Genomic DNA, 57,671 nt, shown 5'->3' with positions numbered 1-57,671 from the left:
CCGACAGCAGTGCGCTGACCGCACTCGCCTACCTGGGCGGATTCTCCGCCGCCACTGGCATGGTGATTGTCGCGGCAGTAACGCTTGCGGTGATGATCTCCAATGAGCTGGTGGCGCCGGTTTGGCTTTATCTGAGCCGTTTCACGCGCTTGTCGGCAGTCTCCTTCGGTAATTACCTGCGCCAGATCCGTGCGGTCAGTATCCTGTTATTGATGCTCCTTGGCTGGGGTATGCACCGTGCCCTGACGGGGCTGGAAACCCTGGCCCCCATCGGCCTGCTGTCTTTCGCCGCCGCCGCGCAGCTGGCACCGGCACTGATCGGTGGCCTCTACTGGCGGGAGGCCCACCGCAACGGTGTCTGGGCCGGCCTTGCCGCCGGTTATGCCCTGTGGTTCTTCTGCCTGGTGTTGCCGGCGGTGTTCCCGGCCCATCCGCTGACGGGCCAGGGATTGGCTGGTGTTTCCTGGCTGCGGCCACAGGCACTTTTTGGACTGACGGGCCTCGATCCCCTGAGCCACGGTGTGTTCTGGAGCCTTGTGGCCAATGTGTTCCTGTTTGTGCTGGTGTCCAGGCTGAGCCAGCAGGATGGCCGCGACCGTCGCCAGGCCAGCGCCTTCGTCGATGAGGGTGTGCGCCGCCGGGACGCCAGTGCCGAGCTGGCGCCGACCAGTGTGCAGGTCGCACAGCTGCACAGCCTGATGCAGCCGTTCATCGGTTCTGATCGGCTGGATGAAATCTGGCAGGGTTTTGAATTGCGTGCCGGCCAGCGGTTGCTCCCCGATGACCGGGCGCCGAGGTTTGTTGTGTGGGAGACAGAGACGATCCTGGCGGGGATTGTCGGCTCCGGCACTGCACAGCAGGTGCTGGAGCTGCTGCGCCGCAATAAGCCACTCAAGGTGGAGCATATCGCCCGGCTGGTGGATGGCACTTCGCAGAAATTGCGTTTCAGCCAGGAGTTGCTGCAGACAACGGTGGAGACCATCAGTCAGGGGATTTCCGTGGTGGACGCGGATCTGCGCCTGGTAGCCTGGAACCAGCAGTACCGGGAGCTGTTCGGGTATCCCTCGCGGCTACTATATATCGGTTGTCCGGTAGAACGCCTCTATCGCCACAATGCGGAGCGCGGCCTGTACGGCGACCAGAACCGCGATCTGGATGCCCAGGTGCAACGGCGGCTGGAATTATTGCGTCACGGCAGCGCACATCGCTTCGAGCGGCGATTGCCGAATGGTGTCATCGTCGAGGTACGTGGGACGCCCATGCCCGGCGGCGGCTTTGTGACCACCTTCACCGATATCAGCGACTACCGGGCTGCGGTGGATGCACTGGAGGAAAACCAGCGCACACTGGAGCAGCGGGTAGAGCAGAGGACGGCAGAGCTGCAGTCCCTGCACGCGGCCAAGTCGCGGTTCCTGGCCCACACCAGCCACGACCTCCTGCAGCCCATCAATGCGGCGCGCTTGTTTATTGCCTCGGCACAGCAGAAGGCCGCGCGGGAGCAGTGGCCCGAGACCCTGTCGGACATTGCCAATATCGACAGCGCACTGGAATCCGCCGAGCACCTGATCGGCGCCCTGCGGGAGATCAGCCGGCTGGACTCCGGCAAGCTGACCCCTAAGCTGGAGCACTTCCCGCTGAACGACTTGCTCGATGGACTTGCGACTGAAATGCAGGCCATTGCCGCTGCACGTGGCCTGCAGCTCCGTCATCCCCGCAGCAGTGCCTGGGTCTACAGTGACCGCCATCTGTTGCGGCGGATCCTGCAGAACTTTCTCAGTAATGCGCTGCAGTACACGCGCCGTGGCCGGGTCCTCATCGGCGTGCGCCGTCGGCCCGAGGGTCTGGAGGTGCAGGTACTCGACACTGGCCCCGGTATTGCCGAGGAAGCGCAGGCGCAGATTTTCGATGAGTTTGTGCGGCTGGCATCGGCGGAAAATGCCAGTGAAAAAGGCTTGGGCCTGGGGCTCGCTATCGCCCGTCGCAGTGCCGATCTACTGGGCCACCCGGTGCACCTCCACTCCGTGCCCGGGCGTGGCACCCTGTTTTCAATCCTGTTGCCTGCGGGTGTGCCTGCAAGCCGTTCACAGGAATCAGTGCCCTCCGAGCAGGCCGCGCTGGGGGCAGAGCTGGATGGGGTCCGGGTCCTCTGTATCGACAATGAAGCCTCTATCGTGCGTGGTATGCAGAGTCTGCTGGAGGGGTGGGGGTGTCAGGTGACGGTGGCCCGTTCACTTACTGAGGCGCGCGCGGCGTGGAAAGGGGGTCCGCCACAGCTAGTCATTGCCGACTACCACCTGGATGATGGCGCGACAGGTATCGAGGCGATCGAGGCGCTCTGTGATGACTGGCAGTCAGAAGTTCCCGGCATCCTGGTCAGCGCCGATATTTCCGAGACAGTGCGCGATAGTGCCCGCGACGCGGGGCTTTTCTATCTGCCGAAACCGGTCAAGCCGGCGGCACTGCGCAACCTGGTCAGGCGGCTGTCGAAAACGCCAGTGGGCCATGTGTAAAGTTCGCTGACAATGGGGCTCGGCCAGCGCGGGCAGATGAGCGAGGAAGCGCAGGAACAGTGGTTCTGTTTCCAGCTTTCCCACACAAAGCTGGAGGGGTTGGCGAAGCGAGCTGTTACACGACTTTACGCATGGGCTATCAGGCGGGGGCGGGCTGCTTCGGCGGAGGCGTGAACTGCCCCGGCGCCTCCACATCCAGACTGCTGATGGCCAGTACCGCCTGGGTACGTGAATTCACACCCAGCTTGCGGAACAGGGCGGTGAGGTGGGCCTTCACGGTCGCCTCGGTGACATTCATCTCGTAGGCAATCTGCTTGTTCAGCAGGCCTTCGGCCAGCATGGTGGCCACGCGGAATTGCTGCGGAGTCAGTGATGCCACCACATCGGCGACGTCGTCATGCTCAGCACCCCCGGTCGTGCGCTGCCGGGCCACATCCGCTGGCAGCCAGATATCCCCCGCCAGGGCGGCTTGCAGAGCTTCACCAATGGTTTCCACCGGCGCGGATTTCGGCAGGAAGCCGCAGGCCCCGTAATCCACCGACCGACACATGACTTCCGGTTTCTCGTTGGCAGAGACCACCATCACCGGTAGCTGCGGGTGCTGGCCGCTCAGGAAGATGAGGCCGCTGAAGCCATGGGCGCCCGGCATATGCAAATCGAGTAGCAGCAGGTCTGCGTCACTGTGCTCCGCAGCGCAGCGTTGCAAACTCTCCATGTCCATTGCCTCGACGATCTCGGCGTCAGCAAAGGTGGTGCGGATGGACTGGCAAAGGGCTCCGCGAAACAGCGGATGGTCGTCGGCCACAATAAATTTGCGGCGGCCGGCGCCGGGACCGTTTGGGTTGGTCATGGCTCCCTCATCATTTTGAGGCCCTGCAGGGCTTTTTATTCTTAGTCTGGACAGATCCAGTTTACGCCCATCCGCTGCCGATGGGAAAAAACCGGCCGCCGCCTGAGGCGGGGCCGGTGCAAGGATCGACTCGGTGGAGTCAGTCGTCGAATCAGGCGCTCTCCGCCAGGGCCTCGTGGCGGGCAATCAGTTCAGCCACCACCGACGGGTCTGCCAGTGTAGAGATGTCCCCCAGCTGATCCACTTCATCGGCAGCAATCTTGCGCAGGATGCGGCGCATGATCTTGCCGGAGCGGGTCTTGGGCAGCCCGGGAGCCCACTGAATCACATCGGGTGTGGCAATGGGACCGATCTCACTGCGCAGCCAGTCGCGCAGGGTGCGGTGCATTTCCTCGCTGGGTTGCCGGTCGCTGTTCAGGGTCACGTAGATATAGATTCCCTGACCTTTGATGTCGTGGGGGAAGCCCACCACGGCGGCTTCGGCCACAGCGGGATGCGCCACCAGTGCGCTCTCCAGCTCGGCAGTGCCCATGCGGTGACCGGATACGTTCAAAACATCGTCCACGCGTCCGGTGATCCAATAGTAGCCATCCTCGTCCCGACGGGCGCCGTCGCCGGTGAAGTACATGCCGTTGAAGGTGCTGAAGTAGGTATCGATAAAGCGCTGGTGATCCCCGAACACGGTGCGCATCTGCCCCGGCCAGCTATCCAGCAGGACCAGGTTGCCCTCGGCGGCGCCCTCCAGGACATTCCCCTCGTTGTCCACCAGTGCCGGGCGGATGCCGAAGAAGGGGCGGGTAGCGGAACCGGGCTTCAGGGCGGTGGCTCCGGGCAGGGGCGTCAACAGGGCCGCACCGGTCTCAGTCTGCCACCAGGTATCCACAATCGGGCACCGGCCGCGGCCGAAGTGATCGTGGTACCAGCGCCAGGCCTCCGGATTGATCGGTTCGCCCACGGTCCCCAGCAGGCGCAGGGAGGAGAGGTCAGCACCTGCGGTGGGTTTGTCGCCCTCGGCCATCAATGCACGAATCGCGGTGGGAGCAATGTAGAGCACATCGATCTGGTGCTCGTCGATAATGCTGGCCACACGGCTTACATCGGGATAGTTGGGCACACCTTCGTACATCACCGTGGTTGCGCCGTTGGCCAGCGGTCCGTAGATGATGTAGCTGTGGCCGGTGACCCAGCCGATGTCGGCGGCACACCAGAAACGCTCACCGCGGCGATAGTCGAACACATATTCATGGGTGAGACTGGCGTAGGTCAGGTAGCCGCCGCTGGTGTGCAGCACCCCCTTGGGCTTGCCGGTGGAGCCGGAGGTGTAGAGGATGAACAGTGGATCCTCTGCGCTCATTTCTTCTGCCGGGCAATCGTCGCTCTGCTCCGCCAGTAGCGTCGCATAGTCCACATCGCGACCCGGCACCATGTTGACCTGATCATCGGTGTAGTCCACGACTACCGCTTTCTCGACGGTGGTTTCCTTACAGAGTTCGATCGCCCGGTCCACGTTTTCTTTCAGCACCACCGAGCGGCCGCCGCGTTTGCCGGCATTGGCGGTGATGACGATACGGGAGTGCCCATCATCCATGCGCCCGGCGAGAGCCTCCGGAGAGAAGCCGGCAAACACCACCGAGTGCATCGCACCGATACGGGCACAGGCGAGCATGGCAGCGGCCGCCTGGGGAATCATTGGCAGATAGATGGTCACCACATCCCCCTTTTTCACCCCGAGGGATTTCAGGCCGTTGGCGAACTGGCACACTTCCCGATGCAGCTCGCGGTAGCTGATCTCGCGACTCTGGCCGGGTTCGTCGCCCACCCACAGGATAGCGTTGCTGTCGGCATGTTCCGCCAGGTGCCGGTCCAGGCAGTTGGCGGCGACATTGAGCGTACCGTCCTCGTACCAGCGGATATGCAGGTCATCCTTGTCGAAAGATGTGTTCTTTACCTGCGTGAATGGCTTGATCCAGTCGAGCCGCTGCCCCTGCTCGCGCCAGAAGCCCTCATTGTCCTCTATGGAGCGCCGGTACAGCTCCAGGTACTGCTGCTCATTCAACAGGGATTGTTCGGCGTAGTGCGCGGGCACGGGGTAGACAGTTGCTTCTTTCACGTTGGCGGACCTCGCTGATTATTCAAAGCCGGCTGCCCGGCATCGGGTTTTGTGTTTATGAACATCATGCCCCGCGCCCGCAAAAGCGCGTATTAGACATAAGTCGAAATCCGCTGTGATTGACCGGCATTTCCCTCCCACACTTAGACATTGGTCGAAATAGCCCCTGGATTTAGACCAATGGTTAATACCCGAATTTTCGCAAACGCGCTTATATCGCTACTGCACCAATCAATTAGCCAGCGATGAGGGAGAACGGTATGACCAAACCAATCGGAAAATTCGTGGCTCGCCTCTCGGCGGGTCTGATCATTTCATCGGCCTGTCTGGGCTTTGCCAGTGTCGCCAGTGCGCAGAAGTCCGTCGCGGATGAGCCCAGCCCCGAGGAGCTGCAGCTGCGCATCGAGGAACTGCAGGCCCAGATCAGCAAACTGGCCGAACAGGCGGAGCGCGCCGAACAGCGTATGGCGTCGCTGCCGGATCCGGAGCCGGAGCAGGCGCCGGCCAGTGGCACCAAGCTGCAGATCGGCGGCTACGTCAAACTGGACAGCAACCTGAGTGATTACTCTGATGGCGCCTCGGCCACAGCGGGCATCGGCGAGGATTTCCTCGTGCCTTCAACCATCCCTGTCGGTGGTGAGAGCGGTGACGCCAAGTATCACGCCCATGCCAAATCCACCCGCCTGTTTATCAAAACCAGCACGGCTGCGGGTTCGGGTCAGGTGAATACCCATCTCGAAATCGACGCCATGGCCAGTGGCCAGGGGGACGAGCGCATCAGTAATTCCTACGCACAGCGTTTGCGCCATGCCTATGTGGACTGGCAGATGGATGAAAGCCGCAGCCTGCTGGCAGGCCAGAGCTGGTCCACCTTCTTCAATGTGGGCGCATTGCCGGAAGGGATGGATTTCGTCGGGCCGGTGGGAACGATTTTCGAGCGCCAGCCGCAACTGCGCTTCACCCAGAAGGTTGGTTCCGGCAGCCTGCAAGTCGCGGCAGAAAACCCTGCCACCACGCTCTACAACGGTACTGAGAACCCCTACGACGATAACGGCAGCCCGGACTTTATTGTGCGTTACAACAACAGTGCGGGCGGCCTCAGTTATTCCATCGCCTCCATGAGCCGCGAGCTGGCCTATGAAGCCGGGGATCTCCGCGAATCCCGGCGCGGTTATGCCATCAGCCTGTCCGGCAAGCTCCAGCTGGGGACGGACGATATCCGCTTTATGTACAACTACGGCAATGCGTTGGGGCGCTATATGGGCCTTAACGGCTACCGCGCCGGCATTATCGATGTGGATGGTGATATCGACTTGATCGACCAGTCCGGTGGTTTCATTGCCTGGCGCCACCCCTGGAGTCAGGCCTGGCGGACCAATGTCGTGCTCTCCATGAGCTCTGCCGACAATCCGGATACGGTCTCTGACACCACTGCGGCCGAGTACCGCAGCGCCCACCTGAATCTGCTCTATTCACCGGTACCAAAGCTCACCCTCGGTGGCGAGTACATTCTGGCCAGTAAGCAGGTGGAAAATGTCAGTGGACTGTTGGCGGATGACGAGGGCGACTTGCAGCGCCTGCAGTTTTCCGTCAAATATGCCTTCTGAGGAAAAAACAATAATCGAGAAACGATGGGAGATAAGCGATGAGTTTCGAAAGTGAAAAACACGCGGATGACTACTGGAAAGAAAATCTCCGCATGATGCTGACCCTGCTCTGTATCTGGTTTGCGGTGTCTTTTGGTGCGGGCATCCTGTTTGTGGAAGAGCTGAATGCGATCCGCCTGGGCGGTTTCAAGCTCGGCTTCTGGTTTGCCCAGCAGGGCTCTATCTATGTATTCCTGGCTCTGATCGTGGTGTACGTGGTCAAGATGAACAAGCTCGACCGCAAGTACAACGTACATGAGGATCACGAAGAACCAGATGAATTCGAAGAAGCCCTCGAAGAAGAGTTCACACACTAGGAGCGGGTCATGGATATTCAAACTCTCACATTCATCATCGTGGGGATTACCTTTGCGGTCTATATCGGTATTGCCATCTGGTCCCGCGCCGGTTCCACCCACGACTTCTATGTCGCCAGCGGCGGCGTCAACCCGGTTGCCAATGGCATGGCCACGGCGGCAGACTGGATGTCGGCAGCGTCGTTCATCTCCATGGCGGGCCTGATCAGCTTTATGGGCTACGACGGTGCCGTCTACCTGATGGGCTGGACCGGAGGCTACGTGCTTTTGGCTCTGTGCCTGGCGCCTTACCTGCGCAAGTTCGGCAAATTCACGGTGCCGGCCTTTATCGGCGATCGCTATTACTCGAATACGGCGCGCACGGTTGCCGTCATCTGTGCCGTGTTTGTCTGCTTCACCTATGTGGCGGGCCAGATGCGTGGCGTGGGTGTGGTGTTCTCCCGCTTCCTTGAGGTGGACATTACCGCGGGTGTGATCATCGGTATGGCCATCGTGTTCTTCTATGCGGTGCTCGGCGGCATGAAGGGCATCACCTATACCCAGGTGGCCCAGTACTGCGTACTGATCTGCGCTTACCTGGTACCGGCGATTTTCATCTCCATCATGATGACCGGTCATGTCATCCCGCAAATCGGCTTTGGCAGCGAGCTGTCCGATGGTTCCGGAACTTTCCTGCTGGATAAACTGGATGGCCTGTCGACGGAACTGGGCTTTGCGGAGTACACGTCGGGGACCAAGAGCACCATCGATGTGTTCTTTATCACCGCTGCACTGATGGTGGGTACTGCCGGTCTGCCCCACGTGATTGTGCGTTTCTTTACCGTGCCCAAAGTGCGCGATGCGCGCAAGTCCGCTGGCTGGGCGCTGCTGTTTATCGCTCTGCTCTACACCACTGCGCCGGCTATTGCCACCTTCGCACGGGTGAACATGATCGACACCATCAACGGCCCGGACGCGCAGGGTACTGCCTATGAGGAGGCTCCAAGCTGGATCTCTAACTGGGAAAACACCGGCCTGATTTCCTGGGAAGACAAGAACGGCGACGGCAAGATGTTCTATTCCGGTGATGAGCGCAACGAGATGAATATCGACCGCGATATCATGGTGCTGGCCAACCCGGAGATCGCCGACCTGCCGGCCTGGGTTATCGCGCTGGTAGCAGCAGGTGGCATTGCCGCAGCGCTATCCACTTCAGCGGGCCTGTTGCTGGTGATCTCGACGTCGATTTCCCACGACCTGTTGAAGCGTAACCTGATGCCTAACATCAGTGATAAACAGGAATTGCGCTACGCGCGGATTGCCTCGGCGGTGGCCATCTGTATCGCCGGTTACCTGGGGATCAATCCGCCGGGCTTCGTGGCCCAGGTGGTGGCGTTCGCCTTCGGGCTTGCAGCCTCGTCGTTCTTCCCGGCGATCATCCTGGGCATCTTCAGCAAGCGCATGAACAAGGAAGGGGCGATTGCGGGCATGATCTCCGGTATCACCTTTACCGCGGCCTACATCATCTACTTCAAGTTCATCAATCCGGCCGCCAACACTCCGGACAACTGGTGGTTTGGTATCTCCCCCGAGGGTATCGGCACACTGGGTATGCTGCTCAACTTCGGTGTTGCCATTGCCGTGGCACGCATGACCGAGGATGCGCCCAAGCATGTGCAGGAAATGGTGGCTAGTATCCGCTTCCCGAAAGGGGCGGGTGAGGCCAGCGCGCACTAATCACTCCAACCTCTCCGGCCCCGCATCGCGCGGGGCCATTCTTGTTCTCAGTCAGACGTTGACTGAAGTGCTGTACCATCCTTGCGGGTTGTTCCGGCTCCTTGATAGAACACCCGCTTTTTTTTCTCCTGCACTCTCCTTTCAGCCGGATCCGCTAGTTCGCACTCCAGGCCATCAGCAGTAATTCCTCGTCGTCATTGGGTAGCTGGATTTTGCGCTCCTGCTGCATTCCCAGTTTTTCCAGCAATTGTACGGACGGCAGGTTGGCCGGTTGGGCAATGGCGACCACCCGTTCAAGGCCGACTTTGTCGCGGGCAAAAGCCATTACCGCCGTGGCCGCCTCCAGCGCATAACCCTGGCCTCGATAGTCGGGCAATAGGGCAAAACCGATATCTACATCGTCCAGCCCATCACGCTTGACCAGCCCACACAGGCCGATGGGGGTGCCGTCTCTCAGCTCCACTTTGTACATGCCGAAATTCTGTCGCTTGTAGTCAGCAATGGGGCCGTTGACGATATAGCGGCGGGCATCTTCTTCGTTATGCACGCCCCGATCACCGACATTGCGCAGGAAGTCGGGGTCATTGAGGACGGCAAGCATCAGTGGAGCGTCTTCTTCCGTCATTTCACGGAGGAGCAGGCGTGTGGTTTTGAGTTTGAACATGTCAGCAGGAAGAGAAAAAGGGGTGGCGTCAATGTTAGCAGCCGATGAAGGCAGTGGTAATCCTCTCTAATGGATGAATGAGTCGGCCGTGAAGAAGTAGATTGTACGGGCTGGGGGGAAACGGTGAGGCGCCCCGGATGGGGCGCCTGTGGTTAGCCCGGCAAATCAGAACAGGTAATTCACGCTGATGGAACCGGTCTCGGAAGTGGGGCGCGCGGTGAGATTGGCGCTGACGGCAAGGCGGCTGGCCGCCTGCCAGCGCAGGCCGACCATGGCACCGGCTCCATCCTCGAACAGGCCCACCCCCTCACTGGCATAGCTGGGCATCGCATTCATGTTGCCGCCCATGGATTTGATGCCGACCTCCAGGGAGTCGTCATCAGTGCCGGTAGTGTCCTCATACCAGAGTTGTCCGTAGGCACTGATGCTGTCCCAGCTATGGCTGGCAAAACCGCCGACGCGCATGGTGGTGTAGCGGCGCTCCTGGCTGGCAAAGTGCATGCCAAAGGGATCCTGCTCCGTGCCGCTGGCGTCGGTGTAGGTAAAGCCATCAATGGCGTCCTCGGTGTAACCTTCCACCTCAACCGTTGCCCGGGTGACATTGGCAAACGGCCCGAGGCGGGTGGGGCCAGTGAGAATGTTGGCACCCGCGGTCATGCTCAGGGAGAGGTTTTCACCGGAAGTATCGGCGTCGAGGCTGCTGTTGAAGCTGCTACCGAGGCGGAAGGCGCGGCTGACGTTGTCGTAATCCACATCCGTCATCGTTACGCTGGCATCCACAAACAGTACGTCGTAGTGGAAGCGGCCGAAGACACTGTAATTGGTGGAGGTGGAGTCCACGACGGATTGTGCATTGTCGAGGGAGATATCGGAACGGCTCAGGGCGAAGCCCAGCTCAGTATTGCTGCGCAGGGCGTAGGTAGCACCGAGAATGCCGCCGCTGCCATCACCACTCAGGTTGGGCGCAAAGCCACTGCTGTAATCCGTATTGCCGAACACGCCACCCACAAACACACCGGTCTGCGCATCGCTGTAGCGCGCGCCGAGCAGGTTTTCTTCCAGGGTGTTGGTGTGGGTGCGGGCCGCCTGTACGCCGATATCCGGCAGTTGCCCGGCCACCTGTGCAGCATTGACGATGCCGGTGTAGTAGTCGGCCAGCATGTTCTGTGCGGCCTGGGTCGGGTGCACCGCGTCGTTGAAGATCAGCTGGCTGTCATCCGGATTGGTACCGTTGATGCCGTAAACCGGGTGCTCGATACAGCCGCCACTGCCGTCATAACAGAACTGTGTCTGCTGGAATCCGGAGGCAAAGCCAAGAGTACCGGCATTGGCGAGGGAGACCTTCAGTACACCGTTCTGGTCCACCAGCAGGACGCCGTCGATATCGCCGGCAGCGGCCATCAGGGTGCTGTTGAACGCATCCACAGCGCCGCCTGCGATCGATAGCGTATCGCTGACGGCAGCGGCCAGCTGGGCGTCCGCCTCTGCCTGCGTGATCAGGCCGGCAGCAACGGCGTCGGCGAGCTGCGCCGCCTCAGGGCTCGCCAGCACTGCCTGGCTCACCGCAGCAAACATTCCCGGTGTGCTGCTGATGTCAGGAACGTTGGAGACCAGAATGTAGTTGGCGCCGGCAGCAGAGAGGGCATTAGCACCATCGGCCAGCATATTGGCGGCAGTACCGATATCTTCACCAAATTGTGCCTGGGTGATACTGCCTCCCAGCACGGCCTGGAAGCCTCCCAGCAGATCGTTACCGCCACCATTCACCCAGTAGAGTGCCTTACCGTCGGCGCGGCCCGCTGTGGTTTCCAGGTAACCCAGGCCCAACGGGTGCGGATTACCGGTGATGCCGGAATCCGCCACAATGGCAGCCGCAGCATTCGGGTCACCGGCCAGGAAAGCCCCGAGCAGGTTGAGGTCCGGGTAGAGGCCGGTGCTGGTTTCCCGGGTAGGGTCCGGCAGCAGGGCACTGACGAAGTTATGGTCGTTGACGTCCAGCGTCATGCCGTTTTGGGCCAGGTAGTTGAAGTAACCCTCGGTGCCGAGAATATTCAGCAATACATCGGCGGCGCGGTGGCCGCCCACCGCCCAGCCACCGCCAACATTGGGCAGTGCGGCCTGCACCTGGGCTTGGGCCGAAGCCAGCAGTTCTTCCGGGCTGAGTGCCGGGTTGACCTCCGGCAGGCACAGGCTCAGCCCGGCGCAGGACGGAGTGACCGGGCCAAGGCCCAGCTGCTGTGACATGATGCTGATGGCCGCCTGCTTGTCGTCACCACTGGTGAAGATCCCCGCATTGCCGACATCGGTGAGGCTGTCACCGAAGGCAATCACCTGGGAAAAAGCGGGCTCATTGGCGGAGGCAAATGGGCTGGAAAGTGAGGCAAGGGCGATGGCCGCAGCCAGGCTGCGCTTTACGTTGGGCATGGTTCTCTCCTGATCGCAGATTGTCTGCGCCCAATGCTTGTCTACTCGCCTGAATCAGAGAGTCCATTCGCTTAATCTGGGCGCAACATATTATTTATTTTTTTATTCCTGCACCTCTAGGAACCTGGACAATACTAGCGGATTGCATTAGCGCAATAAAAGGGATTCTTCTGCAGCTTTGTGGCCGGTTGGTCATATTCCTGGTTTGCGCGAGCAGCGCCGGGGATGGAAAAACCGCGCACTGCTAGCGCAAAGTGTGCAGAAACTGCAGGTGGCGTTCGTACTGGCTGAGAATATCGGTCAGTAGCTGGTCCCGGGTCCAGCCCATCACATCGTAATCCTGGCCGCCCTCACTCAGGTGTACCTCTGCCCGGAAATACTTGTCCTCGGAACCGTCGTCGTAGCTATCGTCCAGTTCCGCGTCTGCATTGGTGGCGCTGGGCTTGAGCAATGCCTTGGGGTGCAGGCTGTACAGAAAGTCCACTTCATCGCCCTGGAACACCTTGAGGTGGGCGGAATGATTTTCACCAGAGCTCACTTCCGTGTTAAATCCGTTTTTCTGCATCTCCGACGCAAAATTTTCCAGAGCAGGAAGGCCGACCTCCTCGATGTACTGGTGTACCTCTTGCAGGGAGGGCAGCTGTACCAGGTTTTTCAGGCGGCGCTCCCAGGCGACGGGGTTGCGCGCGGTAATGGGGGCCACCGGCGCACTCTGGGCATCGCGCTTGGCAGAGTCGGTTCGCAGTGCCACGATCAAGCCATAGATGGCGACCAGCAGTATGACCGAAAATGGCAGCGCACTGGCGATCGCCGCGGTCTGTAGAGAAGTGAGTCCGCCTGCCAGCAGCAGTGCGATGGCCACCACACCAATAATCGCGGACCAGAAAACCCGCTGCCACATGGGAGTGTCATCCCGGCCATGGGACGACAGCATGTTCATTACCAATGCGCCGGAGTCGGCCGAGGTAATAAAGAAAATGATCACCAGAATGATGGCCAGCATCGACAGCACGCCGGGGAACGGAAACTGCTCCAGGAACTGGAACAAGGCCACGGTCTGGTCTTTCTGGATGATGTCCGCCAGAGATTGCAGCCCATCATCACGAATCATCTTGATGGCCGAATTGCCAAAAACCGTGAGCCATAAAATCGTCAGCATGGTGGGCATCAGCAGGGTACCGATGGCGAACTCGCGAATGGTGCGGCCACGGGATATGCGAGCAATAAAGAGTCCGACAAACGGTGACCACGACAGGCACCAGCCCCAGTAGAGAATTGTCCAGCCACCGATCCAGTCTGTCGGCGCATAAGCGTAGAGGTTAAAAGTGCGGTTGACCAATGTGGTCAGGTAGCTACCAATATTCTGCACAAAAGCCTGCAGCAGGTAGACGGTGCTACCCAGCACCAGAATGGTCAGCATCAGGATGGCAGCCAGCCCCATATTGATCTGGGACAGCCGCTTGATGCCTGAGTCCAGCCCCACCATCACCGACAGTGTCGCTGCGGCAGTGGTGACAATAATCAGAATAACCTGGGTGCCGGACCCCACAGGGATGCCGAACAGGTGATTGAGCCCCGCATTCATCTGCAGGACGCCAAAGCCCAGCGTTGTCGCCACACCACAGACGGTGCTGACAATGGCAAAGATATCCACCGCGTTGCCGATCGGCCCATGAATCCGTTCGCCGATCAACGGGTAGAGTGCCGATCGTAGAGTCAGTGGCAGGTTGTGCCGGTAACTGAAGTAGCCGAGGATCAGCGCCACGCCGGCGAAGATCGCCCAGACGTGAAAGCCCCAGTGAAAGATACTCAGTACCATGGCCTGCCGGGCCGCTTCAACCGTGCCGCTGTCCGCATCCGGGGGCGTCAGGTAGTGCATCACCGGTTCCGCCACACCGAAAAACAGCAGGCCGATACCAATGCCCGCGGAAAACAGCATGGCGAGCCAGGAAGCGAAACTGTAGTCAGGCTTGGAATGTTCCGGTCCCAGCTTGATATCGCCGAGTCGGGACAGGCCCAGAACCACCACGGTGATGAGCAGAATCGCCACTATCAGGATGTAGTACCAGCCAAAATAGTCGACGATGGTGGTTTGCATGCCCTCGAACAGGGCCGTGGCCTTTTCCGGAAAGAACACGGCAAAGGCGACCAGCAGTAACAGCAGTCCGGTAGCCGTGTAGAAGACCGGGGGATCGAAGCGCGCTTTGCCATGCTTCTCATGGACGGGCATCTGCTGGTTCATGGGATGCGTGTCCTCAACTCAGCCGGTGATCCATCGGTAGCCGTAGTGTCTCGATCGGCGTACGTTGCCAATTCTTGCTCCAGTGCATTCACATTGCCCTGTGGCAGGCCTGTACGGCATTGACGGCCGTCAACGCAGGGTATGCAGGTACTGCAAATGGCGCTCGTATTGGGAAACCATGTCGGTGAGTACCTGGTCCTTGGTCCAGCCCATCACATCGTAGTCCTGGCCGCCCTCGAACAGGTGCACTTCTGCGCGGAAATACACATCGCTGGAACCGTCATCATGGCTGTCGCTCAGTACCTTGTCTGGATCGCTGGTTTCGGGCTTGAGGGTGGCCCTGGGTTGTATTCCGTAAATAAAGCTGAGCTCCTCGCCCTGCAATACCTCTACCTCCACGTACTGGTTTTCACCCTCGGTCACCGTTGCCGTATAGCCGTTTTTTCGCATCTCTTCGGCGAACTCCTCCAGTGAGGGTTTGCCAATCTCGCGAATGAACTGGTGCACCTCGGCCAGGCTCGGCAACTGCATGGCATTCTTCAGGCGCCGCTGCCAGACGACCGGGTTGCGCGCACTGATGGGCGCTACCGGGGCGTGGCGGGAAACCTTTTTCATCGTGTCGATTCGTAACGCTTTGATCAGTCCGTAAGTCGCGATCAGCAAGATTGCCGAGAAGGGCAGGGCGCTGACGATGACCGCTGTTTGCAGCGAGGACAGTCCCCCGGCCAGCAGCAGGGCAATGGCCACGGCGCCGATCAGGAAGCACCAGAAAATTCTTTGCCAGAGTGGCGTATCGTCGCGCCCGTGGGAGGAAAGCATATTGACTACCAGCGCACCGGAATCCGCCGAGGTCACGAAAAACACGATGACCATCAGCACGGCGACAAACGAGAAGACACCGGAGAACGGGAACTGCTCCAGAAACTGGAACAACGCTACCGACTGGTCTTGAGCTACCACTTCCCCAAGTTGAGTCAGGCCCTCGTTCAGGATCATATGGATGGCGGAATTACCGAAAAAGGTCATCCATAGCAGCGTCACGGTAGCGGGAACCAGCATGGCGCCCATGACAAACTCGCGAATGGTTCGACCGCGGGAAATCCGCGCGATAAACAGACCCACAAACGGTGACCAGGACATCCACCAGCCCCAGTAGAGAATGGTCCAGCCGCCGAGCCAGTCGGTGGGCTCGTAGGCATAGAGGTTGAAAGTCTTGTTGACGAGCACTGACAGGTAGTTACCGAAATTCTGTACGAAGGCCTGAAGCAGGTAAACAGTGCTACCAAGCAGCAGTACCATGACCAGCAGGATGCCGGCGAGGGTCATATTGAGCTGTGACAGTCGCTTGATGCCCGCATCGAGCCCCATCACTACGGATATGGTGGCGAGAATGGTGGTGACGACAATCAGCGCAACCTGTACGCCTTCACCGACAGGTAGCCCGAACAGGTGGTTGAGGCCAGAGTTGATCTGCAGGACGCCGTAGCCCAGTGTCGTCGCTACACCACAGACAGTGCCCACGATGGCAAAGATATCCACCGCGTGTCCGATCGGTCCATGCACGCGCTCACCGATCATCGGGTAAAGCGCTGAGCGCAGTGTCAGTGGCAGATTGTGGCGATAACTGAAGTAGGCGAGGATCATCGCCACGATGGCGTAAATTGCCCAGGCGTGGAACCCCCAGTGGAAAAATGTCAGCACCATGGCCTGGCGGGCCGCATCAACCCCAGTCATGTCAGCCTGTGGCGGGTTCAGGTAGTGCATGACCGGTTCTGCGACCCCGAAGAACAGCAGGCCGATCCCCATGCCGGCGGAAAACAGCATGGCAAACCAGGAGCCGAATCCGTAGTCTGGCTCCACATGCTGGGGCCCGAGTTTGACACTGCCCAGACTCGAGACCCCGATAACAATGACACTCATCAGGATGATGGCCACCACCAGCACGTAGTACCAGCTCCACTGGTCCACCACCCAGGCCTGCACGTCGCTGAAAAACGTATTCGCCGTGTCCGGAAAGAACACCGCAAAGGCGACCAGCAACAGGAGTACGCCAGTGGATGTATAAAAAACCGGAGGGTCGTAGTGAGCCAGTTTCTGGGGATTTTTCTCGGTCATTGCGCGGTTACCACTTAAAATGCGGACTTGAAGAGCGGTGAGATTTTGCGCCTATCGGACACAGCATAGACAATGAACGCTGTTATCAGGAAGTCTCATAAGAAATCAGGCTGACATGTTGAAAATTTCTAGCAAACTGTCGATCCCGCTGGACGAGGTCGAAATGCACGCAGTGCGCTCCCAGGGCGCCGGCGGGCAGAACGTCAACAAGGTGGCCAGTGCCATCCATCTGCGCTTTGATATCGCCGCGTCTTCGCTGCCGGAAAAAATAAAGGAGCGCCTGTTGGCACAGGGCGACCAGCGCATCTCCAGTGACGGTGTTATCGTGATCAAGGCGCAGCGCTTCCGTACCCAGGAAAAAAACCGTGCTGATGCACTGGAGCGATTGCGGGAGCTAATTGCAAGTGCCGCCCGCAGCCGAAAGAAGCGCGTGCCCACCAAGCCCACGCGTGCCTCAAAAGAACGCCGACTGAAGCAGAAAACCCGCCGAGGGCAGATCAAGTCGATGCGGGGCAAAGTGAGTGATCACTGATCCGGAGGGTGGCGCTGGGGCAGTTTCAGTGCCATCGGAAGACGTCGAGAAAAACTATCGAGAGATTGAGCAAAGGAGGATGTTATGAGCAATCACTACACCGCCGAGGACCTGCACGCATTCGTCACCCAGTTGTTCCATCGTGCCGGGCTGGCGGAAGAGCGGGCGGCCGTGATGGCCAACGTCTTCCTGCAGGCAGACCTGCTGGGGTTTACCACCCACGGGCTCAACCGGGTCTCCAGTAACCTGACCTGGCTGGTGAACGGTGAGACCCGCAAGGAGGGCGAGCCCGAAGTGCTGTCGGACCGCGGCAGCTGCTTTAACTGGGATGCCAATTTCCTGCCCGGCCCCTGGGTGCTGTCCCAGGCGGTCGGGCACGCGCTGCAGCGGGTCAAGGAGCACGGTGCCGTTACCGCCACCCTGCGTCGCAGCCAGCACATTGCTTGCCTCGCCGCGTATCTGCCACCCATCATCGAAAAAGGCTGCGTGGCCATTCTCACCTGTTCCACACCGGCGGAGCGTACTGTTTCCCCCCAGGGCAGCCGCGATGCCCTGTTTTCCGCCAACCCGATCGCCTTTGCCGCACCGGCAGGGGAGTACCCGTTACTGTTTGATATCAGCATGTCGGTCACCGCCGGTGGTTACGTGTCCCGCGCCAAGCGGGAGAAGCGCATGCTACCCACCGAGTGCCTCAAGGACAGCCAGGGCCGGCTGTCCAATGACCCGGCTGCGTTCGAGGATGGCGGCAGCATCCTGCCAGTCGGTGGTGCCGACCACGGCTACAAGGGCGCCGCACTGAGCGCGATGCTGGAAGTGCTGTCCATGGGGCTCAGCGGCTACGGCCGCGGTGATGAACAGGCAGCGCACGATGACGAGGCCAACTCGGTTTTCCTGCAGGTGATCGACCCTGAAGCTTTCGGCAAGTCTGCCGACTTCCTGCGCCAGACTACCGCCCTGTGTAATCTGTGGGAATCCTGCCGCCCGGACGAGGGCAGCAACAGTGACGTCCGCGTGCCCGGCCAGCGGGCCTGGAACGCGCGCGCACGGCAGCTGGAGGAAGGAGTGGAGCTGTATCCATCCATCATGGAAGACCTGGACCCCTGGGCGGACAAACTCGATGTCATCGCCCCAAAGCCGATCGACTGAAATAAAGCTCAGGGAAAAATAATGATTAAAAAAATCGGCCCGACCGAGATCGGTCCACGACACCGTGCCACCTGTCACTGCGGGGCGGTGGAGCTGGAACTGAGCCTGCCGGATGGCATCGTCGACCCGCGCCGCTGCGATTGCTCCCTGTGCCGCCGCCGTGGCGCCATTGCCGCTTCGGTGCCGCTATCCGGTATCCGAATTGTCAGAGGGCAGGAGCACCTGCGCCTGTACCAGTTCAATACCAACACCGCCAGGCATTACTTCTGCGGCAACTGCGGTGTTTACACCCATCACCAGCGTCGCTCCAATCTGGAGCAGTACGGCTTTAATTTGGCGTGCCTGGACGGGGTCAATCCCTTTGACCTGGGGGCCGTGCCGGTGATGGATGGGGTCAACCACCCGGCGGACAGGGAGGGCGCAGCGGAGTGAGTGATTCACAGACCCTTAAAAACATTGAGCAAACCCTGGCCTTTATCGTCGAGATCGAAAAGCTCAAAACCGTGGTGCGCAATACCCGCCCGGTGGGCATGGACCGGTACGAGAATTCCGCCGAGCACAGCTGGCACGTGTGCCTGTCCGCACTGATGCTGAAAGACTTCGCCGATGAGCCTGTCGATATCAACCGGGTCATCCGCATGCTGCTGATCCACGACCTGGGCGAGATCGACGCGGGGGATACCATTATCTATGCCAGCGAGACCCCCGAGCAAAAGCAGGCAGAGGCGGAGGGGGTAAAGCGTATCCTTGCAATGCTGCCCGGTAATAAGCTGGAAGAATATTTTGCCCTGTGGCAAGAGTTTGAAGCGGGCGAGAGCGCGGACTCCCGTTACGCCCGCGCCGTGGATCGTGTCCCCCCGTTGCTGCACAACCTGCACGGCGGCGGCCACAGCTGGCGTGAGCACAGTGTGCCGAAGGAAAAAGTCCTGCAACTCAATAGCCGCATCGGCAAAGGCAGCAGTGCGCTATGGGAGGTATTGCAGGCCCGGCTTCAGGGTGCGGTGGAAGAGGGCATTCTCAAGTAGTGTCAGAAAAGGCCAGTAAGAGCGAGTAAATTACCGGCAATAAAAAACGCGCAGTATCCGCTGCGCGCTTTTCAATTCGACAACCCTGGCTTTATTTGTAGGGCGTGCGCATCTCCACCTCGTGGAATGCCGCTTCCCTCAGCACCAGCTCGTGTTCCATCTCCTCGATCTCATGGCCCAGCTCCGTATGGCGGGTCTTGAGCCGGGCGATATCCGCCAGTAGCTCGATGCGCTCTTCCTTGGTCGCCTCATCGCTTACCAGGTGCGCACTCATTTCGGTGATGTCGTCGAGGATATGTTCGCGCTCGTTGTGGGCGCTCTCGATGGCGTTGGCAACTTCATTCACTGCCCGCTGCGCCCGGTACAGTTCGCGCCCCGATTCGTAGCCCACCAGGAAGACACCTTCCAGGTCTCGCGGGCAGACACCGCCGTAACTGCCGCCGGCGCGGCCAATGCGATATCCGCGCATCTCGGTGCAGTACAGCTCCAGCCCCTGATCACGACCCGCCCGGTAGGCATTGGCATCCGGCTGTACACCGTGATCGGCACAGGCCTGGCGGCGCTTGCCCAGCATGGCCACGGTCTGGCCGGCCGCGCCGTCCTCGTAGCCGAGGGTGTGCCAGTCGGCGGTGATGCATTCCTCTTCACTCATGGTGGCGCAGCCGTTCAGTAGCAGCGCTGCGGTCGCCAGCATGGCGACTCTCTTGGCGGTATTCACGAGTTTTCCTTTCCCCAGTAACCGTGATGATCAGGGCGCCTAAGGTATCGCAATGGGGCTGACTACAACCTGAAGAGAATCGGTGAATTGTGATGCCTGTCGCAAAATTTGCGGAACCTGATGCTGGCTTGATGTGCAGTGTGACCGGATTGCGCCCCAGAGTTCCCCGTTCGACGCAGAAGTCCGAGCCCTGAGCGTGGGTGGCGCCTTATTCATCTGGATGGTGAAAATCGGGGCGTCTGGTTCAACAACAACAAGCCCGAAAACGCGCCAGTGAGTACTAGGATAGGGGGGCAGCTAAAAAGAACAGACAGCTTATACAGCTAATAAGGAAAGAGGACACGCGGATGAATGATTTCGTCGCCATGACCGCTCTCGAATTGCTCCAAGGCTATCGGGACAAATCATTTTCCCCCGTTGAGGTCACCGAGGCACTGCTCAAACAGATCGAGCGGTGCAACCCTGCCGTCAACGCCTACAACCTGGTCGACCGGGACACCACCCTGCAGTTTGCCCGCGCCTCCGAGCAGCGCTATCAGTCCGGTGAGACCCGCGGCCAGCTGGATGGCGTGCCCGTGGCGATCAAGGACGTGTTCCTTACCCCCATGTGGCCCACCCTGAAGGGCTCCAAGACTATCGACCCCAAATCCACATTGGACAAGTCGGCGCCTGCCGTGGCGGCACTGGAGCGCAACGGTTACGTGCCGCTGGGCAAGACCACGACGCCGGAATTCGGCTGGAAAGGCGTTACTGATAATCCTATCGACGGCGTCACCCGCAACCCCTGGAACCCGGACAAGACCGCCGGTGGTTCCAGTGGTGGCAGCGCCGCGGCGGTACCGCTGGGCATGGGGCCACTGGCGCTGGGCACTGATGCCGGCGGTTCCATCCGCATCCCAGCAGGTTTCTGTGGCCATGTGGGCCTGAAGCCCAGCTTTGGCGAAGTGCCCCACTGGCCTGCCAGCCCCTTCGGCACCCTCGCCCACGCCGGCCCCATGACCTGGACCGTTGCCGACTGCGCGTTAATGATGAATGTGCTCAGTGAGGCGGACGACCGCGACACCAACGCCATTCCCCGGCGCGGGATCGATTACCTCGCGGCCATCCGCGGTGAACCCGGTGAATTACTGAAAGGGTTGAAGATCGCCTTCAGCGCCACGCTGGGCTACGTGCAGGTGGAGCAGGAAGTGGAAGAGAGTGTGCGCAAGGCCGCGCACTTGCTGCAGTCCCTCGGTGCAGAAATTGTGGAGGTAGCGCCCGGCTTCGACGATCCCCTGGCGCCATTCGGCCACCTCTTTTACGGCGGCGCTGCCAATGCCCTGCGAGACCTCAACAAGCGCCAGCGCGGCCTGATGGATCCGCAGCTGGTAGCGGTGTCGGAAAAAGCCGCGCAACTGTCCATGCTGGATTACCTCGGCGCCGTCAACGAGCGCATGGCACTGTGCGAGCGGATGGTCAGCTTCCATCGTAAATATGATCTCCTGCTCACACCCACGCTGCCGATTACCGCCTTCAAGGCAGGGCGCGAGGTGCCCGAAGACTGGCCCAGCACCCGCTGGCCGTCGTGGACACCGTTTACCTATCCGTTCAACCTCACCGGCCAGCCGGCGCTGTCGGTACCCTGTGGTTTCTCCAGCGATGGCCTGCCCATCGGCCTGCAGATTGTCGGCCGCAAATTCGAGGATGCCCTCGTAATGCGCGCGGGCCAGGCCTACCAGCTGGCAGCGCCACTCACCGACAAGCGTCCCGAGCTTTTTTATGAAAATGCGGCTGAAGGGGCGCAGGCGTGAGTCGGCTGGATTTTGATTTCTACGAGTCCGAGGATCCGGTCTGGAACCCGGCACTGCTGACCATTCCGGTGCCCGGTATCCGCAAGATGGTGAACTTGGCGGCCACCATGGACGATGTGATTCACCTGTCCATCGGCCAGCCGGATGCGCCCACGCCGCCCCATGTGATCCAGGCCACCATCGATGCGCTGGAGGCGGGGCAGACCGGTTACACCATGGATGCCGGGTTGCCTGAACTGCTGGAGGCACTGGCGGAGTACAACACCGAGCGGTATGGGCGGCCAATCTCGCCGGAAAACATTCTCGTCACCACCGGCGCTACCGAGGCTATTTACCTGGCTCTCACCGCCGTGTCCGCGCCGGGGCGGGAATTTATCGTGCCGGATCCGTCTTTCATGCTGTACGCACCGTTGATCCGCATGAATGGCGGCGAGGTGAAATACATCCCCACACGGGCGGAAAACAATCACCAGCTGGACCCTCAGGAGGTCATCGATGCGATTGACGGCAACACCCATGCCATCATCCTGAATTCCCCCAGCAACCCCACCGGCACTGTCTATCCGCGAGAGACAGTAGAAGCCATTGTGCAGGAAGCCGCCTATCGCGGTATCTATGTACTGAGCGACGAAGTCTACGATCACCTGATCTACGACAACCGCGATTACGCCAGCGTTTTGTCCTGCTGCTCAGATCTGGATCACGTCATGATCATGAGTAGCTTTTCCAAGACTTTCAGCATGGCGGGCATGCGTATTGGCTGGCTGATCGCCAGCCAGGGCGCCATCCGCAAATTGCGCCGCTACCATATGTTCACCACCACTGTTGCCAATACCCCCTGCCAGTGGGCCGGGGTGGCGGCACTGCGGGGTGATCGCTCGTATGTGGACAAGACCATCGAAACCTACCGCCAGCGTCGCGACCGACTCGTGCAACTGGTTGAACAGACGCCCTACCTGGAGGGTTACACCCCGGAAGGTGCTTTCTATCTGTTCCCCGCCTTGCCAGAGGGGGTCAACGGCAACAACGTCGCCCTGCGCATGTTGCGTGAGACCGGCGTCTGCACCATCGCCGGCGATACCTTCGGCGAATCCTGCCGCAATGCCATCCGCATCAGCTACGCCACCTCTATCGAAAATATCGAGCAGGCGTTTGAGCGGATTATTCCGTGGATGGAAAAGCAGGATTTTGGCTAAAGCGGAAAGGGTGTGAGTGGATCTCGGATCAAGTCCGGGATGATGAGGGAAGGGCCGACCCCAGCTTTATCGTCATACCGGCGCAGGCCGGTATCCAGAGTCCACTGAGTGTGCCACCACCGAAGAGCTGAATGGTCTTCCAGTGCAAATGGATTCCGGATCGAGTCCGGAATGACGACAGTGGTGTGCTTCAGTTTGTCGTCATGCCGGCAGGCCGGTATCCAGAGTCCACTGAGTGTGCCAGCACCGAAGAGCTGAATGGTCTCCCAGTGCAAATGGATCGCGGATCGAGCCCGGGATGACGACAGTGGAGTGCTTTGGGGTTGTCGTCATGCCGGCGCAGGCCGGTATCCAGAGTCCACTGAGTGTGCCAGCACCGAAGAGCTGAATGGTCTTCCAGTACAAATGGATCCCGGATCAAGTCCGGGATGACGACAGTGGAGTGCTTTAGGCTTGTCGTCATGCCGGCGCAGGCCGGTATCCAGAGTCCACTGCGTGTGCCCACCCCGCAGAGCTGAGTGGTCTTGCCGTGTAAATGGATCCCGGATCAAGTCCGGGATGACGACAGTGGTGTGCTTTGGGTTTGTCGTCATGCCGGCGCAGGCCGGTATCCAGAGCCCACTGGGTGGGCCCGCGCCGAAGAGCTGAATGGTCTTCCCATGCAAGTGGATCCCGGATCGAATCCGGAATGACGAAAGTGGTGTGCTTTGGGTTTGTCGTCATGCCGGCGCAGGCCGGTATCCAGAGTCCACTGAGTGTGCCAGCACCGCAGAGCTGAATGGTCTTCCAGTAGAAATGAATCCCGGATCGAGTCCGGGATGACGACAGTGGTGTGCTTTGGTTTTGTCGTCATGCCGGCGCAGGCCGGTATCCAGAGTCCACTGGGATTGCCCGCGCAGCAGAGCTGAATGGTCTTCCAGTGCAAATGGATCCCGGATCAAGTCCGGGATGACGACAGTCGTGTGCTTTGGGTTTGTCGTCATGCCGGCGCAGGCCGGCATCCAGGGCTGAGCTTCAGGCCAGCTGTGCGACACCGTCCACCAACCAGGCTGCTGCCTCGTCCTCCTCATCCAGGTCAAACGCCTTGATCTCCAGTCCCGGAAACAGCTTGCCCTCCAGTTCGGCAACCGTCTGCAGCCAGTCGGTGTCGGTCAGTATTGCTACCCGGTCGTAGTGCGCCATGGTGCGCAGCAGTTCCGGCAGGCGGGAGAACTTGATCACCATGGCCCCGAAACTCGGCAGGTGAAAATCCCGGATACGATACAGCATTCTGCCCTCATCAATACCTTGTGAGAGAGCGACAAAATCGTCCAGGCCTTTTTCCATCTCTTTGCCGTTCAGGTCGCCGGAAAACTCGATTTCGAGTCGGTTCTCTCCGTGCTTTTTGATACTCAGCATTTCACATCTCCTTGTATCGATTGGAGGTTAAATTGGTGCCTCCGGGGTCAGATATGTGGATATTACCGGTAGCTACCACAGGCGAGTTGATCTGCATCAACAGCCGTTCGACATTGAGTATTGAGGAAAAGTCAGCCCGGCGTCGGATACGTTGATCATGTCTGACAAGAGCGCAGGCTGTCAGCAAGAGAAAGGGGCGCATTGCGCCCCTTGTGTTTACTGAAAAATCAGGAAGCTAAATCAGTTGCTGCTCCAGTAGGCATCCAGCTGCACGCCACTGGCGCCACGGCGCCTGGCTTCCAGGCCGATGTGCCAGGTACCGGCTGCCGGATTGGTGATGGTGCAGCTTTCGTTGTTGCCACCACCGCCATCCTTGCAGTCGTAAGTCGAACGGTTAGGGTTGGCACCAAAGCGCACGTAGAGGTCCACATTGCCGCTACCGCCGGAAGTGGAAACATCCAGGCTTGTAGCACCTGCGGGTACCTCAATGGTGAAGTACTGCCACTCATCCCGCCCGAGGTTGATATTGGTCTGCGTAAAGCCGTCACTGGTGGGGCCACCGCTGCCATCAGTGACCGTGACAGACTGGGTATCGCTATCGGTCGCGCCATCGTCATCGGTGACGGTGAGGGTGACCGAGTAGGTGCCCGCTGCGGCGTAGGTATAAGTGGGATTCTGGTCGGTGGAGGTACCGCCGTCCCCAAAGTCCCAGCTATAACTGACGACGCTACCATCGCTATCGGAGCTGGCATCGGTAAAGGTCACGAACAGATCGCTGGCACTGAACGTGAAGGCTGCGGTGGGAGCCTGGTTGGTGGGTGTACCGCCACCGCCGCCTACCGCATCGATGGCCGCACTGGCATCGATAATACCGGTACCACAGCCACCGCTACAGGCGCCTGGCAGTGGGCGGGCAGTGGATTTCAGGGTGCTCTCCACCTGGGCCGGGGTCAGGCTGCTGTCGGTGGCATAGAGCAGGGCCGCAGCACCGGAGACGTGGGGGGCCGCCATGGAAGTGCCCTGATAATAGGCATAGCTCTCATTGCCCGGGCTGGTCAGGCCGTCGTTTAAAGTGGAAGCCACACCGTGATCGCTGGCGTACTGCAGGTCACCACCCGGCGCACTCAGATCCACGATGGAACCGAAGTTGGAGTAGTAGGCCCTGGCCCCAAAGCGCTCGGTGGCGGCTACTGAAATGACATTGTTACAGCTGGCCGGGCGGAAGCCGGAGGCATCGGCATCGCTGTTGCCGGCACTCACCACCACGGTTGCGCCGTTGGCCACGGCGGTATCGATCGCGGCCTGGTAGGTGGAATCACAGGCACCGCTGCCGCCCAGGCTCATGTTGATTACCTGAGCCGGGTTGGCATTCACCGGCACCCCGGCAACACTGCCACCGGAAGCCCAGACGATACCGTCGGCAATATCGGAAAGGTAGCCACCACATTTACCCAGTACACGTACCGGGACCACTTTCGCATCGAACGCGACCCCGGCAACGCCCTTGCCGTTGTTCGTCACCGCAGCGACAGTACCGGCCACATGGGTGCCGTGCCAGCTGCTGTCCCGGGCCGGGCTCAAGAAACTGCACTCGTTGAAGCTCACCGCATCGCCCGGGTCGCTGGCATCACCGTCGCGGCCGTCGCCGTCGTTGGACACGAAGGTATCACTGATAAAGTCATACCCGGCCAGCATGTTGGCATCCAGGTCTGAGTGGAATACGTAGCCGGTATCCAGTACCGCCACGGTGGCGCCGGTGCCGGTCTGCTTGTCCCAGGCCGCCTCCAGGTTGATGCCGCCGGTGGGCTCGAAGTAGTGCCACTGGACGTTGTAGGAAGTATCGTTGGGCACGAACTGCGGCTGCATCAGCGCATCTTCTTCCACCGATACCACGTTCGGGTCGGCTTCGAGTGCCGCCATGAATTTATCCAGTTGCGCGGCCGGCATGCGTTGGGTCAGCCGGTATACCTGCCGGTCGCGCAGCGCCATGCCGCGCACATGGGCCAGGTTCACACCGCCGCGCGCACCAAACGCCTTGGCCTGTGCCGGCCAGTCGCGCTGTTGCGTGTCACTGTATTGCACGATGATGCGCTGCGGCACATTGGAATAGTCTTTGCCTGCAGCAGCAGTTTGGCTGCTGAAAGCGGCAGCGCCGAGGGTAACGGCGAGCGCAGCAGCAGTAATGCGGGACCCCTGTAGAATGGATTTCATTCTTATTGTTCTCCCTAGATTTGCGTTGGAGTGGGTAGGTGGTGGGTACACCAAGCCCAAGGTTGGCGAGTGGCGTCCTTACCTGCGGCGTTGTCCGGCAGCCATTGCCCGGAGACTCTGGGCAGGAGGGTTGCGGAGATAAACGCCGGCATTCAAACCTTTTTCCAAAGCCTGCGCCCGATCAAGCGGAAAAAGCAAAAAACGAGAGGTGGTCAGCAAGACGCGGTGGATTCTGGTGACACCTTCGGGGAGGCTGTCGTCAGTGTCATCCGGGGCAGGAATTGGACCCCGAATCAGGTCTGGCGCGACAGCAGGGGATTAGCTCTCCTTCATCGCCATACCGGCGCTGGTTAGTATCCAGAAACCACCGAGCACTTGAAGCTGTTGGGGGACTGGATCCCGGATCAAGTCCGGGATGACGGCTGTGGGTGGTCAATCTCTTGTCGTCATGCCGGCGCAGGCCGGCATCCACAGACCGCGGGGGTTCACGCATCTCCACAATTGGATCCTGGATCAGGTCCGGGGTGACGAGGAGGGCTTTAATGTCCTTGTCGTCATGCCGGCGCAGGCCGGCATCCATAAGCCACTGAGCCATCCAAACCTGCTGTGGCTCTGGACCCCGGATCAAGTCCGGGGTGACGAGGGGCAATTTTACAGCCCACATCGTCATGCCGGCGCAGGCCGGCATCCACAACCCTCGGGGCTTCTCGCATCTCCACAATTGGATCCTGGATCAGGTCCGGGGTGACGAGGAGGGCTTTAATGTCCTTGTCGTCATGCCGGCGCAGGCCGGCATCCAGAAACCACAGAGCACCAGTACCTGTCAGGGGGCTGGATCTCTGATGAAGTCCCTGGTGACAAAGGTGGTGCTTGTTTGTTCAGCTGTCATGCTAGGACAAGATAAAGTCCCCCAAGCGCCGAAGTAGCCACTTACCTGCACGTGCAATCCTCTCAGCGATCAGTAAACTAGGCGCCCTAATTCGCGTAATGCTGCCTCGATCAAAAAACGATCAAGATTTGTGCGGCAGTCCTCCAGAGAAGTAAAAAAGAAGGTAATGGCATGATCCTGCCCGTCATCATGGCCGGTGGTTCCGGTTCTCGTTTGTGGCCCCTCTCCCGTCAGCTCTTCCCCAAGCAGTTTTTGCCCCTCACGGGCGAATCCACCATGCTGCAGGAAACCTGTGCGCGCCTGGAGGGCCTCGAGCACCAGCCGCCGCTGCTCATCTGTGGTGACGACCACCGCTTTACCGTGGCGGAGCAGCTGCGGGAAGCAAAGCAGGGCCACAGTGGCATCGTGCTGGAACCGGCCGGCCGCAATACCGCACCGGCAGTGGCCCTCGCGGCATTGCGCGCAACAGTCGGTAGCGAAAGCGACCCGCTGCTGCTGGTACTGGCGGCTGACCATGTGATCCGCGATGTGGCTGCTTTCCAGGACGCAGTGAACAAAGCCATTCCTCATGCCGAGCAGGGCAAGCTGGTGACCTTCGGCATTGTGCCGACAGGCCCGGAGACCGGCTACGGCTATATCCGTCGCAATGCCGATGGCGACACCGCCTTCGCCGTGGAAGAGTTCGTCGAGAAGCCCGACCTGGCTACCGCTGAGAAATACGTAGCCAGCGGTGATTTCTACTGGAACAGCGGCATGTTCCTGTTCCGCGCCAGCCGTTACCTGGAAGAACTGAAAGCCCACCGCCCGGATATGCTCGCCGCTTGCGAGAAGGCCATGAGTGGCGCGGCCGTCGATATCGACTTTGTGCGCCCTGCGGCGGAGAGCTTCCTCGCCTGCCCGGATGACTCCATCGACTACGCCGTGATGGAGAAGACCCGCGATGCCGTCGTGGTACCCATGGACTGCGGCTGGAGCGATGTGGGCTCCTGGTCGGCGCTGTGGGAAGTGTCCGACAAGGACGACAACGGCAACACTACCCGCGGTGATGTGATCCTGCAGGACTCCAAGGGCTGCTACGTGCAGAGCGACAGCAAGCTGATCGCCACCGTCGGCTTGGAAGATGTGGTCGTGGTGGAGAGTGATGATGCCATTCTCGTCGCCGCCAAGGACCGCGTGCAGGACATCAAAAAAGTAGTGAACCAGCTCAAGGCAGAGAACCGCTCCGAAGCGCAGGTCCACCGCAAGGTTTACCGCCCCTGGGGCTTCTACGATTCCGTCGATGCCGGCGACCGTTTCCAGGTGAAGCGCATCGTGGTCAAGCCGGGTGCCAAGCTCAGCCTGCAGATGCACCACCACCGCGCTGAGCACTGGATCGTGGTCAGCGGTACCGCCATGGTGACCAATGGTGATAAAGAGATGCTGGTGACCGAGAACCAGTCCACCTATATCCCGCTGGGGGTGACCCACCGGCTGGAAAACCCGGGCTCCATCCCGCTGGAGCTGATCGAAGTGCAGTCCGGCTCTTACCTGGGCGAAGACGACATCGTGCGCTTCGAGGACCAGTACCAGCGCGCATAAGGTCCGGCTCTGCCTTCTTGCCCTGTGAATCTGGATCCCGGATCAGGTCCGGAATGACGAGGGCGGACTTTACCGCCCCCACCGTCATGCCGGCGCAGGCCGGCGTCCGTAAGCCACTGAGCCATCCAAACCTGCTGTGGCTCTGGACCCCGGATCAAGTCCGGGGTGACGACAGTGGTGGAAATACCCTCCGTCGTCATGCCGGCGCAGGCCGGCATCCACAGACCGCGGGAGTTCACGCGCCTCCACAATTGGATCCCGGATCAGGTCCGGGATGACGAGGGCGGACTTTACCGCCCCCACCGTCATGCCGGCGCAGGCCGGCATCCATAAGCCGCTGAGCCATCCAAACCTGCTGTGGCCATGGACCCCGGATCAAGTCCGGGGTGACGACAGTGGTGGAAATACCCTCCGTCGTCATGCCGGCGCAGGCCGGTACCCGCTACCCTGATTTTTTCGGGGATTTCTTGGTAGCGCTCTCCCGCGGTTTGCTGATCTCGCCATAGTCCGCCAGGCCAATGGTGGACATGGTGCTGAGAAACTCCTTCGCCGAGGGGCCTCTCAGGCGCCGTACCGCTCCCATCATCTCATCGACTTCCCTGTTCAACGCCATCGAGTTTGCCTGCCAGATCAGGTCCGACAAAATGTGCTGGGCCCAGACCGTCAGAAAGGCCCCGTTGCGCCGGGACAGGTACTCGGTGATCAGGCACACCGCAATGATGTAATAGGGGCTGTCTTTTTCGATATAGTCCGAGGTGATGATGCCCGGCGCCACGGTAAAGTTGGGCTGCAGGCGCAAAAACTTCAGCAGTGTCTCCAGCTTGGGGCTCACCTCGCCAGTCTCGTATTTCGACCACGCATTCTTCGACACGCCCACCTTCCTGGCCACCTGCTCCTGGGTCATGCCGTAAATTTCCTCGCGGACATGCTTGATATTCTGGCCGATCCGCTCATTTGTCGGTGTCTGTGCCAAAGACAGCTCCATTCCATGTTTTCTTGGACGGAACTTGAATCTAGACCATTCCACGAAAAGCCGCGGTCGGTAGAATTCTCCGCTCGCCAGGACCGCCGCACGCATCCCGTGGTGGGAAGCATTGCAACTCCCGGAATGCGGCTGTCATGGCACCTGGAGTTGGAAGCCATCCCTCTGAATCGCGTTTAACCGCGCCCAGCCGCGTCAGTCCTCTAGCGCCCAGCTAATCGCTAGCATACTGATCGCGCCGGAAGAGAGGGGAACTCACAAGCCGGGGGGCAACTTGCCGTTGCCGGTAGGGGCCCCGGGTGGATGTCGGGCCGGGTATCAGACCCTTTGGGGAGGGTTGCCGGGCATCCCTGGTGTTTCGAGAACTGGGCATCCTGATCCAGGTATTGAATGTAATGGACTACATGCCAGTGATCGGGCTCGCGCCCGATATGGTCACTGGCGTTTTGCAGGGATGCTCTTTTTACCGGGCGGAGCGCTCGGCAAAGTTTGTAATGCTTCAACAAGTGCCTTGCGACACCACAATCCTGTTTACCACACCGAGTTCCCGCTAGCAGCTCCGCAACCGACCAACAACATGCTGGACAGCCGGCGTATTTTGGGAAACCGGTACTGAACAGCGGCACCGAAGTAACGCACTTTAAGAGGTGCTGCGCGAAGTCCTGCGGGAAAAGCATACCCTGCCAGCCTGAGTTGCTCGCTAAACTGACCTCTTGTCGTGCCAGCCCCGAACTGTATCCAGGGGCTTTGCGCCAGCCTGCGGCTGTAAGAGTGGATCCCGGATCAAGTCCGGGATGACGACAGTAGTTTTGTCTGCGGTTCTTCGTCATGCCGCCATAGAGCCTGTGCCGGACTTGATCTGGTACTGGTATTCATAACGCTTGAACCAACGCTGGCTATGGAAGTGGACCCCGGATCAAGTCCGGGGTGACGATGGTGGTGGAAACACCCTCCGTCGTCATGCCGGCGCAGGCCGGTATCCATGTTCCCCTGAGCCAGTCGCCCCGGAAAGGTCAGAATCTGCAAGTAAACCGAAAGTCGGTAACGCCGGAAACAAAAAAAGGCCCCGCAGGGCCTTTTTTACTGGAACCGAATAAGTATCAGTTCTTTGACGGGCACTTGTCGTCGCAACCGCCGGCACCAGTCACTACCGGCGGCAGTGTGGGCAGGGTGGGTACGGCGCGGGTGCGGGCAGTGGCCAGCGGAGTAGCACCCGCAGCAGTAGCGGGGGAGACAGTGCTCGGCTCTGCACCACCGGCAATCGCTGCGGCAGCGGCATCGCTTTCATTCACACCAGCGGCTACCGCGGCATCAGTGATTTCCTTGGCCTGGTCAGGGTTGGCGGCCACGGCATCGGCGATGATCGCATCGGCGTTTTCCGGGTTGGCAGCAATGTCTCGCTGAACCTGCTCACCAATGCTGAGCTGATCGCTCGCTGCGTCTTCTTCCGCGGGCATTACTACCAGGTCCTGCTCGGCAGACTCTTCTTCGGTATCCGCCATGGCCAGCTGCAGGCTCTCCTCATTGCCAGCCTGCTCCGCTTCGGCTTCTTGCACGGCAGCAGCCAGGGCTTCGACCATCGGCTCTTCTTCAGTTACCGGCGCGGGCTCCCGGGCGACCGGTGCAGGCTCTTTTTCTGCCGGTGCTGCCACTGCCGGCTTGCTGTTGCTTTCGGTCTCGTTCATTGATTGGGCCACAGCCGGCTTGACGGCCTGAGCGGGTTCCTTAGGCAGTACTGCAGCTGCTTCCGCTGCTGGAGTGGTATCGGCCTCAGGCTCGGCCACTTCTGCAGCAGCCTCTGTAGCTGTTTCTTCAGCTTCCTCTGCAATTTCTTCTTCAGCTGCCACTGCGGCTTTGTCTTCCGCGAGCACTTCTGTGGCTTCTTCAGTTTTTACTTCTTCGGCAATTTCTGCCTGAGCGGATTGCTCCTCACTGGGCTCGCCATAAAAATATTCATAAGCGGTGTAGGCTACCGCCACAACTAACACTGCGACCCCCAATGGCCCCCAAAAAAACGTCTTCTTCATTCTGAATCCCTTGTTGTTGTCTTTCAGAAAGTTCCCCAATGAAGCGGATGATTGTACTGGCAATAATAAAAATAGAAAGAGCGCACACTATCGCCGTGCGCGGTTACTAGTAATTATTTTGTCACCTACCGATAAAGGTAAAAAAATGGTGCAAATAACGGTGTGCAACGGCGCGTGCGCATGGCATCGGTGCGGAGAACGGCAAAGCTGGTGAATAAATCCCCATCATCACAAGCATGTCTGTTAGGAAATGGGTTACAGGTCAGAAGTTTGGCGAGGAGGATGGTGAATGCACTCGCAGCGCGAAGAGCAGGCAAAGGTAGCCTTCCACAACCGCCCGGGTTTCGCTCCCCTCGCCACTGGATCCCGGATCAAGTCCGGGATGACGACGGTGGTTAATAACTCCCCATCGTCATGCCAGCGCAGAACCTGTACCGGACTTGATCCGGTAACGGCATCCAGCATTCACAAAAGCTGAGTGCGGTAAGAAGGATGGATAAGAAGGGGCGGTAAGGGGGATGGGTAAGAAGAAGTCAGTAAAAACTTACTTCTCGACCTGCATAAACCGCGCCTGCCAGGCCAGCGCCAGGCACAGCAGAAAATAAATCGCCGTAGCCGGCGCCTGCAGGTGGAAATCCGTCAGTAGCATGATCAGTTCGGCAATGATCGCCATCACCGCCGCAAAGGCCATGCCCTGCATCAGGCTGTCGCGCCGCTGGCGCAGGGCGCTGAAGGCGAGGGCCAGGCTCCACAATACCGCTACACCCAGCAACAGTGTCGCCGGCAGGCCGAACTCGATGGCGAACTGCAGGTAATCGTTATGGGCCAGGTCGTAGTATTGCTGTATGTCTGGCCCCTTCACCATAGGGAAGGCAGAATAAAAACCGCCGCCGCCGGTACCGGCCAGCGGGTACTGCTCGATCAGACCCAGCCCGTCCCGAACGACTTCGTCCCGGGTTTCCTGGGTGAAGCTGGTGTTTTCTAGCTTATTTTTTACCCGCTCCAGCCCGAACCAGCTGCCGACAATAAACATATCAATGGCGAGCAGGCTCGCCAGCAAAACCGTCAGGCTGCGGCTCTTCTTACGGATCAGCAGCAGGCCCAGAACACCGGTGATGGAGAGACTGACAAAAAACGCCGTATTGGGCATGCGCGAGTGGGACATCACCAGACCGATCACCATCATCGCCAGGCACAGGCGCACCACCGCCTTGCCGTTCATCAGCGTGGCCAGCGCACCGCGCAAGAATTCCCGCACTGAGCCTGCCCGCTTGCGGGACAGGCTGGCAATCAGCAGGCCGGTACCAAAGCACAGGCACAGCACCAGGAAGTTGCCAAAGTGATTCTTGTAGCGGAAACCGCCGGTAGCAATATCGCTGTTAGGAAAGCCCAGCAGCCAGGTCGTCTCAGAACCGGACAACGCCAGCAGCACCCCATAAAACGCCTGGAAAGTGCCGGTAATCACAATCACCAATGCGGCCAGTTTCAGCCGCCGAGAGGTATTCACCAGTGCCAGGGCCAGAAACAACAGGCACCAGTAGCTCAAGCCTTTAAGTAAACCGATACGGGTTTGGTTCGGGTCGAGGGAAAGGGTGCCGGTAGCAATCGCCGGGTCTGCAGCCAGGAAGTGCGCCGCCCGCTCCGGGGAGATAGCTTCCAGCCAACCGATCGGCAGCGGCAACACCTGCAAACCCACCCACAGCTGGAACAGCGCAAACAGCCCCAGTAACGGTGCATAGGGCCGGAGAGAATGCAGGCGTGGTGCGTAGGCATTCACCACCAGCCAGCCACCCAGCAGCGCAAATGCCCACACTTCCACCAGTGACCAGGCCCAGGGTCGATGCGAGCCCAGCGGAATCGGCAGCCAGAACAGCAACGCCAGAAAGGCATAAAACAGGCCGCGCTCGAGGCGCTGGATGCGGGGGCTGGCTTCAATCATGGGAGGAGTGTTGTTCGTGTATCGCTGTTGTTTTTCTATTCGTGTGAACAATAAATAGTTTGTACAAAAAAGAGGACTCTCTCGCTACGCCTTACCAGTGTTTCCCTTCCGTCATCATACTGGAGCAGGCCGGTATCTAGCACCCACCGGGCCATCCAGACCTGCGGTGGCTCTGGGCTCCGGATCAAGTCCGGGGTGACGACAGTGGTGCAAACACCCTCCGTCGTCATGCCGGCGCAGGCCGGCATCCATAACCCACCGAGCCATCCGGACCTGCAGTGGCCATGGACCCCGGATCAACCCCGGGGTGACGACAGTAGTGGAAACACCCTCCGTCGTCATGCCGGCGCAGGCCGGCATCCATAAGCCACTGAGCCACCCAAACCTGCTGTGGCCATGGACCCCGGATCAAGTCCGGGGTGACGATGGTGGTGGAAACACCCTCCGTCGTCATGCCGGCGCAGGCCGGCATCCAGCACCGACCGAGCCATCCAAACCTGCAGCGGCCATGGACCCCGGATCAAGTCCGGGGTGACGATGGTGGTGGAAACACCCTCCGTCGTCATGCCGGCGCAGGCCGGAATCCAGCACTGGGTTGGCATCGACGTGCTGTGGGGCCGCCCAGTGGCCTGTGGACCCCGGATCGAGTCCGAGGTGACGACACAAGTTATTGCTGTGTCGTGTGGTCGGGCTGCCCCTTCCATCGTCATACCGGCGAAGGCCGGTATTCAGTACTGGGCTATCAAAACCCTCAGTGGTCTGTGGATCCCGGATCAAGTCCGGGATGACGACAGTGGTTATTGTCGTGTCGTGTGGTCGAGCCGTCCCTTCCATCGTCATACCGGCGCAGGCCGGTATCCAGATACCTCTGCGCCCGCCGAACTACAGGCACCCGGCCCCAACCCAACATTATCCCCAACCCAAAACAAGAAAAGCCCCTCGCGGGGCCTTTCCTTGGTACACCGTAGTGATCAGTTGTCAGAGGCAGCGTCGTCACCACCACCGCCGCCGGCACCGGCGATCGGGGGCGGGGAGCCGCGCAGGCTGCCCGGTGCTACACCGCTGCGGCCCGGAGCCAGTGAAGAGCGGCCTGCAGCAGTCGCCGCAGAAACCGTGCTCGGGTCGGCGCCACCGGAGATGGCTGCAGCAACCGCATCACGGGGTTTCATGCCGGCGGCAACGGCCGCATCGACAATTTCCTGAGCCTTGTTGGGGCGCGATGCAACCGCAGCAGCGACAATCGCTTCCGCCTCTTCCGGAGCAACGGCCAGGGCTTCTGTTACCGCAGCTTCAACCGCAGTGCCCTCGGCAATCGCATTGGCGATAACCTGGTTCATGGTGTAACCGGCTTTGATGTATTCGGCTACGCCCGCTGTGGCGACACCACTGAGCAAGCTCGCGCCCAGTGCAACCCCCCAAACCGCCTTCTTCATGGTGGCTCCTTTTTGATCTTGTGGTATTTCCCCAAAGTTGCGCCTGATTGTACCGGCCCTACCGCAAATGGGAAGAGCTCACAACAAACGCGCTAACAGTTTCTCAAACCAAGAACGCAGCGCAAATAGCCATTTGGGGCCATTGTCACGCACAGGCAATCGATGCTGGCTAAATGCAAGCTGGTCGAGTTCACGCCGGTTCATACCGACTCGGCTGGGTCGCTGTTTTTTTATCCAGGCCTTTTTCTTTTTCAGTAATTGGGGCGGTTGGGCTGTCTGCCGTGCGCCGCACTTTCACCTTCAACACCGGAATATCAGATGCAGCAGAGTGCTCCCCGTATACACACCAACCAAACGCCTCCAGCTGCCGCGCCTGGGCAAACGCCCAGTTGCAGCGTTCCACCGCTGCGCGCAGGTGAATATTTGCGGGCATCGGCACCACCGCAACACGCAGGCCGGTATTGTTCAGGTTGTGCCCTGCTGATTCTCGCTGCCTCTCCTCCCCCCGCTGCACGGATCCCAGCGCGGCACACAACCAGCCCGCCAGGCCACAGGCCGCGGCATGGTGGCTATGGCTCAGGTTGAGCGCGAACTCATGCGGGCTCAGTTGATAGAGCTGCACCCCGGGCACCCAGGCTTCCAGGTGCGCCCTCAGCAGTTCCGCCAGCGCAGAACTATTGGACTGCCGATTGCAGCCATTGATTGGTGAACCGCTGCCAGTGTCGATCACCAGCCAGAACTCGCCGCCAGCGCGGTTGGCCCGCCGGGCACTGCGGCGCAATGCACGGACAAAATCCCGCCGGTTGCCGGGCAAGGTCATTATCGCTGGGCCGCTATTTTGTCGTTTTCCAAGCATGCCACTACGTGGCCAGGCCAGTAACAGCACCATCGCCAGCCCTGCCAGTGCCAAGCCGGCAAACCCCTTCGCCAGGCGCCACAGCTGTTGCTGCGCAGGAGTCGGATGAATTTGTACCTGTACCTGTGCAATCGGCTGCCAGCTCTCATCAATAGTCGCACCGGCCAGCGGCGGTTGCAGTGCCGTCCAGCGGGTAAACCATTCCGGTACCAGTGGCTGTAGCGTAGGTGCAAATTTATTGACCAGTGTTTCGCCGCCGGTGGATCGCACAATAATGGATTGGTAATGCCCGCCCTGTACCAGGGCAGTCACGGCGGTTTCCAGGCTGAGGGTGTCGTCTTCAACCAGGTAGGGGCGCAGAGCCAGGGCCAGGGTATTGGCGCTATCCCGTGCGCTGCCCTGCAGTTCCTCCTGCAGGTAATCCCGCGTGGTGGCCATGGCCAGCCACAGGCAGCCGGCCAGAGTGAGCGCCAGCAGCAGCGACAACCGCAACAGGTTGCCCGCTGCGGCGGCAATTTGTCGGTCCATGACAAATCTTCCTTCTTATATAGGTATCTTCAGGGTCTTTTTCTAGATAGCGTCAGGGCTTCTATGGATAGCTTCTGGGCATCGGGCGGTTGCCACAGGTCGCCACTGGCTGTTAGTCACGAGAGGTGACGTTAAATATCCAGCCCCTGTGCCTGCAGCCGCCGGCGCAGGTCCTCCCACAGCAGGGAGCCGCTGTGGTCCCGCACCTGCCGGGGGGTGGCGGAATCTGGCTCCAGCCACAGCCCGCTGGAATTGAAACTGTAGACCGGTTCCAGATCTTTGCGCTGGGTGGCTGGCACTACGGTATTGGTCAGGTTATCCAGCACCAGGGGCATGGCGCCGGGGTAGGGGGTATACAGCAGCACCATATGCGCCTGGTTCAGCGTCAGCGCATTCACGTACATCAGCCGCAGCCGTGCAGTGGGTAACTCCAGCGCCTGCAGGGTAAACAACTTGGCAATGGCAAAATCCTCACAATCCCCGCCACGGGAGGCGACAAACTCCGCGGGTGTGGCCCAGTAATCCTCCAGCCCCCAATGGGCTGCGTCCTCCACAAACGGAACGCGGTTCAGAAAAAGGTTTACCCGCCACAGCCGCAAGCCCTCGCCGACGCCACCCTGGGCCTCGACGAACTGCTGCCAGCCCAGTAAGCGCCCGCTCGCCTCTGGTCCGAAACGTGCATTCATCTGTGCCAATAACCCCGGCGCCATCAGTGGCGTGCGGGCCGGCAGGGCATTGGCAGCTGAGAGCAAGCCCAGGCAGAGCAGGGCCCACAGCCCGAGCCGCAAGCCGCAACCCGAAAGCCTGTAACGTGATCCCAAAGCTGAAACAAAAAGGACACTACCCATAGAGCACCACCAAAAACCATCACCAACGGCCACACAGCTGGCCAAATCAGTTTGGCAGCTCAAAAAATGATCGTGCGAGGAAATCGCGATTTCAGGTGAGGGCGCGCGCCGGGAATGGAAAATGATGCTTTATGGAAGCTGAAGTACAGAGAACGGGAATTAGAGAAAGAGAGAATGCCCGCAGCCAAGTGAGCGGCGTATGGAAAATGAACACTGAAAGCCGGGCGCCGGCAAAAATACTTTACGAGCTGGCACAAGAAGGCAAAACGACGACGATCCATAAGTGGCACAAATGTACCTTCTAGTTGAAAAAACTGGCTGTGACACCAGATGGCAAAATTCCGTCATGAATAAACGACAAAAGGGATTCACTTCATCTTGAACAGGGCTCGGTTTTTGATAAAGTGTGATGCCTGTCACGTGGGGAAGCCGACGCCAATGGCGGCGGTTATTAAATAGACAGATCGCACTTGCACGCCTCGTTACTGAGGCTGGCCACGGTCAAACACCGGCAGCCGTCTCGAACACTCGAAGGCACAAAAAAGCGCAAGTGCGGCATGAAGTAGGACAGGCTCGGGGGGTTCGCTGCTGATCATCAGCAGCGGGAATTGGGGAATCATCTCATACCAACGCCGCTTGCTGCCCATGGGGGTGGGCGCAACGGCGTCTCCAGGCATGGGTACGCCATCAGGTTTGGCGTGCCCGGCCGATCCCAATCAATACCGTCGATTCCACCAGGCCTCCTCTGGGTATGGTCCTTTTGGCCTATCCCGAAAGAAAACGATTCATCCGGCCCAGCTGACGGGCGATGGCAACGCAAGAACAAGAAGGAAGCACGATGCACCAAGTCAAGAAAGCGGTTATCCCGGTCGCCGGCCTCGGCACCCGCATGCTGCCCGCCACCAAGGCCATCCCCAAAGAAATGCTGCCGATCGTGGACAAGCCGTTGATCCAGTACGTGGTGAATGAGGCAGTAGCAGCAGGCATCAAGGAAATCGTGTTGGTTACCCACGCCAGCAAGAACGCCATCGAGAACCACTTCGACACATCCTTCGAACTCGAAGCCCAGCTGGAAAATCGCCTTAAGCGCCAGCTACTGGAAGAAGTGCGCTCCATCGTGCCCAAAGACGTGACGGTGATTTCTGTGCGTCAGGCCGAGGCCAAAGGCCTGGGCCACGCCATCAGCTGCGCGCGCCCGGTGGTGGGAGATAACCCCTTCGCAGTGCTGCTGCCGGATGTACTGATCGACCAGTACGCTGCAGACCTTAGCACCAGCAACCTGGCAGACATGGTGCGCAACTTTGCAGCTACCAAGGCCAGCCAGATAATGGTGGAAGCCGTGGAATGGGATCAGGTCAGCAAATACGGTGTGGTGGATTGCCTGGGTGCCGATCTGCAAACCGGCGGCACCGCCAAGATCGATGGCATGATAGAAAAGCCAGAAGTAGACGCCGCCCCCTCTAATATGGCCGTCGTCGGCCGCTATGTACTGCCCGCAGAGATTTGGAGCCTGTTAGACACTACTCAGCCTGGCGCCGGGGGGGAAATCCAGCTAACCGACGCGATCGATGAACTGCTGAAGCAGCAAACCGTAGAAGCCTACCGCATCGTCGGCCACAGCCACGACTGCGGCAACAAGCTCGGCTACATGAAGGCCCAGTTTGAATACGGTCTGCATCATGAGGAAATCGGTAGCAGCCTGAAAATATTCCTCAGTACACAAGCCATCGAGACTACTGAAACAGCTTAAGAGAGCCTTAGGGTTCCCCACGTAGTCGCGCCGCGCAACCTTCGATCTGGAGGCTGCTCGATGTAATTTGAAAAAAGTAGTATGAAGGCAATAAAGGAATGAAAGTTACTATCTTCGGTACTGGCTACGTAGGCTTAGTCACTGGCGCCTGTCTGGCAGAGGTTGGCCATCACGTCATGTGCATGGATGTTGATGTCAACAAAATTGATCGGCTCAAAGATGGGCTCATTCCTATATATGAGCCTGGTCTAGAGCCAATCGTCAAGTCGAATATCGAGTCCGGCAACCTGCTGTTTACTACTAGCACCGAAGAAGCGGTAAACCATGGGCAAGTTCAGATCATCGCCGTGGGTACCCCGCCAGATGAGGATGGCTCTGCGGATCTGCAATATGTATTGGCAGTAGCTGAATCCATCGCTACGCATATGGATGATGAAAAGATCATCGTCAATAAGTCTACTGTGCCTGTAGGTACAGCGGATAAAGTGAGGAATCTGGTAGAAACGACGCTTCGGAATCGTAGTTTAGAAGTTCCCTTCACAGTGATCTCAAATCCGGAGTTCTTGAAAGAAGGTGCTGCTGTAAATGACTGCATGCGTCCGGATCGTATCGTTATTGGTTTAGATCTGCATGGCGAATCTCGTCGCACGGTAGAAACAGCTATGCGCGAACTCTATGCCCCATTTAACCGTAACCACGAAAAAATCCTGTTTATGGATGTTCGTAGTGCAGAACTGACTAAGTATGCTGCAAACTGCATGCTCGCAACTAAAATCAGTTTCATGAACGAGATGGCGAATATTGCTGAACGAGTTGGCGCTGACATCGAGTTTGTGCGCCAGGGTATAGGCTCGGATCCAAGAATTGGTTATCAATTTATTTACCCGGGTTGTGGCTATGGTGGTTCATGCTTCCCCAAAGACGTAAAAGCACTAATCAATACTTCCAAAGAATTACAGTACCAATCGAAAATACTTGAAGCTGTAGAGACTGTTAATAACACACAAAAGCACAAGTTGTTTGATTTGATTTGCCGGCACTTCAATTGCTCCAAAGAGGATGCCAGTAAAGCGCTAAAGGGAAAGACTTTTTCTCTGTGGGGCTTGGCATTCAAACCGAATACCGACGATGTCCGCGATGCTCCAAGTCGGGTTTTGTTGGAGTTGCTATGGAAGGCAGGAGCTAAAGTACAAGCTTTTGATCCAGAGGCTATGGAAGAAATACAGAGAATTTACGGGTTGCGAGGAGATCTCTCTCTGGTCGGAACAAAAGAGGCTGCGCTGCGAGGTGCGGATGCCCTTGTTATTTGTACGGAGTGGAAGAATTTCCGAACTTTCGACGACGAATATGTGAAGACACAACTAAGTGCGCCCGTTATCTTTGATGGAAGAAATATGTATGAGCCTGAGCGTATGAAGATGAAAGGGTATGCATACTATTCGATTGGTCGCTCATCTAATATGCAAGGGAGTGAAAGATGAAGTTCTTGGTAACGGGCGCAGCTGGTTTTATTGGTAGTTTTGTTGCCGAAAAGCTTTGTAATCTGGGTCATGAAGTTGTCGGTGTTGATAATCTGAATAGTTATTACGATCCGAAGCTGAAGAACCTTAGGTTGATGAAGCTTCAGAATTTAGAGGGCTTCAGGTTTATCAAGTTAGACCTGGCCGATAGAGATGGGATTTCGTCATTATTCGCTCGAGAAAACTTTAAGCGTGTTATTCATTTGGGGGCGCAGGCTGGGGTGCGCTACTCAATAGAAAATCCCATGGCCTATGTGGACTCCAATCTTACCGGGATGATGACGATTTTGGAGGGGTGTCGTCACCACAAGGTTGAACACCTAGTCTACGCCTCTTCCAGTTCGGTTTATGGGATGAATGAGAAAGTTCCATTCGCGGAGAGCGATAGGGTGGATCACCCTGTTTCCTTGTATGCGGCCACCAAGAAATCCAATGAGCTTTTAGCTCACTCTTATAGCCATCTTTACGGTTTACCAACTACAGGGTTGAGATTTTTTACAGTATATGGCCCTTGGGGTAGGCCAGATATGGCCCCTTATCTATTTTTGGATGCTATAGCCAACGATAGGCCGATCAATGTCTTCAATGGAGGTAAAATGAAGCGTGATTTTACCTATATCGATGATATCGTCGAGGGGGTCGTTAGAGTGCAAGATCATATCCCCTATATCAGTTTTGAAAGTGGGAATGTACGTAGAGAGGCCCCTTACAGCATCTATAATATTGGAAACTCAAATCCAGTTGAGCTTGAGAGCTTTATTGCATGCTTGGAGAGGGCCTTAGGTAAAAAAGCAAAAAAGAATTATTTGCCAATGCAAGATGGTGATGTAACTCAAACATTTGCGAGCACCGAGGCTCTGGCTGCAGTAACTGGCTATCAACCTTGTACGGAGGTAGAGCTTGGTGTGAAAAGATTGGTAGAGTGGTATCTCGATTACAATAAACTTACGGGAGTGCAAGTCCGTCATCCATTGGCTGAGGGAGAGTATAGTCAAGCCGAGTATGCAACTTGAGTTACATGCAGTGAAGCTTCTGAATTTAACGCTCTGTATGATACTGTCATAAATTGATATTGAAGTGGGTTCTATAATAATTGTCGACTATAGGTGGAAACGAGCGAGCATGTGGTTTTGGTGAATGTATCGTGGCTTGCATTATTTAATTTGGTAATCGGTGTCGTTGTTTCTCCTAAATGAATATTATATAGATTGGATCTGTATGGCCAAGTGGATCCGCCACATGATTCTTAATGAGCTGAATTTTTGAATGGTTTGGGTGGTTTGCCGCCTGCGAAGAATTGTTATCACTGCCGTCATGGGTTGAAGCTCAGAGCCAAATTCTAAAGTCGCTGCATAGTGCTGCAATGGCCTACTGTTTCTGAGCCTTTTTTGCTTGTTTGTACCTGATTTTTCTATGACCTTAACATATAAAAGTTTGTTTTCATTTTTTCTAATTCTAGCACCTCTCTGGTGGGTGCTGGGATTCAATGTATTTATTTACCCTTTTTTTGTGTTGGCCTGTTGCATATTGGGTATAAAAAGATTAAAGCTTTCTCTTGGTTTCAAAGAGGTGTTTTTTGTTTTCTTTCTACTTTATTGCTTTTCTAGGTTGTTGTTATTGCTTCCATGGGTTGACCTGAGTAGGTGGGCGGCGAGCTTTTACAATCTTATGTTGATGGCATCGGGATTTGGTTTCTATCTCATATTAAAGCAATCAAAAAGATACTCTTTGGCTTATTGCGAAATTCTCTCAGTGTCATTTTTCTATGTGGCATCAGCTTATGTATTGATTTTCTTGTATGCATTTGTTGTTGGTAATTTTCAGTTAGAGCATCTTACTTTACTTGGGCATATTTTTTCGGGAGTTGATCTTCCTGGCATTCTTAATGCGGCTAAAACAGCAATTTACTCGAGGGTTGAGTGGGGCTTTGGTTTTAGTACGCCAAGAGTGGTGTTTTTGTCTGATTTCCCCACTTCGGCTGCGCTGCTAATCGCAGTGCTGTCCTTTGCATTCTTTTATTTAAGAGGTTCCTGTGTCACGTTTTATCAAGCGCTGACCGTTGATTTTCTTGCTGTGCTGGCTGTTGCAACAACTCTCAGTCGGGTAATGTTTTTGAGCTATATTGTTGCTGCGCTTGTTTGGTATTGTGTGGTTTATTGGGGGAAGTTAAGAAAATATAGGTCATTATTCGTTGGCTTGTTCGTTATGCTCTGGTGCTTGGTTGTATTTTATGCGATCAATTATCTCCCGCATATTGCCAGTTTAAGAAGTAATTCTGGAAGCGTTAGATTGGAGTCATATCTTCTGGCTATAGAGTTAAGTTTAGATCATCCCTTTTTTGGGATTGGAGTGAAGCCGTTGGGGTTGAGTGATATACACATACCGGTTGGCTCGCATTCAACTTTGTTGTCTACGTTGGTAAAATTTGGCTATTTGGGCGCTTTCGCGGTGGTTGTCTTTTTCGCTGGTTGTGTGAGGGATTGTGTAAGGCGGTCAGGAGTTGCGGTCGCTGTTCGAGGGGTCGTTCCAGTCATTCTCTGGATGTTGTTCCAAGATGTTGATGCATATGCTCTTCAGGCACTGTTGTGTTTTTCTGTATTTGGTGTTCTTCAAAGGCGCTCGTTTAATGAAGTATAAGAAACATTCACAATTCTACCATGTCTTGAGTTATTTGAGGAATCCATGGCACCTGATAAGGAATTACCGTTGGGCGAAAAAAAGCTTTGCAAGTAATCAAGAGTTTATCTTTGTTGTTGGTGCTCCTAGAAGTGGTACAACATTAATTCAGAAGCTTATTGGTAATGCGAGTGAGGTTTCTTCTTTCGAATTTGAAACCGAGGTTTATTCGAAAAAAAATATTTTTGATTATTTTAGATTTTCAGAGTTTATCTCGAAGCAAGAATACCTTGATTTGGTGGCCTCAAGTTCGTCCCGTTCAGAGTTTTTGCTCAGATGGCATGAAAGAAAATTTAATTCACGCGTCTTTTTGGAAAAGACGCCGCAGCATGTTTTTTTTCTGGATGAAATTTTTCGCTCCTTCCGTTCCGCTAAGATTGTCAATGTTGTTAGGGATCCTAGGGATGCATATCTATCGGGTTTGAGCGGTAAGAATATTCCGCAGGCAAGATCCTGCATGTCTTATGCAAAGTATTGGCGGGATTGCATTTCTGCTGTTAACGCATGCGGAAATAAAAGTCGAATATATACGGTTAAGTATGAAGATTTGGTGGTTAATCCTAATGATAGTCTTAAGGGGCTGTTTGAGTTTTTAGGGTTACATTTTGATGATCGCTTAATAAGCTTGCCCCGCGAAGACCACCGAGCTTCAAAGAGGGAGTTCATAAAACTAAATAAGCCTATAGACTCGTCGAGCGTGGCTAAATGGAAGATGGAACTTACTTCTCAGGAAGTAGATGTGTTTTTAAATATTTGTGGTGAGGGAATGATTCAGTATGGTTACAGAGTTTAATACAGTCAATGTAGGCGGGCTTCCGACATTGGCGTGTACAGCTGTAGAGCTAGCGGAGATATGTCTGAGTGATTGTAAACACACACATAATGATAGAGTTAAGCCGAAGTTAGTATTTTCCTCGAATGGTCAGGGGGTTGCATTAGCTAATAGTGATCATAACTTTATGGCTGCTATGTGTGAGGCCGATATTATTCATGCCGATGGTATGTCTATTGTATTTGCATCTCGTATTTTTGGTTCGTCTACCCTTCCTGAGAGGATTCCGACAACAGATTTCATTCATGTGCTTTCGGATGTTGCGCGTATGAAAGGTCAGCGTATTCGTTATTATTTCCTGGGTGCAACTCCTGACCAATGCGCCTTGGCTGTAAAAGAGGTAAAACAAAAGTATCCTCATGTAGATGTTGTAGGTTGGAGGGATGGTTATTTTTCAAATGATGAGATTCCTGCGGTTGCAAGAGATATTGATGAGTGTGCTCCAGATGTTCTTTGGTTGGCAATGGGTAAGCCAAGGCAGGAGTATGTCGCGATTCAGCTGAAAAAGCATTTAGAGTCGGTCGGGTGGATTAAGACCTGTGGCGGCCTGTTTGATTTTCTTTCCGGAAAGAATGAGAGAGCGCCGGTGCTTATGCAGTCGATGGGGCTCGAGTGGCTGCATAGGCTCTGGAAGAACCCGAGGAAGCTTTTTGTTAGATATGCAACTACCAATATTCGTGCTGTTTGGGCTTTTTTTCGGCATTCTCGTAGAATTTGAATGTTCCTGGCGTTTGCTAGTGGCTGTCGCTTGAGCTAATTGTGGCAGCTATTTGAAGTACTCTATGTGTTGTTTATCAGAGATGGAATAAATGGCTATTTTGTCTTTATATGGCTCGCTACAGCGGTCACTAGTTGTCAATATCGGGATAAGTTTCTTCGTTCGAGCATTGTCCGCGATTGCCCTTTTCTTGGTAAGTATTTTCCTAGGGAGGCTATTAGGTGCGTTTGAGTCTGGTTATTACTTTCTTGCATTTAGTGTAATAACGTTTTTGGCAGGAATGTGCCGAATGGGTCTAGATAATTCAGTGCTTCGTTTTGTTAGTGCTGCATCTTCTGATAAAGATTGGAGTTTAGCGCAATCAGTAATGGTGAAAGGACTGGTTTTGACTGGTCTAAGCTCTATATTTGTGGCTTTAACTCTTTATTTTGGGAGTGATTATTTCGCGCGAGTTGTTTTTTCGAAGCCTCAGCTGGGTGGAGTTTTTTCCGCTATGGCGCCCGGAATAATTGGTTTAGCTTTTTTTACTTTGTTTGCAATGGGTCTCCAAGGGTTGCATAAGATAGTTGCCTCTATAATGACTCTGAATATATTTAGTAACGCATTTTTGATCTGCTTATTGTTCGGGCTTGGAGTTAGCTCAGCAATAGATGCGGCTAACGCATATAGTATCGCAGCAGCATTGGCAGCAGTCTCAGGTGGCTATCTTTGGGTGGTGGCTTTAAGGCGCCGGGGCTTTATGCCTACTGAAAATCGAGACAAAAACGATACTTCAAGGGTTAGTTGGACTAAGCTTTTTCATAGTTGTATGCCCCTGTGGGTAGTGTTGATGATGGGGCAGTTGGTTCAGTGGTCAGGTCAGTTTGTGGCTGGTGCCTATGTTGATTCAGGAATAGTAGCCCAGCTAGCGGTCGCGCAGCGCACGGCAATGTTAACTAGCTTTGTGTTGATGGCAGTCAATCTTGTTGTTGCTCCACGCTTTGCAGCTATGTACAAACAGGGGCAGATGAAGGAACTTCATGAACTTGCAGTGACATCGGTTAGGTTGATGGTGCTTTCAGCGTTACCTGTCGTGCTTTTTATGGTTGTATTTCCAGAATTCCTCATGTCGTTGTTTGGCGAGGGTTTTAGCAAAGGAGCACACTTATTACAAATATTGGTGGTCGGACAGTTTGTCAATGTGGCCACTGGATCCGTAGGCTATTTACTGAGCATGTCTGGGCATGAAAAGGATCTAAGAAATACAGTATTAATTTCAGGTCCGGTAGCTATTGGGCTGGCGCTTACATTGACTCCAGTATGGGGGGCAACCGGTAGTGCTGTTGCTACTGCTTTGGCCGTAGCTACGCAGAATCTTCTGGCAGTGTGGCAGGTTAAGCGCCGACTTGGGATCAATACTTTGGCGGTTTGGCGTACTAGGTAGGCTCTACTGCCCCTTCTTTTTCAGCCTCATGGCAGTGATATCCGCTAACCAGCGCCGAGGTGGCTGGTGTAATGTCATGTAATCGATATAGCCCCAAAGGGCTATTCATTTGGGATGTAAAGGTGTGATTAAAATTGCTGCGCGGGGCCTGTTTGTATTGTTGCTGGCCATTGCGCTTTTCGCTGGCCTGAAGGCGAGGCCGGTACCTCAGGTGGTTTCACACTTTGACCTGATCCTTCACTTCGGTGCTTTCGCAGCGCTTTCAGGGCTTTGGGTGATTGGTTTTGCGCGGCCTCTAGTTGGTATTGCGGTACTGGTTGCTATTGGGCTGGGGATTGAAGTGTGGCAGGGCTGGATGCTGCCGGGCCGGACAGCCGATGGCTGGGACATGTTGGCCAATACGCTCGGTGTTTTTTGCGGTTGGCTCTCAATGATGCTTTTAAGCAGGTTTGTCTTGTCGCGAGTGGATAAAAAGATGGGGTTTGTTGAAATATCGATCAAAAATTCAAAATAAAATCGTGATTTGCATCTCGTTTTTGTGTTGATTGGTGTCACATCTGTGGCATCATTTAGGATACAAAAACAAGGGCCCGAAAGGGTTGGCCAGGGGTCATTAAAGATCGGGTCCCGCTTGGGGAACAGGGTGGAGTATCCACCTTGTAGCGGGGCCCGGTTCCAAATGGGGTGACCACGGAATCTGGCAGGGATGATTTTTTAGGGGGAATTGCCGTGGGGCAAGGATGGATACGTAGCCACCAGAGTAGTCTGGCTGCGGTGTATCGTTTATTGGACGGCGCGCTGATTCTGGGGGTGCTGTTTGCCTGCCTGGCCATATTCGGCCACAGCATCACCAGTGACTGGTTCTTACTCGGCCTGATAGCGGCTGTGGGCTTTGCGCTGTTCGCGGAATCTGTGGATCTGTATCGCTCCTGGCGAGCGGATACTTACCTGCAGATGGTGGCTTATACGGCTTTTGCCTGGTGTGTGCTCTGTGCAGTGCTGCTGTTGGTGGGCTATTTCAGCAAGACCAGCGTTGGGTACTCGCGCTTGGTGATTGGCACCTGGGCATCCTCCACCTTAGTACTGCTCTGTGCCTGGCGCTTTGGTTTGCGCCAGCTGCTCTTCTTCCTGCGTTCCCAGGGTTACAACAGCCGTAGTGCGGCCATTATCGGCGTGACCGAATCCGGCCTGCGCCTGGCCCGCAACCTGAGCCGTGAGCCGCAGCTGGGCATCCGTGTGCAGGGTTTCTATCAGGTGGCCGGCAGCGATGCCTGCAATCAGTCCATGCTGGAACTGGAGCCGGTAAATCTGCTCGGCAGTGTAGAAGATGCCGTGGCAGCGGCCCGCGCCGGAGAGGTGGACCTGATTTACATTGCGCTGCCGATGCGTGAAGAAGAGCAGATTGCCCGCATCCTGCAGGCGCTGGCAGATACCACAGCCACCGTGCAGCTGATAACCGACATGTTTGTCACCAACCTGCTGCACACCCGCTGGCGCAATGTGGGTGATTCCAGCCTGTTGAGCGTGTATGACACGCCCATCGAGGGCCTGAACAGCTGGCTCAAGCGGCTTGAGGATGTGGTGCTGTCATCCGTCATTCTGGTGATGATTTCACCACTGATGCTGATTATTGCCGCGGCGATCAAATTGACCTCGCCGGGGCCGGTGATTTTCAAGCAGCACCGCTATGGCCTGGACGGGCGTGCCATCAAGGTGTGGAAGTTCCGCTCAATGACGGCCCAGGACAACGGCGACAAGGTGGTGCAGGCCAAAAAGGGTGATGCGCGCATTACGCCCATCGGCGCCTTCCTGCGCCGTACGTCCCTGGATGAATTGCCGCAGTTTTTCAATGTACTGCAGGGGCGCATGTCCATCGTCGGTCCGCGCCCGCATGCGGTGGCGCACAACGAGGAGTACCGTCGTCTGGTTGACGGTTACATGCTGCGGCACAAGGTGAAGCCGGGCATTACCGGTTGGGCGCAGGTGAATGGCTGGCGCGGTGAGACCGATACGCTCGAGAAGATGAGCAAGCGGGTGGAGCACGATTTGCATTACATCCGCCACTGGTCGTTGTGGCTGGATATCCGCATCGTGCTGATGACGATCTTCAAGGGTTTTACCGGGAAGAATGCTTATTGATCCCGGCGTGGACTCGCCCGGTGTGGACGCGCAGAGATTGAGGCCGGCCCAGAAGCCGGCCGCGTAAAACTGGAATTGTTGGGGCACCGCACGGCTCAGCCGGCGGTGCATAACTTGTTTTTAGGGACTGTTGGAATAATTACGATGACAAAAGCGAGACTTTCTCTGGCCATCGGCATGGCTGTATCTGTGGGGGCGACCTCTGCCATGGCAGAGAGTGAAGCCGGCGCGATCGAGCTGGGCAAGGGCGTGCTGTTCACGCCGGTTCTGGATGTGAACCTGCTGCACGATGATAACGTCATCCATACCGACGAGAACCCGACTGACAGCTGGATGACCGAGCTGAAGCCGAGCTTCCTGCTGTCTGCCGAGAATGGTTTGTCTGAATACAACCTGCGCTACACCCTGGCCCGTGGCGATTACCAGGATAGCGATGCGGATAACTACACCGACCACGCGCTGGAAGCCGATGCCAGCTGGGAAATGAACGACCGCAACCGCTTCAGCCTGGCCGCCAGTTACCTGGACCTGCATGAGGCCCGCGGTACCGGTTACTCTCAGGGCTTTGGCCAGTTGCTGGCCGAGCCGGACCGTTACTCCCAGAGTGATGTACACGGTACTTACCGCTACGGCGCCGAGACCGCCCGCGGTAACCTGGAGCTGGAAGTCGGTACCCGCGCCCGCGACTACGACGAGACCAAGTTCGTCGATGGCCTGGAAGCCGAGCAGCTGATCCGCGGCCGCGATTACGGCACTAACTACGGCGCTGCCCGTTTCTTCTACAACACCGGCGGCAAGACCAAGCTGGTGGCAGAAGTGAACCATCGCCAGATTGGTTACGACGAAACTGTTGTTGACGTTGCCAGCCGCGACAGCGCCGAGAACAAGGTCCTGTTTGGCCTGACCTGGGAAGGCACCGCCAAGACCACCGGTTCTGTAAAACTGGGCGCGCGCTCCAAGAAATTCGATGAGCCCTCCCGTGAGGACTTCGCCGCGCCGGCATGGGAAATCGGCGTGATGTGGGAGCCGAAGAGCTACAGCACCTTCGAATTCACCGCCGCCAGCCGCTTTGAGGAGGCCCGCGGTGCCGGCAACTTTGCCGATGTGGAAGTGCTGTCTGCGTCCTGGGGCCATGGTTGGGCGGATCGCCTTTCCACCGACGTGACCGTGTATCACCAGAACATGGATTACGAAGGCATCGACCGCACCGAAGACGTGAGCGGTGCTGCCGTCAATGCAAACTATGAAATGCGCCGCTGGCTGACCTTTACCCTGGGCTACGCCACCGGCAGCCAGGACAGCACATTGGCGGGCTATGACTACGACCGCGCTGTCACCACCCTTGGCTTCCGCGCGACGCTGTAAATTCAGTTGAGTCTGGTTAAGTGCGGCTCAGCCCGATGAAACGCGAGCTGAGCCCACGCAGCGGTTTGGCACGATTGAGGTAAACATTGGTAACCGTTATGGGATACACAAGCACACTGGGGCGGCGCGCACTGCGCGCTGTGCTCTCCATCTTCCCCATCTTCTCCGTTCTGTGGCTGGCAATGGGCACATCGGCTGCGCTGGCGATTACCCAGGGCAGCCTTGAGAGTAACTATCGCCTGGGCTCCGGGGACAAGATCCTCATCAACGTCTACGGCGAGGATGACCTGACGGTGGAGACCCAGCTGAGCGACAGCGGCCTGGTGAACTATCCGTTCCTGGGCGAGCTGAAGGTCAACGGCATGACCGTGGCCGAGCTGGAGGCGCGGATTCACCAGGGCCTGAAAGGGGATTACCTGGTAAACCCCAATGTGCATGTATCCATCCTGGAGTACCGCCCGTTTTATATTCACGGTGAAGTGGAAAAGCCGGGCGGTTACCCGTACCAGCCGGGCCTGACCGTGAGCAAGGCGGCGGCGCTGGCCCAGGGCTTTACCGAGCGTGCCTCCGAATCCAAGATTTTTGTGGTGCGCGGGGATGACCCGAGCCAGACACCGGAAAAAGTCAGCCTGAATGCCCAACTGCGCCCCGGTGATGTGATCACTGTGGAGCAGAGTTTCTTCTGAGGTAAATCATGAACGCGCAAGACAACAACATGCAGCAGGAGCGCTTACTTCAGGAGGAAGTGATTGACCTGCGCCAGTACTGGCGCATTGTGGACCGGTTCAAGTGGCGCATTGCCGCGCTGGCCGTGGCCGTGGCCATGCTGACGGCGATGGTGGTGTTCTCCATGACACCGCGCTACCAGGCAACCGCGACCCTGATGATCGAGGCAGAGCAGCCCAAGGCGCTCTCCATTGAGGAAGTGTACGGGCTGGACTCCAGCCGCAAGGAATACTTCCTGACCCAGTTCGAGATTCTGAAGTCCCGCACCATTGCCGAGCAGGTGGTAGCACGGCTGAACCTGACCGAGCACCCGCTGTTCGATCCGGACCAGCAGGAGCCTTCCTTCAAGGAGAAGGTAAAGGGCTGGCTGCCGTTCCTGGCTTCCAATGAAATCCTCACCGAGGAAGAAGCCCGGCAGCTGAAACTGGAAGAGGTGACCGATGCAGTCAGTGAAAACCTGACCATCTCGCCGGTGCGCAACACCCAGCTGGTGAAGATCACCTTCGAATCCGAATCCCCGCAGCTGGCTGCCGAGATTGCCAACACGGTAGCGGCGGTATTTATCGACAGCCACCTGGAAGCCAAGCTGGACATGACCCAGCAGGCCACTTCCTGGCTGAACGACCGCCTGGAAGACCTGCGCGTGAAGCTGGAGAGTTCCGAGGCGCAATTGCAGGCGTTCCAGGAATCCCAGGGCCTGGTGGATGTGGCCGGCGTACAGGGCCTGGCCGCGCAGGAACTGAATGAGATTACCACCCAGCTGATCGATGCCCGCAGGGAGCTGAAGCAGGCGGAGAGCATCCATGCGCTGGTGCAGAGCCGCGGTACGGATATCGATGCGCTGGCGAGTCTTCCGGAGGTGCTGAACCACTCGGTGATTGCCAACATCAAGCAGGCCGAGACCGAGGCTTCGCGCAAGGTCTCCGAGCTGGCGCGCCGTTACGGACCCAAGCACCCGAAAATGATCGCTGCCCGCGACGAGCTGGAATCGGTGCAGGACAAGCTGCGCAGTGAAGTGCGCCAGCTGATCAGCGGTATCCAGAACGATTACCAGACAGCGCAGGCCGACGTGCGCGCACTGGAGCGCGAGCTGAACCAGGCGAAGGGCGAGTACCAGCAGATCTCTCGCAAGGAGACCCGCTACAACGAGCTGAAGCGCGAAGTGGAAGTGAACCGCCAGCTGTACAGCGCCTTCCTGACCCGCTTTAAGGAAACCAGCGAGACCTCCGGCTTCGAGGCTGCCAACGCTCGCCTGATGGACCCGGCGGTTTCCCCGCGTGAACCGGCCAAGCCCAAGAAGAAGCTGATCGTGGCCCTGGCCTTAGTGGTAAGTGCCATGTTCGGCGTGATGCTGGCCTTCCTGATCGAGGCGCTGAACGACGGCATCCGCAATCCGGAAGATGTGGAAAACAAACTGGGCCAGCGCATGATCGGCATGCTGCCCTGGGTGAAGCATGACAAGGAAGAGCGCCTGAGTCTGGCTACCTTCTTCGACAGCGCCCACCACCAGTTTGCCGAGGCGGTGCGTACCCTGCGCACCAGCCTGGTGCTTTCGCACTTGGAGACGCCGGCCAAGGTGATTTCCGTCACCTCATCCGTACCGGGTGAGGGCAAGACCACCGTGGCGGAAAACCTGGGCTTCGCCCTGGCGCAGATGGAAAAGGTACTGCTGATCGACGCCGATATGCGCCGTCCTTCCGTGGGCAAGGATTTCGGCCTGCCGGTGTACCACCCGGGCCTGTCCAACCTGATTGCCGGCAGCAATACCCTGGCGGAGTGTATCCACCACGACGAAAAGAGTAGCCTGGATGTGATGCCCGCCGGTGTCGTGCCGCCGAACCCGCAGGAGATGCTTTCCTCCCCGCGCTTTACCAAGGCACTGCAGGTGCTGATGGACAAGTACGATCGTGTGATTCTCGATACCGCGCCCGCGCAGGTGGTGAGTGATGCGCTGATCGTTTCCCGCGTGGCGGATTCCATGCTGTATGTGGTGAAGGCCGACAGCACCCGCCAGAAGATGGTCACCAACGGTATTGGCCGCCTGCTGCAAGTGGGCGCCAAGGTGGATGGTGTGGTCCTGAACCAGCTGGATACGTCCAACAAGGCTACCTACTACGGCGACTATTACGGGTACGATGGCGAGTACGGCAGTTACAGCGCCACCGCCAGACCGCAGGTTGCCAAGCAAACCACCAAGGTCAGTGAGAAAGATCTGGAAGTGGCATGATCGACCTGCACTGCCACCTGCTGCCGGGCATCGATGACGGTGCCCGGGATCTAGAGCAGGCGCTGCTGTTGGCCCGCATGGCGGTGGACGATGGCATCACCCACTGCGTGGCCACCCCGCACATTCATCCCGGCCGCTGGGACAACACCCTCGCCAGCATCACCGAAACCTTTGTTGCCTTTAAGGCAAAGCTGGCAGAAGAGGGCATTCCCCTGCAGCTGGGCATGGCGGCGGAGATTCGTCTTTCCGATGAGATCCTGGCCATGGTGGCCAGTGGCCAGGTGCCTTTCCTGGGCAAGTGGGAAGGTGACCGCGTACTGCTGCTGGAACTGCCCCACAGCCATATCCCGCCCGGCACTGAACAGCTGATCCGCTGGCTGCTGAAGCAAAACATCCGCCCGATGATCGCCCACCCGGAGCGCAATAAGGACATCCTGCGCGACTTCAATAAAGTGCTGCCACTGGCGCGGCTGGGCTGCCTGTTCCAGGTGACCGCCGGTGCGGTGGCTGGCGACTTCGGCCAGGGCCCGGAGCAGCGCGCGGAAGAATTATTGCAGGAAGACCTGGTCACCATCCTCGCCACCGACGCCCACCACGAAGTCCGCCGCCCGCCGGTACTGGACAAGGGCCGCCGTGCTGCCGAGGCGATTGTGGGTGAATCCCGCGCCTGGGACCTGGTGCGCCACAACCCGGGCCGCATTGCCGCCGGGCATTTTGTGCTTGCCGGTGTGGAGGCGCGCAATGCCAGCTGAACGCAAACGCCGCCGGCGCTCGCCCTGGTATAAAAAGTGGTATCGGGATGTGAGCAGGCCGCGCCTGTTTTTTACCGGTGTATTGCTGCTGGTGCTGATCGGGCTCGCCTGGCGCGCAGGCGCCTGGGGCATGGCGCACTTGCAGGTGGTGGCCGTGGAGAATACTCTCAAGCGCTGGGGCGAGAACGGCAAGGTTTCTTCCGAGCGGGACCTGGAAACGGCCTTCGCTTCCATCGACCGTGCCATCACCCTGCATGAAGACAATCCCTACCAGCTTTCCCTGAAAGCGCGCCTGCTGGAATGGCGTGCCTTTGGTGCAGAGGAAGGTGAGGGCAGGGCCGCCGATTACCGCGCCGCACTGGCCCTTTATAAAGAAGCAGCTGCATTGCGCCCGCTCTGGCCGGATACCTGGGCGGAGATGATCAATGTAAAGCTGAATCTTGGCGAGCTGGACAAGGAGCTGCAGACGTTTATGCAGCGGGCCGATGAGATGGGGCCCTATATCCCCGCAGTGCACACGGCGATCGTGCGCGCAGAATATGCCCTGAAGCAGCAATACCCCTTCGAACAGCGCCCGCTGCTGGACCGACATCTACTGCGCGGCCTCAACGACCACCGCAGCCGGCGGGAAATACAGCGGCTGGTGGAGCAATACGCCCAGGAAGTCTCCGCCTGCCGCACCATTGCCCTGGCGCCGGAGCCCAAGCCGACGTTGGGGGTTTGTCGGGATAGTTGATCGTTATTTAGTCCCCAGCATTCACTCACTCCGTTCGAGCCTCCGCGTATCTCACTCCGCTCCACTGGATCCCGGCCTGCGCCGGGATGACGACGGTGGGAGTGGGGCGCTCTTTAGTCGGGTGGCCCTTCTGTCGTTAGACCTCCCCACTTCTCGTCATACCGGCGCAGGCCGTTATCCAGGGTCGTGGTCTAGTCAGCGGCCGGTGGAGCAATACGCCCAGGAAGTCTCCGCCTGCCGCACCATTGCCCAGGCGCCCGAGCCGAAGCCGACGTTGGCGGTTTGTCGGGGTAGTTGATCGTCATTTAGTCCCCAGCATTCGCTCACTCCGTATGAGGCCCCGCGTTTCCCACTCCCCTCCACTGGATCCCGGCCTGCGCCGGGATGACGACGGTGTGTAGTGGGGCGTTCTTTAGTTAGGCTGTCCCTTTCGTAGCCAGATTGCCCCTCTGTCGTCATACCGGCGCAGGCCGGTATCCAGTTAGTGGTTCGAATCGGCCTGTTGTGGTGTGTTGCGTTCAGTGGTTTGTGGATAACACGGCGCCAAGGCGCCGGCCCTCCGGGTCAATAGCAATGCGATTGCTCACTACAGCGTTCACGCCTCCGTGTCCGGATCGAGTCCGGGATGACGATGGTGGGGGTGGGTTGCTAGGCGGTTGGCTTGTTCTCCTGTCGTCATACCGGCGCAGGCCGGTATCCAGAGTCCTCGGAGCCAACGGGCTGCAGTGTGGCCACAACATGACGCAGTGCTCACCGCAATCACGGAAATAACCCTAGAACCAAAACCACATTGGGCCCCTCTGGCAGTTTTGGCATAATTACCTGCCACGTCATGCACGAAAAATAATCACAGAGGCGGACGCGCCGGCGATCTCGATTTATGACCATCACCCAGATTTTTGTTGCGGGGCTTTTTGCCCTGGTCATCGCTGCGCTGATCTTCTCCCGCGTCAGGCCGTCACTGGTGTTTGCCTCTGCTGCCGGCGTCTGTTTTCTGACCGGCCTTGTGCCGGCGGAGTCTGCGCTGCAGAAGGCAGTAAACCCGGGGCTGGTGACGTTGGTGGTGTTGATTCTGGTATCGGTGGGTCTGGAAAAGACCCGCTGGCTGCGCTCGGTTTCCGATGGCTTGATCAATGGCTCGCTGAAGACCAGCCTGTTGAAGCTGACCACCGCGACGGCCGTGAGCTCTGCCTTTCTGAATAACACCGCGGTAGTGGCTGCTCTTGCCTCTAGTGTCCGGGCCCAGCGCCGTTATCCTGCCGCCAAGCTGCTGATGCCGCTTTCCTACGCCGCAATTCTCGGCGGCACCATGACCCTGATCGGCACCTCCACCAACCTGATCGTGAACAGCTTCGTGCTGGACCGCGACCTGCCCGGGCTCGATTTCTTCGCCTTCTTCCCCATTGGCGCGGCGGCGGCACTGGTTGGCCTGGTGGTGTTGTTTGTGAGCAACCGCTTACTGCCGGAGAAAGCTGTTTCCGATGAACCGCTGACCGAGTACCTGCTGGAAGCCGAAGTAGTGGCGGACTCCCCTCTGGACGGCAAGACCGTCGAGGAGAACCAGCTGCGTCAGCTGGAGACCCTGTACCTGATCGAGATCGTCCGGCGGGGGCAGGTGATCAGCCCGGTATCGCCGACGGAGGTGCTGAAAAGCGGTGACAAGCTGATCTTCAGTGGCGACGTGCGGGATCTGGGGCGGCTGCAGGATATTGAAGGGCTGCGCCTGTTCGCACTGGAGGATGAGGCGCTGAACATGGATCTGACTGAGGTGGTGATTACTCCCACCTCCAGCCTGATCGGCCAGAGCCTGAAGAGCGCCAAGTTCCGTACACGCTTTGATGCGGCGGTGGTGGCCATGCGCCGGGGCGGTGATCGGCTATCGGGCAAGCTGGGTGAGGTCGAGCTGCAGGCCGGGGATGCCCTGTTGTTGGCCGAGGGGCCGGACTTCAAGCATCACCTGAACATCACCAAGAACTTCTATGTGATCAGCGGCAGTGAAGTGCAGCGCCAGCTGCCCAAGCGCGACAACTGGCTGCTGGGACTGGGCTTTGCCGCAGCGATTGCCGGTGCCGCGTTGGGTTACTTCTCATTGCTGAAAGGTTTGGTGATTCTGCTGGGTGGCATGATCGCCTTTGGCATCGTTTCCACCACCGAGTTGCAGCGGCGCTTCCCCTTCCAGATCTGGATCATTATCGCCAGTGCGCTGGTGCTGGCCGAGGCTTTTTCTGGCAGCGGCCTTGCCGATGCCCTGGCCGCCGGTTTCCGGCAGACACTGGACGGCGCGGGCCCCTATGTGGCGCTGGTAGGCATTTTCTTCCTGACCCTGGCCCTGACGGAACTGATGACCAACAATGCCGCTGCGGCGCTGGCGTTCCCGCTGGCTTGGAGCCTGGCGGAAAGTTTCGGTGTCAGCTGGATGCCGTTCGTGATGGCGGTAGCTTATGGTGCCAGTGCCAGTTTCCTGACGCCGTTTGGCTACCAGACCAACCTGATGGTGCAGAACCTCGGTGGCTACCACCTGCGGGATTTCGTGCGCGCGGGATTGCCGCTGACCATTGCCTACTCCATCACCGTGCTGCTGCTGTTGCCGGTGGTGTTTCCTTTCTAATCGGATGTCTCTAGTCCAACCCCGACGCGCTGTTTGAGGCTTATTATTTCAGCGCGCCTGTAGGAGCTGGACCCCCGCCTTCGCCGGGGTGACGACGGTGTGTAGTGCAGCGCGCTGTGGTCGCCAGTCCCACCATCGTCAGGCCGGCGAAGGCTGGCATCCAGTGTTGTGGCCGAGCTTGGGTCTTCTGGTGCCACGACGCTCAGTGGTTTATGGACCCCGGATCAAGTCCGGGGTGACGACGGTGTGTATTGCAGCGCGCTGTGGCCGCCAATCCCACCATCGTTATGCCGGCGAAGGTCGGCATCCAGTGTTGTGGCTGAGCCAGGGGGTTATGGTTTCACGACGCTCAGTGGTTTATGGACCCCGGCCTGCGCCGGGGTGACGACGGTGTGTATTGCAGCGCGCTGTGGTCGCCAATCCCACCATCGTTATGCCGGCGAAGGTCGGCATCCAGTGTTGTGGCTGAGCCAGGGGGTTATGGTTTCACGACGCTCAGTGGTTTATGG

At 57.8% G+C, this 57,671-nt stretch carries 42 protein-coding genes (1 of these 42 running past the window's edge); 27 read left to right on the top strand and 15 right to left on the bottom strand.

From position 1 onward, the window contains the following. A protein-coding gene (locus tag AWR36_RS11690; protein WP_067085136.1) for a NahK/ErcS family hybrid sensor histidine kinase/response regulator crosses the window boundary here: on the top strand, window positions 1–2,510 show its 3' portion. 943 nt of this gene lie to the left of the window's left edge; the window shows 2,510 of its 3,453 coding nt (coding positions 944–3,453); its start codon lies beyond the left edge, outside the window; it ends in the stop codon at window positions 2,508–2,510. Window positions 2,511–2,649: 139 nt separating this feature from the next. Here AWR36_RS11690 and AWR36_RS11685 read toward each other — a convergent pair whose 3' ends face one another. Both AWR36_RS11685 and acs read right to left on the bottom strand, forming a co-directional pair. Beyond that, window positions 2,650–3,360, bottom strand: coding sequence for a LuxR C-terminal-related transcriptional regulator (locus AWR36_RS11685; RefSeq protein ID WP_067085133.1), 711 nt, complete (start codon window positions 3,358–3,360; stop codon window positions 2,650–2,652). Window positions 3,361–3,511: 151 nt separating this feature from the next. Beyond that, complete coding sequence (acs, locus tag AWR36_RS11680) at window positions 3,512–5,470, bottom strand: acetate--CoA ligase (RefSeq protein ID WP_082679572.1); 1,959 nt, start codon at window positions 5,468–5,470, stop codon at window positions 3,512–3,514. Window positions 5,471–5,730: 260 nt separating this feature from the next. Between acs and AWR36_RS11675 the strand changes: the two genes are divergently transcribed. The 3 genes from AWR36_RS11675 to AWR36_RS11665 are packed head-to-tail and all read left to right on the top strand — an operon-like array spanning window position 5,731 to window position 9,149. After that, window positions 5,731–7,077: a DcaP family trimeric outer membrane transporter gene (locus AWR36_RS11675; RefSeq protein WP_197409266.1), complete on the top strand. Its 1,347-nt coding sequence runs from the start codon at window positions 5,731–5,733 to the stop codon at window positions 7,075–7,077. A 38-nt stretch (window positions 7,078–7,115) separates the two neighbouring features. Next, window positions 7,116–7,433 carry a DUF4212 domain-containing protein gene (locus tag AWR36_RS11670; protein WP_067085128.1) on the top strand — a complete coding sequence of 106 codons (318 nt, stop codon included), beginning with the start codon at window positions 7,116–7,118 and terminating at the stop codon, window positions 7,431–7,433. A gap of 9 nt (window positions 7,434–7,442) precedes the next feature. Continuing rightward, a complete protein-coding gene (locus AWR36_RS11665; protein WP_067085125.1) occupies window positions 7,443–9,149 on the top strand; it encodes a sodium:solute symporter family protein in 1,707 nt (568 codons plus the stop codon). 154 nt (window positions 9,150–9,303) lie between these two features. Here the strand turns inward: AWR36_RS11665 and AWR36_RS11660 are convergent, their stop codons facing one another. The 4 genes from AWR36_RS11660 to AWR36_RS11645 all read right to left on the bottom strand — a co-directional run bounded on the left by AWR36_RS11660 (window position 9,304) and on the right by AWR36_RS11645 (window position 16,594). After that, window positions 9,304–9,813, bottom strand: a complete 510-nt coding sequence (locus AWR36_RS11660; RefSeq protein ID WP_067085123.1) for a GNAT family N-acetyltransferase — start codon at window positions 9,811–9,813, stop codon at window positions 9,304–9,306. Window positions 9,814–9,978: 165 nt separating this feature from the next. Further along, a complete protein-coding gene (locus AWR36_RS11655) occupies window positions 9,979–12,237 on the bottom strand; it encodes an autotransporter outer membrane beta-barrel domain-containing protein (RefSeq protein WP_067085120.1) in 2,259 nt (752 codons plus the stop codon). Between the two features lie 244 nt (window positions 12,238–12,481). Then, the gene (locus tag AWR36_RS11650) at window positions 12,482–14,479 is read right to left on the bottom strand and encodes a BCCT family transporter (protein ID WP_231745311.1); all 1,998 of its coding nucleotides are present in this window, start codon (window positions 14,477–14,479) and stop codon (window positions 12,482–12,484) included. 129 nt (window positions 14,480–14,608) lie between these two features. Beyond that, on the bottom strand, window positions 14,609–16,594 hold the full coding sequence (locus AWR36_RS11645) for a BCCT family transporter (protein ID WP_067085117.1): 1,986 nt from the start codon (window positions 16,592–16,594) through the stop codon (window positions 14,609–14,611). Between the two features lie 115 nt (window positions 16,595–16,709). Between AWR36_RS11645 and arfB the strand changes: the two genes are divergently transcribed. From arfB to AWR36_RS11625, 4 genes are all read left to right on the top strand, one after another. Further along, window positions 16,710–17,126 (top strand): alternative ribosome rescue aminoacyl-tRNA hydrolase ArfB, encoded by a 417-nt coding sequence (gene arfB, locus AWR36_RS11640; RefSeq protein ID WP_067085115.1) that lies wholly within the window; start codon window positions 16,710–16,712, stop codon window positions 17,124–17,126. An 84-nt stretch (window positions 17,127–17,210) separates the two neighbouring features. Beyond that, window positions 17,211–18,272, top strand: a complete 1,062-nt coding sequence (locus AWR36_RS11635; protein ID WP_067085113.1) for an Ldh family oxidoreductase — start codon at window positions 17,211–17,213, stop codon at window positions 18,270–18,272. Between the two features lie 21 nt (window positions 18,273–18,293). Continuing rightward, window positions 18,294–18,704 carry a GFA family protein gene (locus AWR36_RS11630; protein ID WP_067085111.1) on the top strand — a complete coding sequence of 137 codons (411 nt, stop codon included), beginning with the start codon at window positions 18,294–18,296 and terminating at the stop codon, window positions 18,702–18,704. Further along, window positions 18,701–19,297 carry an HD domain-containing protein gene (locus AWR36_RS11625; RefSeq protein WP_067085108.1) on the top strand — a complete coding sequence of 199 codons (597 nt, stop codon included), beginning with the start codon at window positions 18,701–18,703 and terminating at the stop codon, window positions 19,295–19,297. Before AWR36_RS11630 ends, AWR36_RS11625 begins: the two co-directional genes overlap by 4 nt. Before the next feature lie 91 nt (window positions 19,298–19,388). Here AWR36_RS11625 and AWR36_RS11620 read toward each other — a convergent pair whose 3' ends face one another. After that, the gene (locus tag AWR36_RS11620; protein ID WP_141398527.1) at window positions 19,389–20,015 is read right to left on the bottom strand and encodes a DUF2799 domain-containing protein; all 627 of its coding nucleotides are present in this window, start codon (window positions 20,013–20,015) and stop codon (window positions 19,389–19,391) included. 347 nt (window positions 20,016–20,362) lie between these two features. On the opposite strand from AWR36_RS11620, the gene AWR36_RS11615 reads away from it, so the two are divergent. Together AWR36_RS11615 and AWR36_RS11610 are read left to right on the top strand one after the other, a co-directional pair. Beyond that, window positions 20,363–21,805 (top strand): amidase, encoded by a 1,443-nt coding sequence (locus tag AWR36_RS11615; RefSeq protein ID WP_067085104.1) that lies wholly within the window; start codon window positions 20,363–20,365, stop codon window positions 21,803–21,805. Further along, window positions 21,802–23,001, top strand: coding sequence for a pyridoxal phosphate-dependent aminotransferase (locus AWR36_RS11610; RefSeq protein ID WP_067085102.1), 1,200 nt, complete (start codon window positions 21,802–21,804; stop codon window positions 22,999–23,001). Before AWR36_RS11615 ends, AWR36_RS11610 begins: the two co-directional genes overlap by 4 nt. A 1,014-nt stretch (window positions 23,002–24,015) precedes the next feature. Here the strand turns inward: AWR36_RS11610 and AWR36_RS11605 are convergent. Together AWR36_RS11605 and AWR36_RS16435 are read right to left on the bottom strand one after the other, a co-directional pair. Next, a complete protein-coding gene (locus tag AWR36_RS11605; RefSeq protein WP_067085100.1) occupies window positions 24,016–24,399 on the bottom strand; it encodes a SpoIIAA family protein in 384 nt (127 codons plus the stop codon). Between the two features lie 240 nt (window positions 24,400–24,639). Beyond that, window positions 24,640–26,610, bottom strand: coding sequence for a S8 family serine peptidase (locus tag AWR36_RS16435; RefSeq protein ID WP_067085098.1), 1,971 nt, complete (start codon window positions 26,608–26,610; stop codon window positions 24,640–24,642). Between the two features lie 1,060 nt (window positions 26,611–27,670). Between AWR36_RS16435 and AWR36_RS11590 the strand changes: the two genes are divergently transcribed. Then, window positions 27,671–29,077, top strand: a complete 1,407-nt coding sequence (locus AWR36_RS11590; RefSeq protein WP_067085093.1) for a mannose-1-phosphate guanylyltransferase/mannose-6-phosphate isomerase — start codon at window positions 27,671–27,673, stop codon at window positions 29,075–29,077. Between the two features lie 442 nt (window positions 29,078–29,519). On the opposite strand, the gene AWR36_RS11585 is transcribed toward AWR36_RS11590, so the two are convergent. From AWR36_RS11585 to AWR36_RS11555, 6 genes are all read right to left on the bottom strand, one after another. Continuing rightward, window positions 29,520–30,062, bottom strand: coding sequence for a helix-turn-helix domain-containing protein (locus AWR36_RS11585; protein ID WP_067085090.1), 543 nt, complete (start codon window positions 30,060–30,062; stop codon window positions 29,520–29,522). A gap of 1,097 nt (window positions 30,063–31,159) precedes the next feature. Next, the gene (locus AWR36_RS11575) at window positions 31,160–32,038 is read right to left on the bottom strand and encodes a hypothetical protein (RefSeq protein ID WP_067085084.1); all 879 of its coding nucleotides are present in this window, start codon (window positions 32,036–32,038) and stop codon (window positions 31,160–31,162) included. A 592-nt stretch (window positions 32,039–32,630) separates the two neighbouring features. Then, the gene (locus tag AWR36_RS11570; protein WP_067085081.1) at window positions 32,631–34,025 is read right to left on the bottom strand and encodes an O-antigen ligase family protein; all 1,395 of its coding nucleotides are present in this window, start codon (window positions 34,023–34,025) and stop codon (window positions 32,631–32,633) included. A 971-nt stretch (window positions 34,026–34,996) separates the two neighbouring features. Beyond that, entirely contained in the window at window positions 34,997–35,458 is a 462-nt protein-coding gene (locus tag AWR36_RS11565) for a hypothetical protein (protein WP_067085079.1), read from the bottom strand. 190 nt (window positions 35,459–35,648) lie between these two features. Further along, on the bottom strand, window positions 35,649–36,842 hold the full coding sequence (locus tag AWR36_RS11560; protein ID WP_067085076.1) for a LapD/MoxY N-terminal periplasmic domain-containing protein: 1,194 nt from the start codon (window positions 36,840–36,842) through the stop codon (window positions 35,649–35,651). 131 nt (window positions 36,843–36,973) lie between these two features. Next, a complete protein-coding gene (locus AWR36_RS11555; RefSeq protein ID WP_067085074.1) occupies window positions 36,974–37,630 on the bottom strand; it encodes a transglutaminase-like cysteine peptidase in 657 nt (218 codons plus the stop codon). A gap of 191 nt (window positions 37,631–37,821) precedes the next feature. Between AWR36_RS11555 and AWR36_RS16230 the strand changes: the two genes are divergently transcribed. From AWR36_RS16230 to AWR36_RS11480, 16 genes are all read left to right on the top strand, one after another. Then, a complete protein-coding gene (locus AWR36_RS16230) occupies window positions 37,822–37,995 on the top strand; it encodes a hypothetical protein (RefSeq protein WP_156417399.1) in 174 nt (57 codons plus the stop codon). A 533-nt stretch (window positions 37,996–38,528) separates the two neighbouring features. Next, entirely contained in the window at window positions 38,529–39,440 is a 912-nt protein-coding gene (gene galU / locus AWR36_RS11550; protein ID WP_067085072.1) for a UTP--glucose-1-phosphate uridylyltransferase GalU, read from the top strand. 98 nt (window positions 39,441–39,538) lie between these two features. Next, a complete protein-coding gene (locus AWR36_RS11545) occupies window positions 39,539–40,921 on the top strand; it encodes a UDP-glucose dehydrogenase family protein (RefSeq protein WP_067085070.1) in 1,383 nt (460 codons plus the stop codon). Further along, entirely contained in the window at window positions 40,918–41,973 is a 1,056-nt protein-coding gene (locus AWR36_RS11540; protein ID WP_067085068.1) for an NAD-dependent epimerase, read from the top strand. Before AWR36_RS11545 ends, AWR36_RS11540 begins: the two co-directional genes overlap by 4 nt. 400 nt (window positions 41,974–42,373) lie before the next feature. Then, a complete protein-coding gene (locus AWR36_RS11535; RefSeq protein ID WP_082679569.1) occupies window positions 42,374–43,597 on the top strand; it encodes an O-antigen ligase family protein in 1,224 nt (407 codons plus the stop codon). Then, the gene (locus AWR36_RS11530; protein ID WP_176491136.1) at window positions 43,587–44,429 is read left to right on the top strand and encodes a sulfotransferase family protein; all 843 of its coding nucleotides are present in this window, start codon (window positions 43,587–43,589) and stop codon (window positions 44,427–44,429) included. Before AWR36_RS11535 ends, AWR36_RS11530 begins: the two co-directional genes overlap by 11 nt. Further along, window positions 44,413–45,186 carry a WecB/TagA/CpsF family glycosyltransferase gene (locus AWR36_RS11525; protein WP_067104683.1) on the top strand — a complete coding sequence of 258 codons (774 nt, stop codon included), beginning with the start codon at window positions 44,413–44,415 and terminating at the stop codon, window positions 45,184–45,186. Before AWR36_RS11530 ends, AWR36_RS11525 begins: the two co-directional genes overlap by 17 nt. A gap of 91 nt (window positions 45,187–45,277) precedes the next feature. Then, window positions 45,278–46,609 (top strand): oligosaccharide flippase family protein, encoded by a 1,332-nt coding sequence (locus tag AWR36_RS11520; protein ID WP_082679567.1) that lies wholly within the window; start codon window positions 45,278–45,280, stop codon window positions 46,607–46,609. Between the two features lie 124 nt (window positions 46,610–46,733). After that, on the top strand, window positions 46,734–47,123 hold the full coding sequence (locus AWR36_RS11515; protein WP_067085064.1) for a VanZ family protein: 390 nt from the start codon (window positions 46,734–46,736) through the stop codon (window positions 47,121–47,123). 260 nt (window positions 47,124–47,383) lie between these two features. Beyond that, window positions 47,384–48,748 carry an undecaprenyl-phosphate glucose phosphotransferase gene (locus AWR36_RS11510; RefSeq protein WP_231745310.1) on the top strand — a complete coding sequence of 455 codons (1,365 nt, stop codon included), beginning with the start codon at window positions 47,384–47,386 and terminating at the stop codon, window positions 48,746–48,748. Window positions 48,749–48,892: 144 nt separating this feature from the next. Further along, on the top strand, window positions 48,893–50,113 hold the full coding sequence (locus AWR36_RS11505; RefSeq protein ID WP_067085059.1) for an outer membrane beta-barrel protein: 1,221 nt from the start codon (window positions 48,893–48,895) through the stop codon (window positions 50,111–50,113). A gap of 98 nt (window positions 50,114–50,211) precedes the next feature. Next, the gene (locus AWR36_RS11500) at window positions 50,212–50,799 is read left to right on the top strand and encodes a polysaccharide biosynthesis/export family protein (protein ID WP_082679566.1); all 588 of its coding nucleotides are present in this window, start codon (window positions 50,212–50,214) and stop codon (window positions 50,797–50,799) included. Window positions 50,800–50,807: 8 nt separating this feature from the next. Continuing rightward, complete coding sequence (locus tag AWR36_RS11495) at window positions 50,808–53,066, top strand: GumC family protein (RefSeq protein ID WP_067085057.1); 2,259 nt, start codon at window positions 50,808–50,810, stop codon at window positions 53,064–53,066. Continuing rightward, a complete protein-coding gene (locus AWR36_RS11490; RefSeq protein WP_067085055.1) occupies window positions 53,063–53,818 on the top strand; it encodes a tyrosine-protein phosphatase in 756 nt (251 codons plus the stop codon). The genes AWR36_RS11495 and AWR36_RS11490 overlap by 4 nt, the downstream gene beginning before the upstream one ends. Beyond that, window positions 53,808–54,554 (top strand): VpsP family polysaccharide biosynthesis protein, encoded by a 747-nt coding sequence (locus AWR36_RS11485; RefSeq protein WP_067085052.1) that lies wholly within the window; start codon window positions 53,808–53,810, stop codon window positions 54,552–54,554. Before AWR36_RS11490 ends, AWR36_RS11485 begins: the two co-directional genes overlap by 11 nt. An 880-nt stretch (window positions 54,555–55,434) precedes the next feature. Continuing rightward, entirely contained in the window at window positions 55,435–57,162 is a 1,728-nt protein-coding gene (locus tag AWR36_RS11480; RefSeq protein WP_067085050.1) for an SLC13 family permease, read from the top strand. The last annotated feature ends 509 nt before the right edge of the window (window positions 57,163–57,671 follow it).

This window comes from Microbulbifer flavimaris (assembly GCF_001641755.2).
Taxonomy (GTDB): Bacteria; Pseudomonadota; Gammaproteobacteria; order Pseudomonadales; family Cellvibrionaceae; genus Microbulbifer; species Microbulbifer flavimaris.
This window is presented reverse-complemented; position numbering and strand designations above follow the sequence as displayed.

What these genes read in the sequence shown, in the direction of transcription:
- AWR36_RS11525 (WP_067104683.1), top strand. Translation starts at nt 44,413, where the DNA reads ATGGTTACAGAGTTTAATACAGTCAATGTAGGCGGGCTTCCGACATTG.
- AWR36_RS16435 (WP_067085098.1), bottom strand. Translation starts at nt 26,610, where the DNA reads ATGAAATCCATTCTACAGGGGTCCCGCATTACTGCTGCTGCGCTCGCC.
- AWR36_RS11480 (WP_067085050.1), top strand. Translation starts at nt 55,435, where the DNA reads ATGACCATCACCCAGATTTTTGTTGCGGGGCTTTTTGCCCTGGTCATC.
- AWR36_RS11565 (WP_067085079.1), bottom strand. Translation starts at nt 35,458, where the DNA reads ATGAAGAAGGCGGTTTGGGGGGTTGCACTGGGCGCGAGCTTGCTCAGT.
- AWR36_RS11520 (WP_082679567.1), top strand. Translation starts at nt 45,278, where the DNA reads ATGGCTATTTTGTCTTTATATGGCTCGCTACAGCGGTCACTAGTTGTC.
- AWR36_RS11645 (WP_067085117.1), bottom strand. Translation starts at nt 16,594, where the DNA reads ATGACCGAGAAAAATCCCCAGAAACTGGCTCACTACGACCCTCCGGTT.
- AWR36_RS11540 (WP_067085068.1), top strand. Translation starts at nt 40,918, where the DNA reads ATGAAGTTCTTGGTAACGGGCGCAGCTGGTTTTATTGGTAGTTTTGTT.
- galU (WP_067085072.1), top strand. Translation starts at nt 38,529, where the DNA reads ATGCACCAAGTCAAGAAAGCGGTTATCCCGGTCGCCGGCCTCGGCACC.
- AWR36_RS11545 (WP_067085070.1), top strand. Translation starts at nt 39,539, where the DNA reads ATGAAAGTTACTATCTTCGGTACTGGCTACGTAGGCTTAGTCACTGGC.
- AWR36_RS11500 (WP_082679566.1), top strand. Translation starts at nt 50,212, where the DNA reads ATGGGATACACAAGCACACTGGGGCGGCGCGCACTGCGCGCTGTGCTC.
- AWR36_RS11490 (WP_067085055.1), top strand. Translation starts at nt 53,063, where the DNA reads ATGATCGACCTGCACTGCCACCTGCTGCCGGGCATCGATGACGGTGCC.
- arfB (WP_067085115.1), top strand. Translation starts at nt 16,710, where the DNA reads ATGTTGAAAATTTCTAGCAAACTGTCGATCCCGCTGGACGAGGTCGAA.
- AWR36_RS16230 (WP_156417399.1), top strand. Translation starts at nt 37,822, where the DNA reads ATGGAAGCTGAAGTACAGAGAACGGGAATTAGAGAAAGAGAGAATGCC.
- AWR36_RS11665 (WP_067085125.1), top strand. Translation starts at nt 7,443, where the DNA reads ATGGATATTCAAACTCTCACATTCATCATCGTGGGGATTACCTTTGCG.
- AWR36_RS11570 (WP_067085081.1), bottom strand. Translation starts at nt 34,025, where the DNA reads ATGATTGAAGCCAGCCCCCGCATCCAGCGCCTCGAGCGCGGCCTGTTT.
- AWR36_RS11585 (WP_067085090.1), bottom strand. Translation starts at nt 30,062, where the DNA reads ATGGAGCTGTCTTTGGCACAGACACCGACAAATGAGCGGATCGGCCAG.
- AWR36_RS11535 (WP_082679569.1), top strand. Translation starts at nt 42,374, where the DNA reads ATGACCTTAACATATAAAAGTTTGTTTTCATTTTTTCTAATTCTAGCA.
- AWR36_RS11530 (WP_176491136.1), top strand. Translation starts at nt 43,587, where the DNA reads ATGAAGTATAAGAAACATTCACAATTCTACCATGTCTTGAGTTATTTG.
- AWR36_RS11590 (WP_067085093.1), top strand. Translation starts at nt 27,671, where the DNA reads ATGATCCTGCCCGTCATCATGGCCGGTGGTTCCGGTTCTCGTTTGTGG.
- AWR36_RS11630 (WP_067085111.1), top strand. Translation starts at nt 18,294, where the DNA reads ATGATTAAAAAAATCGGCCCGACCGAGATCGGTCCACGACACCGTGCC.
- AWR36_RS11685 (WP_067085133.1), bottom strand. Translation starts at nt 3,360, where the DNA reads ATGACCAACCCAAACGGTCCCGGCGCCGGCCGCCGCAAATTTATTGTG.
- AWR36_RS11605 (WP_067085100.1), bottom strand. Translation starts at nt 24,399, where the DNA reads ATGCTGAGTATCAAAAAGCACGGAGAGAACCGACTCGAAATCGAGTTT.
- AWR36_RS11560 (WP_067085076.1), bottom strand. Translation starts at nt 36,842, where the DNA reads ATGGACCGACAAATTGCCGCCGCAGCGGGCAACCTGTTGCGGTTGTCG.
- AWR36_RS11505 (WP_067085059.1), top strand. Translation starts at nt 48,893, where the DNA reads ATGACAAAAGCGAGACTTTCTCTGGCCATCGGCATGGCTGTATCTGTG.
- AWR36_RS11675 (WP_197409266.1), top strand. Translation starts at nt 5,731, where the DNA reads ATGACCAAACCAATCGGAAAATTCGTGGCTCGCCTCTCGGCGGGTCTG.
- AWR36_RS11650 (WP_231745311.1), bottom strand. Translation starts at nt 14,479, where the DNA reads ATGAACCAGCAGATGCCCGTCCATGAGAAGCATGGCAAAGCGCGCTTC.
- AWR36_RS11635 (WP_067085113.1), top strand. Translation starts at nt 17,211, where the DNA reads ATGAGCAATCACTACACCGCCGAGGACCTGCACGCATTCGTCACCCAG.
- AWR36_RS11660 (WP_067085123.1), bottom strand. Translation starts at nt 9,813, where the DNA reads ATGTTCAAACTCAAAACCACACGCCTGCTCCTCCGTGAAATGACGGAA.
- AWR36_RS11485 (WP_067085052.1), top strand. Translation starts at nt 53,808, where the DNA reads ATGCCAGCTGAACGCAAACGCCGCCGGCGCTCGCCCTGGTATAAAAAG.
- AWR36_RS11670 (WP_067085128.1), top strand. Translation starts at nt 7,116, where the DNA reads ATGAGTTTCGAAAGTGAAAAACACGCGGATGACTACTGGAAAGAAAAT.
- AWR36_RS11495 (WP_067085057.1), top strand. Translation starts at nt 50,808, where the DNA reads ATGAACGCGCAAGACAACAACATGCAGCAGGAGCGCTTACTTCAGGAG.
- AWR36_RS11615 (WP_067085104.1), top strand. Translation starts at nt 20,363, where the DNA reads ATGAATGATTTCGTCGCCATGACCGCTCTCGAATTGCTCCAAGGCTAT.
- AWR36_RS11655 (WP_067085120.1), bottom strand. Translation starts at nt 12,237, where the DNA reads ATGCCCAACGTAAAGCGCAGCCTGGCTGCGGCCATCGCCCTTGCCTCA.